Consider the following 57,671-nt stretch of genomic DNA (forward strand, 5'->3'; position numbering starts at 1 on the left):
GATATTTTTTCGGTAAGCTCATCAGGCGCATTTTGCTGATCCCCAGATCAGCGAGGATTTGTGAACCTACACCGACGGTTCTGGAAGTGCCCTGGAATTTGCGATAGTTCGGCTTCTCTCCGGCATCTTCTGCTGCAAAGGCCTTGACCAGCTGTTCCAGATCTTCGGTTTTCTCTTGTTTGCCCAGAATAACCAACACACCTTCATTGTCGGCGATGTATTTCATTGCCCCATGCAAGGTCCAGCTGCGATCGGCACTGCGATCGGAAAGCAATGTATCATTGAATGTACTCTGTAAATGAACCCGAACTAATGTTGCCTCATCCGCACTGACTTCGCCCTTGAGTAATGCATAGTGCAACTGGTTATCTATGGTGTCTTTGTAAGTAACCAGGTCAAACTCACCGAATTCAGTCGGTAATTTACACTGCGCGACTTTTTCAATCGTGGTCTCATTAAGGTTACGATATTCGATTAAATCGGCAATGGTGCCAATTTTAATGTCATGCTCTTTCGCAAAGACTTCCAGCTCAGGGCGTCTCGCCATGGTGCCATCCGGGTTGAGGATCTCAACAATCACAGAAGACGCTTCAAGACCGGCTAAGCGGGCTAAATCGCACCCCGCTTCAGTGTGACCGGCGCGAGTCAGAACGCCACCGGGCTGTGCCATAATTGGAAAGATATGACCTGGCTGCACAATGTCTTCAGGCACCGCACCTTTGGCTACTGCCGCCTGCACAGTACGGGCACGATCGGCCGCTGAAATACCGGTTGTCACCCCTTTTGCAGCTTCTATCGACATGGTGAAGTTGGTTGAAAACTGAGCGCCGTTATTTTTAACCATCAGCGGTAAATCAAGCTGCTGGCAACGTTCCTGCGTCATTGTCAGACAGATCAGGCCACGGCCATAAGTCGCCATAAAGTTAATTGCTTCTGGCGTAATATGCTCTGCCGCAATGATCAGATCGCCTTCATTTTCCCGGTCTTCGTCATCCATCAGAATGACCATCTTACCGGCTTTGATGTCGTCGATGATTTCTTGTGCGCTGTTTAAGCTCATAATCTTTCCGTTAGTAAGTCGTAATTGGCAAGTTATTTAATAAACCCAGCTTTGGCGAGCAAGCTAGATGTGAGAGTTGATTGCTGCGTGGCAACCGGTTCACCCTGGATCAACCTTTCCAGATAACGTGCTATCTGATCCACTTCCAGGTTGAGTAAGGTTCCCACCTTAAAGTCGACAATGGTGGTTTCCTGTGCGGTATGTGGCACTATCGTCAACTTGAATTTATCACCATCCAGGTCATTTACCGTCAGGCTTATGCCATCAATGGCCACGGAGCCTTTATAGGGGATGTATTTCATTAATTGTGCTGGCGCTTTGAGCCAGTAATCTGTGGCGCGTGCATTAGGCTGCACGGCGACCACCTCAGCAATGCCGTCGACGTGACCAGATACCAAATGACCACCAAGACGTGAGATCGGTTGCAGGGCTTTTTCCAGATTCACTTTTTGTCCAACCCGATATTCACCGAAACGGGTTAACTTCAGCGTTTCATTTGAAACGTCGGCACGAAAACCGTCAGCAAACTTCTCAACAACGGTCAGGCACACTCCGTTGGTGGCAATGCTGTCGCCAAGTTGCACATCATTCATATCCAGTGTTGTGCTGGTAACTCGCACGCTGAGATCACCCTGTTTAAGCGTTAGCTCTGTCAATGTGCCCGTTGCTTCAATGATGCCTGTAAACATAATGTCTTACTTACCTTGTTGTTTGTGTGCCGTGACGCGAATGTCCGTCCCTATCGACACGACCTCTGCAATATGTAGTTCGGTGATCTCACTCATCGACGCCAACGGCGCACTGTTGAACAAGTCTTTACCATGGGTGCCGATGATCTTAGGTGCCAGATAAATCAGATATTCATCAATCAAACTTTGTTGATGCATGGCACCCGCCAGTGTTGCACCGGCTTCCAGCCAGACTTGATTGATATTACGCTCAGCTAACATGCTCAGCGCTGCATGCAAGTCAATTTTACCAGCATGGCTATTAATTTTAATTTGCTCTACGAAATGTGGCCAGTTGTGTTGATTATCAAGGTCTGAACGTAAAATAACGACAGGAGACGGGGTTTTAAACAAAGCTAACTCAGGGTGCAGACGATTTTGCGAGTCAATAATCACCCGAACCGGTTGCCGCCATTGTTCAACAGGGCGCTCAATGTCTGCCAGCTCCTGTGCGCGCACATTAAGCCGGGCATCGTCGACCAGCACGGTGTCAGCGCCAGTTAAGATCGCACAACTTTGTGCCCGGCCAAGCTGAACATCTCGTCGTGCCGCTTCCCCGGTGATCCATTTGCTTTCACCATTACCCAGTGCCGTTTTACCGTCCAGGCTTGCTGCTAACTTACAGACAACAAAAGGCAAGCCGTATTCCATGCGCTTTAAAAACCCCTTATTCAGTGCTCGGGCCTGTTGCTCCAGCAGCCCAGAGGCTGTTTCTATCCCGGCCTCATTAAGCATCGCCAATCCCCGCCCAGCCACTTCAGGGTTAGGATCAACCATGGCTGCAATGACTTTGCTCACTCCGGCTTCGATCAGACCTTTTGCACACGGAGGAGTGCGGCCGTAATGGCTGCAGGGCTCAAGTGTCACATAGGCTGTTGCACCCCGAGCTCGCGCTTTCGCTTCACGCAGAGCGTGTACTTCTGCATGTGGCTCTCCGGCTCGCAAATGAAACCCTTCACCGACAATCTCACCATTATTAACGATCACGCAGCCTACATTCGGGTTGGGTGTGGTGGTAAAACGACCTTGTTGAGCCAATTCAATGGCGCGTGCCATATAGGTATGATCGGCCTGTGTAAAACTCATTCATCCCCCAGTCGGGCAATTTCTTCGCCAAACTCTTTCACATCTTCAAAGCAACGATACACCGAAGCAAACCGCACGTAAGCGACTTTGTCGAGTTTTTTCAATGCTTCCATAATACACTCACCAACCAGCTGACTGGGCACCTCCCGCTCGCCAGTCGCCCGTAACTGAGACTTGATCTGGTGAACCACTTCTTCAATCTGCTCGGTGCTCACCGGGCGCTTCTCCAGCGCGCGATGCAAACCATTTTGTAACTTGTCTTCGTTAAATGGCTCTCTGGAGCCATCTTGCTTGATGACCCTGGGCATAACCAGCTCTGCACCTTCAAAGGTGGTAAAGCGCTCATGACACAAAATACACTCGCGTCGCCTGCGGACCTGATGGCCCGAGCCAACTAATCGTGAATCAATCACTTTGGTTTCTTTTGCCGTACAAAATGGACAGTGCATAAAAGCTCACTATGAAAAACAGATAAAAACCCAAACTGCTTCATTGATTTCAGATCACACTTTGAGCCAATTGCTGCCAGTATATCAAGATAGTAGCATTCGATGCACATAAAAAAGGCCGCACTTAAGGCAGCCTTTTCTTATCTATTTAGGTGGTATCTCAGCTTTACGCGTAAACAGGTAGCTTAGCGCAGATTGCTTTAACCTTTTCTTTTACTTGTGCCTGTACCGCATCATCTTCGATGTTATCAAGCACATCACAGATCCAGCCTGCCAGCTCGCCCGCTTCAGCTTCTTTAAAGCCACGGCGTGTAATAGCTGGTGAACCAATACGCAGACCAGAAGTCACAAACGGAGAACGCGGATCGTTTGGTACAGAGTTCTTGTTCACGGTGATGTTGGCACGACCTAGCGCAGCGTCAGCATCTTTACCTGTGATGTCTTTGTCGATCAGATCAAGCAGGAACAGGTGGTTGTCTGTCTTACCAGAGACCACTTTATAACCACGCTCCTGAAGTACTGCGACCATCGCTTGCGCATTTTTAACCACTTGTGTCTGGTAAGCTTTGAACTCGCCTTGCAACGCTTCTTTGAATGCAACCGCTTTAGCAGCGATCACGTGACACAAAGGACCACCCTGACCACCGGGGAAAACCGCACTGTTCAGTTTTTTGTAGATATCCGCATCACCACATGCAGACAAGATCAAACCGCCGCGAGGACCAGCCAATGTTTTGTGTGTAGTTGTTGTCACAACGTGTGCGTGTGGGATTGGGCTTGGGTAGATACCCGCAGCAACCAGACCTGCAACGTGTGCCATATCAACCAACAGGTAAGCACCGACTTTGTCAGCAATCTCACGGAATTTAGCCCAGTCAACAATCCCTGAGTAAGCAGAGAAACCGCCGATGATCATTTTTGGCTTGTGCTCTAATGCCAGCGCTTCAACCTGTGCGTAGTCAATTTCACCCGTTTCTTCATTCATACCATACTGAATTGCATTGTAGGTTTTACCAGAAAAGTTCACGTGTGAACCATGCGTCAGGTGACCACCATGCGCCAGGCTCATACCCAACACAGTGTCATGCGGCTGAAGCAGCGCCTGGAATACCGCAGCGTTAGCCTGAGAACCCGCGTGAGGCTGAACGTTTGCGTAATCACAGCCAAACAATTCACAAGCACGGTCAATCGCCAGCTGCTCAACCACGTCGACGTGCTCGCAGCCACCGTAGTAACGCTTACCCGGATAACCTTCAGCATATTTGTTAGTTAACTGCGACCCCTGAGCCTCTAGTACGCGCGGGCTACAGTAGTTTTCAGAAGCGATAAGCTCAATGTGCTCTTCCTGGCGGGTGGTTTCCGACTGGATCGCTTGAAATAGTTCTGGGTCAAAATCTGCAATATTCATGTTACGTTCTAACATGGTGTCTCCTAGGTACACGTAAGATTGGTTTTTGAAGGCTTGATTGTACGCAAATTGCGGCCATTTGCCTATGAAATCGGTGTGAGCCTATTTAATCAAGGATTGAATTTATTTCACAGTGTTTGGGGGATGATATTTTTTTATTTAAACATTTATATTTTTTATGGGAAAGTGCATTTATATTTCAAATTGAAATCTACTAAATACGCTTTACTGGCGACTCACTACGCCACCAGCAAAGCAATAAACCGCCTTTTAACCCACTAAACGCGTTAACACAGCCTGTTTAAGTGCATCATAATCCGCTGACAAAGGCTCAGCCAGACATGGCTTTTCCAGCGCACTTGCTAGTGCCTCAGGCATCTCAATTGCCTGTTCCAGCACAGCTTCCACAGTTTCTCTGAACTTAGCAGGATGCGCCGTCGCCAGAAAAATACCGGTTTCCTCAGGCTGCCCATCCAATAGGAGCCCTTCATAGGCAATGGCGGTATGTGGTTCTGTCACATAACCTCCTTTTGCAACCTGACGCATGACTTCCTGCGTTCGCTCTTCCGATACTGAACGTGAATAAAACTCATACTTAGGAAAGTACCCACTATCCAACATAGATTCCACGCGAGGCCAGTTATTAGGTTTACTCACATCCATTGCGTTAGAAATAGACTCCAAAGTCGCATTAGGTTGCCACTGCCCAGAATCCAGATAACGGGGCACAGTGTCGTTCTGATTGGTGGTTGCACTGAGGCGTTTAACTGGCAGCCCCAGCGCCGCAGCTATCATAGCCGCACACACATTGCCGAAATTACCGCTCGGTACGGAGACATGAACCTGCTCACGCTCCGCGACGGTAAGCTGGGCAAAGGCCTCGAAGTAGTAACACACCTGGGCCAGAAGGCGACTGATGTTGATTGAGTTGGCTGAATTCAATCCCAGAGTTTGCTTAACCTCATCATCCAGGAAAGCCTGTTTTACCAGTGCCTGACAGTCATCAAAGCTGCCCTCGACGGCGTAACAGTGAATATTTTCTCCCAGTGTGGTAAACAGCTTTTGTTGCGCCAGCGAAATTTTACCCTGCGGATACAAGATCACCACATCAACGCCTGGCATTTGATAAAATGCATGTGCGACCGCAGCGCCGGTGTCGCCACTGGTTGCGGTCAATATGGTCACCCGCTCACCCTGACTAAACGCACCAATACATTGCGCCATAAATCGGCCACCGAAGTCTTTAAAGGCAAGCGTTGGCCCATGAAAGAGCTCCAGGCAATATTTATTTTCTTCAACTTGTACTAATTGGGCAGGAAAATCAAATGCCTGCTCGCACATGCTCTGCAAAGAATCGAGCGGTAGCTCATCTCCAATGAGATGTTTCAGAATCGCGGCACTGCGCTGTGCAAACGGTTGCGCCAGCAAAGCATCAACGTCAGTCAGTGGCACAAGCTCAGCTGGGAAAAACACCCCCTGATTACGGCCAAGACCTGTTTTAACCGCTTCAATAAAGGATACTGTCTGAGTATCATCTTTTAAGTTCACCAGTTTCATTCTACTCTCCTTCCTTTATTTCTCTTGTGCCCTGTAGGTCTAATCGGCATATGTGGCTGAAGCCATGTTCATTTAAATAGTGTTGTTGTAGCCATAGTTGGCATCGCTGTGCATCCTGATCGTTGTCGCACAATGCCAACAAGGTTGGCCCGGCGCCAGAAATACTGACCATCAGAGCACCTAATTCAGGCAAGCTTTGTTTGGCTTCTGCAAACCCTTTGATCAAAGGTGCTCTGGATGGCTCGGCAATCTCATCACGCATCAAGGTCACAGCTTTATCAAACTGATGCTGCGACATGAGCAATGTAAAGGCACTTAATCGCTGCGCAAATTCGACTGCATCGTGTGTCGCCAGCTGTTGCGGCAATACCGCTCTGGCCGCCGCCGTATTTAGTGCAAAGCCAGGGTAAGCTACAACCAGTCGCCAATTGTCATCACTCGGTAAACTCAGTGCCCTGTCCGGTATTAACTCGGCTGTCAGCTGCAACCCGCCTAAATAGCAAGGCGTGATATTGTCATAGTGGCGTGCGCCACTGACTTTTCCTTCAAAGTCAGCCATCAGCTCAATCATCTGCGTCTGAGACAACTGAGTCTGTGCAAAGGCATCCAGCGCTGCGAACGTCGCGACCACTGAACAGGCACTGGACCCAAGCCCCGAGCCAATTGGCAGACGTTTCTCCAGCGTTAGTTTCACCCCGGGCATGGTCGCAGCGACATGCTCCCTGAAATGGACCAGACATTGATAAGCCAGATTTTCCTCAGCTCCCGACGGTAATTTATCCGCATAAGGACCAATACATTCAAAACTGTCCTGTTCGGCTGCCTCAGCACTCACTACATCACCCAGCAAAGTGCCATCAAGCGGGGCTATCGCTGCGCCCAGTGAATCAAAACCGACACAAAAATTGCCGATGGATGCGGGTGCATAAAATCGTTTCATAACCACTCCTAGCGCGTCAGAGTTTTCAAGATATCAGCAAATACCCCGGCCGCGGTTACTTCCGCTCCGGCACCATAACCACGGATCACAAATGGTTTGGGCTGATAATACTGGCTTAATATGGCAAGCGCATTTTCACCATCTCGGATATCCGACAACGCATGTGAACGCTCTACCGCCTCAATACCCACCCGACAGCGGCCACCTTGAATACTCCCCACATAGCGCAGTACTTTGCCTTCGCTCGCCGCGCTTTGAATGCGATCTGCAAATGCCCCATCTTGCTGATGCAGCTGCGCCATAAATTCATCCACTGAGCTACCCGCAGCAAAGTCAGCTGGCACAACTGGCTCAACTTCGATATCAGCCAGCTCCAGTGCCAACCCGGACTCACGGGCAATAATAAGTAGCTTGCGCGCCACATCCGTGCCTGACAGATCATCACGCGGATCCGGCTCTGTAAATCCGCTTTGTTTTGCTTTCGCAGTGGCTTCGGACAGACTCAGGCCATCTTCCAGCTCGCCAAAGATATAAGACAACGAACCCGATAAAATGCCACTGAAGGACAACAGCTCATCACCTGCACCAAATAACAACTGGAGGTTATCGAGCACAGGCAGCCCAGCACCCACATTGGTTTCGTATAAAAAGCGTCGGCCCTTTTGTTGCGCAACCTGTTTTAGCGCCTGGTAATAGTCATAGTCACTGGTATTGGCTTTTTTATTGGCGGCAACAACATGGAAGCCGGCAGCGAGGAAGTCATGATACTTATCAGCCAGATGTTGAGACGAGCTGCAATCGACAATCACCGGATTGATTAGGTGATTCCGGCGCACAAACGACTCAAGTTCTGACAGCTCAAAGCCCTGCTGCGCATCGGCCAGCACCTGCTGCCAGTGCTCAAAAGGCACCCCTTGTTCATTCAGATAACAGCGTTTTGAATTCGCTACCCCATAGAGGTTGAGCTTGATATTACGCTCCGCCAGCCAGCTTTGCTGGCGCTGTAACTGCGCGATCAACTCAGCCCCCACTAAGCCACAGCCAAGCAAGAACACGTCAATTGAAGGAATATGGGTGAAAAAGTTTTCATGGCAAACCTTGACTGCATCCTGACACAGCTCGCCCTGGATCACGGCAGAAATGGCACTTTCGGTAGAATCCTGAGCAATCGCCACAATATTAACCTGTGCCTGCGCCAAAGAGGCAAAAAACTTAGCGGCTAAGCCTTTGTGAGATTTCATGTTATCACCCACCAGGGTGACAATCGCCAGCGAACGACGTACCTGGATTGGCTCGATCAGGTGGGCTTGCATCTCCAGTTCGAAAGCAGTTTGCAGTGCCTGCAATGCCAGTGACAAATCCTGTTCATGAACACAGAAGCTAATACTGAACTCACAAGATGACTGGGTGATCAGAACAATCGATACATTGTCCTTGGCCAGCGCCGAGAAGACTCTGGCCGCCATGCCAACCTTGCCTTTCATACCAGGTCCGGAAACCGTTAGCATCGCCAGCTTGTCAAGGCTGGATAGCGCTTTAACTGGCTCGTCTCCCCCACCTTGTGCCGCAATCACAGATCCAGGTAACTCAGGCGCATGGGTATTTTTGATTTCACATGGCACACCTGCTTTGGCACAAGGCAAAATGGTTTTAGGATGCAAGACTTTGGCACCAAAATACGACAGCTCCATCGCCTCCTTATAGGATAAGCGATTCACTTTGGTGGCCTTTTTAATCAGTCGGGGATCAGCACTGTATACACCATCAACATCGGTCCAGATCTGACAGACATTAGCCTGAATGCACGCCGCAGCAATGGCAGCAGAATAATCCGATCCATTACGACCGAGGGTCGTCAATTCACCAGCACTATTACTGCCTGTAAAGCCAGGCATGATGTAAAACTGTGCCGGTTGAGCCTGTAATTGCGCCGCAAAGCGCTCGCGGCTGTCGTCCAGCAAAGCTTCAGCATCCAGATAAGCGTCATTTGTCGCGATACAGGCAGTGGCATCAAGGTAATGGGCTTTGTGCTTAGTTAGCATCGCCACCATCAGCGCCACACTCACACGCTCACCAAAACTGATCACATAAGCTTGCACCGCATCCGGGCATTGCTTAAGGAGTTTTACGCCCGCCAGTTTGTCTGCCAGCACGGTAAAATCGGGCCAATGTGTCACGTCACCAAATTCAGCTTCAACCTGTACTTTAAGCCCATTCAAACGCGCTGTGAGCGCTTGCCATTGATCACTAAAACTTTGCCCCTGACGCGCCAGGTCGCATAACTCAACCAGTTTATCTGTGACGCCCCCTGGTGCAGACAACACCACTAAGGCTTCGTGGTTACCCTGTGTCAAGATAAGCTCACGAACTCGTTGCAGGCAGTCGTAATCGGCCAGCGATGATCCTCCAAACTTCAATACTTGCATGTTTATTTTCCTCATTCCAAAAACAAAAAAGGCCTGTGCTCGCAGTGAGCACAGGCCTTTTCGAATACGCACCGACCTATGCCACTATCCCGTTAGGATGGTGGTGGTAATAATGGTCGTGGTGTTAATAATCTTGTTCATAGACTTTAGACTGCCTGAACAATCAATAAACTGTCAAGCACAAAAATTTAATTCGCACTGCAAAAAGCTATGCAAAAAACTCAAGTTGTGTACAGCAGCGCGCAAAGTTTATGTCAAATTAATGAATTAACTGATGAACAAAGCAATATAAACTGAGGTGAGTGGAAGAAGTGGTCGTTTACCATTAACCCGATTATTATCGGATCCCGAACTTACTGAGCGTTGCCTGCAGGGATTCTGGCTTCACCGGTTTTTCCAGAAATTCAAGCGCCCCCAGTTTAGCAACTCGTGTCTTCATTTCGTCCTGAATGTCGGCCGAAATAACCACGACATAAGTTTCAATCACCTGGCGCTTGATCGCTTCGAGCACCCCGATACCATCCAAAACGGGCATAGTCAGATCGAGACACAATAAATCAATATGTCGTTCAGCCAGCACCTCCAGCGCTTCGTGTCCGTTACTGGCTTGGCATATATCAGCGTCAATGATCCCGTTAAGACAACGGATGACTTGTTTGCGGGCAACGACTGAATCGTCACAGACTAATACAGAGTAGCTCATAGAGTGAATTGTCAAATAATCTTTATTGTTCTGTTTTGGGATAAAGGTTATTGTTGTGGTTAAACTTATAACACAATAATATCCATCCAGTAAGTGCCCAAGGAACAAATTCCTTGCGATATCAGATTGAGATTAATATTTATTTTTAGCACTTTATTGGCTAACTTTAAGTGTATTAAGCGCGCAGAAACTCGTTGTTAGGAGCAAAGAACACTTCATGCTGCAAAAAAGTCTGTCTAAGAAGCTGCTCACAAACGTCTTGTCGGTTTACTTTTTGCTCACCTTTGTCGTGACTTGCGGACAAGTGGTGGCCGAATATGTCAACACTAAAGACTATATTCGCAATGAGTTAACTATGCTGCAAAAAACCTTCAGTCGCAGCCTGACTCGCGCTATCTGGGAGCTCAACACCAAACAAACCGTCACTACCGCTGAGGGCTTGTTAGCCATCCCTATGATTGAAGGGATCATAGTACGTGACGACAGCGGCGAGATCATTTCTCAGCTGGGTCGGTCGCTCAATATTCATGAGCTTTACAGCCAACAACTCGTACAAGAGGAGGCGCTCATTGAAGATACGCCGTCAGGTCTATTTGGCTATACCTTTCCTTTGATCTTCGAGTTTTCCGGCAGAGCCACGCAAGTGGGCGATGTAACGCTGTTTTCAAGCCGGGAAGTGGTATTCAGTCGTATCATGATCTCTATTTACTTTCTGATTGGTAATGCGATGGTCAAAACCACATTTTTGATTATCTTGTTCTTGCTCGCTTTCAGAAAATTACTCACCGAACCACTCACCGATCTAACCGAACAAATTGACGATTTTGAAATCGACAATGTCGATGGTCATAAAATAGACATTGATACCACAGAGCGCAACGAGCTCAAAGTGATGGAAGAGGCCTTCAACAAACTCATTGATCGCATCGCCGACTATCGAAAAAAACTCGACCAGGCGCAAAAAGAGCTGTTAATAAGTAATGAAAAACTCGACCAGCACAACATCCAGTTAGAACAAGAGGTCGCGCGTAAAACATCTAACCTGTCACAGGCTATGATGGACCTGCAACAACAAAAATATGAGCTGGAAAAGCAAAAACTGACGCTGACAGAAGAGATCGATCTCAGACGCCAAACCGAAGAAGAGCTGCTGACCAAGCAGAAGGAGCTGGAAAAGTATGTTGATGAACTCAACATGGCTCAAGAACGTCTGGTTGGCTCTGAAAAAATGGCTGCATTGGGTGGCCTGGTAGCGGGGATCACCCACGATATCAATACCCCTGTCGGCATCGGCGTTACGGCAACCTCATTCCTGGAAGAGCGCCTGCAAAGACTGGAAACCGCGTATCGAGATAAAACTCTTTCACCCAAGGCGCTGGAAGAATTTATCAACGAGGCGAAACAAAGTACCAGCTTACTGACCACCAACCTGGATCGGGCGTCAGAACTGGTCGCCAGCTTTAAACAAATTGCGGTTGATCAGGCCAGTGAAGCGGTACGCACCATTAACTTTAAACAATACCTGGGCGAAGTTATCCGCTCTTTACACCCCAAACTCAAAAAGACAGCGCACATTGTCAACGTAGATTGCCCGGAAGAATTAACCCTGCATCTGCCCGCAGGAGCCATCAGCCAGATTTTCACTAATCTGATTATGAATTCCCTGATCCATGGCTTTGAAGGTGTTGCGCAGGGCACCATAGACATAGAGATCCGAGAAGAAAACAACGACGTCTTTATCGTCTACAAAGATAACGGCAAAGGCGTTAGCAAAGCGCAGCTTGAAAAACTGTTTGACCCATTCTTTACTACCAAGCGTGAGCAAGGCGGCAGCGGCCTGGGCACACACATTACTTTTAACCTGGTTAAGCAGACCCTGAATGGCGACATTGAAGTCAATTCAGAAGAAGGCAGAGGACTAACTTATTACATCAGGTTCCCTAAAGAACTACAGAAGAACATTGCTATGTTCAGTTAATGAACGCCTGTATCAACAAGGCGAAATATCTGCGCTGAGCCTTTGCCCGAGGGTATGTCGATTTGCTATGATGCGGGTCGATTTTACTCTTCGGAACCTGTTCTATGTGGTTTAGCAATCTTATCTGTTACCGTTTTAAACAAGACGTCTCCTACGCCCAGGAAGACTTTGAAGCAGCACTGGAGCACGACGTATTTCGTCCGTGCGGTAGCCAGGACATGAGCACCTTTGGCTGGACCAAAGCCCTTGGCAAACATGGCCAGACCCTGAGCCACTTTTCTCAGCACTGTATTCTGGTTTGTGCCAAGCGGGAAGAAAAAGTCCTGCCTGCCTCTGTGATCAATGAAATGGTTGCAGAAAAGATCGAATCGATCGAGCAAGAAGAGAATCGTCCGGTTAAGAAAAAAGAAAAAGACGAAATTAAAGAAAATATCACTGCAACCTTGTTGCCTCAGGCATTCAAAAAGTCCAGCCTGCAATTTGCTTTTATCGACCAGAAAAATGGCTGGTTAATCGTCAACAGTGCCAGCTTCAATAAAGCGGAAGAACTGACCGCATTACTGAGAAAATCCCTCGGCACTTTGCCTATCGTCCCAGCCTTTGCAAATTATGATTTGGATCTGTTCCTGACTGACTGGCTCACCAAATTCGAAGTCCCTGAAGGGTTTGCAATCGGCTCTGATGCCGAATTACAAGAAGCCGATGACAATGGTGCGCAGGTTAAACTTAAACAGCATGACCTGGCCGGCGATGAGATCAAATTGCACCTGGAACACGGTAAGCGCGTAACTAAACTGGGTATGGACTGGCGTGAACGCGTGCAGTTTACCCTGCAAAATGACGGCTCAATCAAGCGCCTGAGTTTCAGCGACACACTAAAAGAGCAAAATGCCGACATTCCTAAAGAGGACATGGCGGTCAAGCTCGATGCAGACTTTATTCTGGTCTCTGAGGAAATCAAAGAGCTGCTGGAAGAGCTGTCACAAGGGCTCGGCGACCAGGACGACCTGTAGCGTCTGAGAGGCGGGGCTAAATGCCCCAGCCACTTCGTTTTAATAATTACGAAAATGCCGCTTTAATATCGTTCAGCATGTCCTGATAGGCATCATCATAAAACATATCCACTGAACCCAGCACCCCCTTCTCTTCGTAGACATGCAGTGCCGCCGCCTTATCAGACACTTGTAATATCCCTTCAACAATGGCACCGACACGGATAAAGTCCACATAACAAACATGCCCGGGTTTATAGTTTGGATTAGCCCAGCTTTCAGCGACTTCAACAAACTCTTCCGTGAACCCCCACTCGCGCATAATTGCCCCCCCTATGCGACCACCCAGCTTTTGGATTGCATGCGCTAAAAAGCTCGGATTGGCGAAGACTTCAGGGTGATTTTCAGCTTCAGTCAGGATAGGAAGTACCCCGATATTGAATACCAGTGACGCCAGCGTAATGGTGTCTTTATTGAGCGAGGTATGTTTGTTAATGCGCAGATAAAAGTCCATCGTGGTGATCGCCTGACAGGCCACTTTCAGCGTCTTCTGCCAAGCTTTATCCATATACGTTTTGATGAGCTTATTTTGCGAAACAAACAGCTGCTCCATCGCCATTGCTGTGGCGACATTTTTGACCTGACGCAAACCTATCCGGGTGACGGCCTGATTAAGAGTGTTAACTTTTACAGTACGGCCCAGAAATGCACTGTTGGCCACTTTAATCATACGTGCCGCCAATGCGGGATCATGAGAAATCACCTCGGACATTTGCATCAAATTAACTTCCGGGTCATCCGCAGCCTGCCGGACCCTTACAGCAATTTCAGGCAAGGTAGGTAGTACCAGGGTATCATTGTTTATTTTATCAATCAGAATCGTCAACAAGGCATTTTCAGTAGACATATTGGTTCAATCCTCGAATTTATTGGCCTCTGGAGCGCAGCAACTGCCTGTGGCGCTGGGCAATGTGCTGTTCATGTTATTAGTATTGTCTAACTTAAAGAGTAAGTTAAGAAAAGTATAAAAATTATTCGTGATAGACAAAAAATTCCAACGCGCTGAGTAAAATAAAATATTCAGCGACTTTGTGCCGCAACAGCAGCAAGTTGCAGTCAATTCATGTAAGGTATAGCACCGAAATAATAATACGGATCCCTGCAGGCTGCTATGTTCCGAGCGGCCTCTATGCAGTAAAGGTCCGACTAACACTCCAAATGAAGGAAAAATGATGAAACGCGCACTCTTATCCACGGCGGTCATGCTGGCTTGTGGCATGCTACTCAGCGGCTGTTCTGAGCCACAGCAACCCAAGACTGAAAGTCAGGCACAACAGAGCACGACACACAGCGGCTATCAGCTACAAGACCTGTCGCCAGAGCGACTGGATATCTATACCCAGGTCACCCTGAATAGCGACCTGTCACACCTCAATGACAACCAGAAAAAAATGCTGGGGTTATTGATTGATGCGTCTAAAATCATGGATGATCTTTTTTGGAAACAAGCATTTGGCATGAATAAAATGGAGTTTCTGACCAATATTCAGGACCCGAAGGTACGCCAGTTCGCTGATATTAACTATGGTCCCTGGGACCGCCTAAATGGTGACAAAGTATTCCTGAGTGGCTTTAACGCCAAAGCACCCGGCGCTGAGTTCTACCCAGGCTCCATCAGTAAATCCGAACTTAATCAGACGGACGTAAAAGACAAAGCAGGTTTGTACTCTTTAATAAAACGAGATGCGCAAGGCCAGCTATATAGTGTCCCCTACTCCGAAGCCTACCAGAACGAATTAAACACGGCAGCTCAGCTATTGCGCGATGCCAGCAAACTGGCAGTGGATAAACAATTTTCCAAATACTTAAATTTACGTGCAGACGCGCTGGTAAATAATAGTTACCAAACCTCTGACTTCGCCTGGATGGACATGAAAAATAACCCCATCGATGTTGTGATTGGTCCCATCGAAACCTACGAAGATCAGCTCTTTGGTTATCGTACTGCGTTCGAATCTTATGTCCTTGTCAAAGACATGGCCTGGAGTGAACGTCTGGCAAAATTTGCCGCTTTCCTGCCTGAACTGCAGCAGGGATTACCAGTCGATGAAAAGTACAAGCAAGAAGTGCCAGGTTCAGATGCCGACCTCAATGCGTATGACGTCATTTACTATGCCGGCCACTCTAATGCCGGAAGTAAAACCATTGCCATTAACTTGCCGAACGATGAAGAAGTTCAGCTCCAAAAGGGCACGCGTCGTCTGCAGCTGAAAAATGCGATGCAGGCCAAGTTCGACAAGATCCTGGTACCCATTGCTGAACAGTTGATTGTCCCGGCACAACGTAAACATATTACCTTTGATGCCTTTTTTGCCAACACCATGTTTCACGAAGTAGCGCATGGCCTGGGCATTAAAAATACCATTACAGGCAAAGGCACGGTGCGTCAGTCACTACAAGAGCATGCCAGCGCTCTGGAAGAAGGCAAAGCCGATATCCTGGGTCTGTATATGGTTGAACAACTGCTGAAAAAAGGCGAGATCACCGAAGGCACGCTGGAAGACTATTATGTCACCTTCATGGCCGGAATTTTCCGCTCTGTGCGTTTTGGCGCATCCAGCGCCCATGGTAAAGCCAACATGATCCGGTTTAATTTCTTCAAACAGGAAGGCGCATTTTCAAAAAATGCGGATGGCCTTTATGCTGTGGATATGGAGAAAATGGGCGCTGCCATGGAAAAGCTGTCTAACCTGATCCTGACACTGCAAGGTGATGGTGACTACCAACAAGTCGATCAGTTACTGGCCACCCATGGCGACATCAAAGCGGAACTTCAGGCCGATCTGGACAAACTGGCAGCAGCTAACATTCCGGTTGATGTGACGTTTAAGCAAGGTAAAGCGGTACTGGGACTATAATATCCCAATCCACATTTAGGCAGATAAACAGGCGCTAAATATCCAGCGCCTGTTTTATTTCGGCAATTTGCTGGTCACTGTAAGGGATGGGTGGTAACAACCCCCACACAGGCTTTGGCCAGGCTGCATCATGCTCAAAACGCGCAATATGATGAACGTGCAGCTGAGGCACCATGTTTCCAAGGGCGGCCACATTCAATTTGTGCGGGTTAAAAACGGCTTTAATTAAGTGACTTAACTGGGCAGACTCCTGCCAAAACAGTTGTTGCTGCTCAGCACTGAGATCAATGATCTCACGCATGCCTGATACACGTGGCACCAGTATAAACCAGGGATACTGACTGTCGTTCAGTAATAGCAATTTACACAATGGCCAGTCGGTCAGTTCAATACAATCACGCACCAGTTCCGGCGCCAGTTGAAATGTACTCATTGGTCTTTTTAAGTTCGTTATTGATGAGCTCACTGTAACTAACTTGCCACATAAAATCGACCCGATACGACGACGTTTTGTCTGCCACCACACCCATCGGATTTGTTTGCCATCAGGATTTACAGTCTTTAACATCGGGTTTTCAATCCAACATTACACAATTATAAAGGTGACTCTGTGCGCAATTTGCTATCTTATGCCGCGCTTGCCACCGGTTTGCTGGCCACCAGCCAGTTTACTGTGGCCCAGCCGCTGACGCTGGAACGTATTTTCGATGACCCCTCATTGGCAGGTAAGGCCCCTGTTAACCTTAAGTTTTCACCCGATGGTACCCGGGTAACCTACCTGCAGGGCAAAGTAGACGACTACAACCGCTACGATCTATGGGAATACAATATTAAGGCCGACACAAATCGTCTGCTGGTCGATTCCCAGGCCTTATTCTCTGGCCCTGAAACCTTGTCAGACGAAGAAAAGGCGCGCCGTGAAAGGCAACGTATCTTTGGTCGCGGGATCCTCGAATACAAATGGTCTAAAGATGGTAAAGCACTGCTCTTCCCACTTAATGGTGACCTTTACTATTATGAGCTCAGCTCAGGTAAAAGCCGCAAGCTGACCGATACCGAAGCCTTTGAAACCGATGCCCGTTTCTCCCCTAAAGGCAACTATGTGTCCTTTATACGAGAGCAAGACCTGTATGCTCTGGAGCTGGCAACCGGCAAAGAGATCCGCCTGAGCAAAGACGGTGGTGGCGTGATTAAAAATGGCATGGCAGAGTTCGTTGCACAGGAAGAAATGAGCCGTATGACTGGCTACTGGTGGGCCGGAGATGAAAGCAAAATTGCCTTCACCCGCATCGACGAAAGTCCGGTACAAGAAGCCATCCGCAACGAAATTTATGCCGATGAAGTCAAACTGTTTAACCAACGCTACCCGTTTACTGGCACGGATAATGTCCGCATCGATCTGGGTGTAGTCACCCTGAATGATCAGAAAGTGAACTGGATTGACCTGGGTAAAGAAAAAGACATCTACATTGCCCGAGCGAAATGGCTGGAAGATGACACCACTTTGTCATATCAGTGGCAAAACCGCGCTCAACAAAAGCTGGAATTGAGATTTTACAACGCCGACAGCAAGCAACAACGCGTCGCCCTGACAGAGACCAGCGACACCTGGATCAATCTGCATTTTGATCTGCACTTTTTAAAAGACAAAAAGCACTTTATCTGGGCCTCAGAGCGCGATGGCTATAAGCATCTGTATTTGTACCGCACTAGTGGCCAACTGGTTCGTCAGCTGACTCAGGGCGACTGGATTGTCGAAAAGCTTCAGGGCGTGGATGAGAAAAAGGGCCTGGTCTACTTCTCTGGTCGCAAAGATACCCCGCTGGAAAGCCATCTGTATGCAGTCCCATTGTTCAAAAAAGGCAACATTGAGCGGATCACAGAAGCCGGTGCCTATCACAAAGTGGTAATGGCGGAAGACAATCGCACTTTTATCGACAGTAAATCGTCCGTAAATCAACCTACATCGGTTTCATTGCGTAAAGCCAATGGCGAATTCATTACCTGGCTGGAACAAAATAAGCTCGATGATCAACATCCGCTGACGCCTTTCCTGAATGATCTGTCGACACCAGAGTATGGCACTTTGAAAGCGGAAGATGGGCAATTGATGCACTACCGTTTGTTTAAGCCTAAACAGCTTAAAAAAGGCAAAAAATACCCTGTGATCGTCAATGTTTATGGTGGTCCGCATGCCCAACGTGTTACTAATAGCTGGCGCAGTAAAAACCTTTATTTCCAGTATATGGTGCAGCAAGGTTACATCGTCTTCCAGCTGGACAACCGTGGTTCATACAATCGAGGCAAACGCTTTGAAGACCCCATTTACAAGCACTTAGGTGAAGTGGAAGTCGCCGATCAGATCCGTGGTGTGGAATTCTTACGCACACTGGATTATGTCGACCCGTCACGCATCGGGATTTATGGCCACAGTTATGGCGGTTATATGGCACTGATGACTATGTTTAAAGCAGGTGATTACTTTACGGCGGGCGTATCTGGCGCGCCAGTAACAGACTGGGCACTGTATGACACGCATTACACTGAACGTTACCTGGGACATCCACAAACCAATGCAAAAGGCTACGAGCAAAGCGCGGTATTCCCCTACACAGACGGTCTGAAAGGCCCGCTGATGATCTATCACGGGATGGCGGATGACAACGTGTTGTTTACCCATGCGACGAAGCTGTTCAAACAATTACAAGATGAAGCAAAGCCTTTTGAAATGATGACCTATCCGGGCTCTAAGCACAGCCTGCGTGGTAAAAAAGTGCAGACGCATCTGCATCAGACCATCACCAACTTCTTTAATCGTCACTTTGACATGAAGTAACACACAGACACGGGCCATCGCTGGCCCGTGTCACCTATACGCACAAACACTCCCTGACACTATTCGACAAATAGCTAATTGCCTTACGCTTTCCTCAGTAAATATATTATTCACTTGATTTAGAACAAGTTTTACCTCTGACCTTGTTGCAGAATACGCAATCATAGCTGATTCAGTGCACAATCTTGTGCTTTAAAAAGGAGTAGGTGCTATGGCATTTTTAAGACAGTTCACCATATTTGGCCGCCTTGCGATGTTGGTGTGCGTCGTCGTGCTTGGCCTGAGCGCACTGGGCATAATGAATTTGCAGCAGCAATATCAGGCATTGAGTGAACAGCAATACGAAAAAACCAAGAACCTGGTAGAAACAGCCCATAGCCTGATCGCCCACTTTCATCAGGCACAGCTCATCGGCACACTCAGCGAAAGTCAGGCCAAAAACGCCGCTCTGAGCGCACTGAAAGACCTCAGATACGATGAAAACAATTACTTTTGGGTCAATGATCATTACCCTCGCATGGTGATGCACCCATTTAAGCCCCAACTCAATGGCCAGTCACTACGTGATAGTAAAGACCCAGACGGAGTTGCGCTGTTTCAGGAAATGGTGGCCGTTGTTAACAGTCAGGGAGATGGCTTTGTGCCGTACAAATGGCCCAAACCCGGCAAGTCTGCACCCGTCGACAAGATTTCTTATGTAAAAGGCTTTGCTCCGTGGCAGTGGATCTTAGGCTCTGGTGTGTATCTTGATAATATCGACGAGCAATTTGCTCAACTGCGCAATCAGATGCTGTTTAATATCGTCGCACTGCTCATCGTGCTGATAATTCTGAGCTTTATCATCGGCAATAGCGTGTTACAACCGATGCGTGCAGCTGCCGACATGATGCGAGACATTTCTCAGGGTGAGGGCGACCTGACACAGCAACTTGATGAACATGGCCGTGATGAGATCTCACGCCTGTCTCGTTTTTTTAATGCCTATACAAGTAAAATGCGCCGCTCGATCACCTCGGTCGCGGGCAATGCCGCAGAAGTAGAAGCACTGGCCGATCGCGTAGATGACACGGGTGAGGTAAACCTAGAATACATTGAACGTCAGAATGACAGCAGTCGCCAGGTCGCAACAGCCGTTGAGCAAATGAGTGCCCAAATCAAAGAGATCAGCCAACATGCTGAGGCTGCAGAGCAGGCAGCCGGAGATGCAATGCGCACCAGTGAAACCGGTAAAACCACCATCAGTGCCACCATCAGTGCCATAGGTACGCTATCAGACACCATTGAAGAGGTCAGTGTGGTGACGCAGGCACTCGCAGAAGAGAGCCAGCATATTGGCTCAGTGCTGGACGTGATCCGGGGTATTTCGGAGCAGACCAACCTACTCGCACTGAATGCCGCCATCGAAGCTGCCCGAGCCGGAGAGCAAGGTCGGGGGTTTGCAGTCGTGGCAGACGAAGTACGTACACTGGCAAGTCGCACCGGACAAAGTACCGATGAGATCCAGACCATGATTGAAAAGTTACAAAAAGGCGCTCAGGCCGCTGTTGATGCCGTGCAAAACAGTCAACGTCTTTCTGCCAATACCGTGAGTCAGGTCCACGAGGCTGAGCAGGCATTGAGTGAAATTGAGCGTCTGATCACCGTCATTCTGGAAATGAACGGCCTGATCGCGCGTGCGACGGATGAACAAAGCAGTGCAGCTGCCGATGTGAATGTGCGTATTAGCGACCTGTCAGACGCAACCCATCATTCACTCGACACGACCCAAACCTTGTCTCAGGCTAGCAAAGAGCTGAAACAGGCAAGCCATCAGCTTGCCCAGATTGTGGAAAGTTTTAAAGTTTAAAGACAGTAGCGCACAAACAAACTGCTCACGGTGGCGGCTGTTGGCTTACCATGTTGCCAGTCACCTCCCTCAACACCACTGCCCGCGATGTCCATGTGGACATAAGGCAGTGGTAAGTCAGACTCACAGCCGTGCTTGTCCAGTCCACCAACAATAGCCAGAAAGGCCATTGGGAACTGGTGACCACGCGCAGTCACTGCCGACGGAGCGTTATTGCTCGATAAAACATCATCCGCCAGAGTACGTGGCTGCACGAAATCGTAATCTTCACGACGACTGCGCGATACCTCAGCACAGTCAGCCCACAGATCACCGATATCAGCAAGCTGACGAGATACCTTTTGTGCACGCGCCGGGCCGTTTTCAACATAAGCACTGTAAGGCCCCATCGCTCGGGCGGCGTGTCCGGTTAGTGTAGCCACCGTAAACAGCTCAGGATTCACTTCCTCAGTGGCCATATCTTTAAGCTCACTCAACAAATCTCCCATTGCCAGACGGCCTTCCGCATCCGTGTTACCAATGCGCACTTTCACGCCTTCACGCGTGGTGATGATCTCATCCGGGACGAAGCAATCAGAGCCAATCGAGTTACGCACCACAGCCAGGTACGCGATCACTTTTACGCCTTTAGGTTGAAAGTCTGCAACGGACTTCATAAAGCCGGCGACTGAGGCAGCGCCACCTTTGTCACGGCTCATGCCCGCCATAAACCCGCCAACTTTCAGATCGGCACCACCTGTGTCATAAACCAGGCCCTTACCAACAAACATCAAGGTGCGCTCAATGTCTCCTTGTGGTGTATAGACGAGCTTAACAACACGCGGGTGGTGACGCTCTACCGCATAAGATGCGCGCGCAACGGTGCCCAGCATCGGGTAGTCTTTGTCTATGGTAGCCGGGTCTGACACGACTTCAACGCTGACACATGTGTGCTTAAATAGCTCAACACAGTAATCTGCAAACTTAGGGGGTGCCATGCGCTCCGGCTCCGTACCACACAGATCCCGAGCTGCATACTGACCCGCTGCCATAGCGTTTAACTGACGACATTGCTCTTCAGAAGCCCCCAACAGAGCAATAGATTCAACAGGTTCGATCGCTGGTCCACGATATTCACGGGCTTCCAGAGGTTGCCACAACGCCTGACACGCTCCCAGGTAAGCCACTTCAAGAGCATTCTGATAACGCGCATCGCCAGGTACCCCAGCCACCATCAATACCGGCTTAACCGCACCGGCTGCTTTGGCTTCCAGCACAGCGGCTTTACCCGCTTCAAAAAAGCGTCGCACGTCATCATAGTCACGGTTAAGCGGGCCTGTTGGTGACACGATCAGGCGCTTGCCAGGTACACCTTCAGCCAGCAGTAAGCTGGCTTTGCTGTGTAATCGTGCGTCAACCGCAAGATAAGGGGCGACCGCACTGTTTAATGCCGCAACAGAAAGATCTGACACATCGGAGGTGACGACGATAACAGCATCGGCGTCCTGAACTTGCCAGTCACTGACCGGCAGAGCGAGAGGAAAAGACATATAATCAGCCCTTGGTTATTAAAATGCTGGGCTGATTATCGGCTATTTGTCCGCAAGAGCCAATACCATAGGGGTAATTGCCGGGACATAACAGAACGCGCGTCAGCGTATGACACACTGACACGCCCTGTTAAGCCGCAAAGTAATCGTTAATCCGACTGTGATATTGCGCCGCTGTCTTTTTGTAATTTGAGCTTACTGACCACAGACCAGGCTTCCAGCATCACCAATACACTGACAACCAGAACCACTATGTCCAGACCTACCAGCAACCAGTTACCCTGCTCATAGTACTCACCCAGCTTGATCAGCCCGGCAAAAAAAGCCATCAGAATCACAAACATCATCGGGATCAGCGTGAATTTTGCCGGACGCCCCAGCTTCATCAGATACACAGAGATCACCAGCAAGGTCAGGCTGGCAAGAATTTGGTTGGTCGAACCAAACAAAGGCCAGATGATCATACCGCCGCTGCCCGACGCACCACCTGCACCAAATGCCAGCAGTAAACAGCAGCCTACTGCCACCAGGGTTGCAAGCACACCGTTTTTCAGGGCATTGAGTTGATAAATTTCACCCCATTCCTGAATAATATAGCGCTGCAAACGCACACCAGAATCCATGGTAGTACCGGCAAACAGCACCACCATTACCGCAAGCAGAGTTGATGCGATCTCCACCGACAATCCCCAACCATTGCTGATCAGGTTAGCCCCGCCCTGGATAAATGCACCGACACTGCCCGCGCCGAGGTGACTGTAAATTTCGTGCCATTCCTCAGGTGACACAGCCAGCATGACGCCGCTCACGGCCACCAGCGTGATCAATGCCAATGAGCCCTCGCCCACGGCCCCCAGGTAACCGACAAAGCGGCCATCGGTTTCTTTATCCAGCTGTTTCGAGCTGGTACCAGAGGATACAATGCCATGGAAGCCGGAAACGGCACCACACGCGATGGTAACAAACAATAAAGGAATGATGCTTGGCGTATCAATCGCAGTTTGCGTATTAAAAGCGGGTGCCGTGATATCCGGCATCACCACAAATACCGCACCATACAGCAATACCAGCCCTACCAGTAGCTGCATGCCATTAATAAAATCGCGCGGTTGTAACAACATCCAGACAGGTAATAAAGACGCCACAGCCGCGTAAATAAACAGAATAATAATCCAATTGGCTTTATCGGCCAGCCCGAACAATTCGCTGGGCAGAGCCAGTGGCATACCCGACCCCACGTAAATGCTGGCGTAAAGAATGGCGACCCCAATCACACATAAGGGTACCAGTGGCACCTGACGTTTAAGTAACTGGCCAATCACCAGCGCCACCAAAATGGCGGCCCAGGCAGGGAACACAGCACTGGGGTTAGCCACAAAGGAATTGGCGATAACGACCCCAAATACGGCATTCACCATCAGCAGTACCAGGAAAACCACAATCATAAACAATGAACGCGTGCGTGTACCTATAACAGTTTCTGACAGCGCCCCCATCGACTTGCCTTTGTGACGCGCACTGGCCCAAAGTGCGCCCATATCATGCACACCTGCAAAAAAGATGGTACCAAACACCACCCATAAAACCGCGGGGACCCAACCCCAGTAAACGGCAATGGCTGGGCCAACAATAGGTGCGGCCCCTGCTACGGATGTAAAATGATGCCCCCAGAGCACCACTTTGTTAGTCGGTACATAGTCTACCCCGTCATTTAACTCATGCGCCGGTGTAACGAACTTATCGTCCATTTTAAATATTTTTTCGGCGATGAATTTTGAATAGACAAACCAGCCAAACAGCATACCAAGTATGCCAAACAGCACGATCATGATTGACTGCATTGTATTCCCCCTGTTGTCCTGTTGTTGTTCTTGATGTCCGCTAAATATCAGTGTGTTATTGCCCGTGCAATTCAGCCATATTGCAGTACGCGGCAAAGCCAGCGACTCAGACAATATCTGGCCGTCAGGTGATCCGTTCTATGCTCTCGAGGTTGTATTGTGCGAAATAACGTTTTAATTTAGCCGGATAGGTATACCCTAGCACACCGCCGTGTGATCACAGAGCCTTGTCATTGTTATCTTTTAGTCGAAGGTCTGAACATCAAACAGGCCCAACTGAGCCTGACCGGATGCCACTTCACCTAAACCCAGCTGTATCCCTATCAATCTGACCGGTTTACTGCCAAAGCGCTCAACGGCCTGCTCCAGCAAAGTGAACAGCACTCCTTCATCAATCTCATGATACTGACACTCTTTGGTGGTTTGCGTAAAATCATAAAACTTCACTTTAACCCCCAGTTTGTTAAAGGTCCGCGTGCCGCGATAGGGCTCAGCACGCCGCTGCAATTCAGGAAGCAGCCGCTCGCGAAGCACGTCCTTAAGTGCATCCAGATCTTGTATGTCTTTTTCAAACGTGGTTTCAACACCGACCGATTTACGAATACGTTCAGTTTCCACTTTACGCTCATCAATGCCCTGACAACGCCGCCAAAGTACATCTCCGAATTTACCAAACCGCTCTGTCATCTGAGTTCTGCTGCTGGCCTTAACGTCGCGGCCATATTGCAATCCCATTGCCAACAGTTTTTCATATGTCACTTTGCCCACGCCAGGGATTTTTTTCAGCGGCAAAGTGTCAATAAACACATCCACGTCGTCAGGGGTGATCACATACTGGCCGTTCGGTTTATTTTCGTCGCTGGCGATTTTGGCCAGGAATTTAATGGGCGCAATGCCCGCAGAAGCAGTCAGGCCCGTTTCTAGATAGATATCGTTGCGGATCTGCTGCGCAATTAACGTTGCGCTGCCCTGACACAAAGTGCACTCCGTAACGTCCAGATACGCTTCGTCCAAGGAGAGTGGTTCTATTAGGTCAGTGTAACGGGCAAAAATCGTGCGGATCTGCGCAGACACCGCTTTGTAAACCGCCATCCTGCCGGGCACAATCACCAGCTCAGGGCACAACTGCTTAGCCTTGTAGTTAGACATGGCAGAGCGCACACCATACTGGCGCGCGATGTAATTGGCCGTTGATAACACGCCACGGTGGCTATTCCCGCCAATCGCAATCGGCACATTGGCCAGCGCTGGGTTATCGCGCATCTCTACGGCAGCATAAAAGCAGTCCATATCAACATGGATAAACTTACGCATGAACTTAACAACTGGTTATTTATACAGTTATTATGGGCAAAGAAATTCAGTATGGCAATATGATTGTGTGTTTTTTGTCATCGCGTCTCACCTGTATTTTTAGGACAAATAGAATGGTCTGTCGATGGGTTGCATCGGCATAGGTACGCAGCTTTTGCCTGGGCGTTTCTTCAAGCACCCGGCTACCTTTCAGTTCGTACCAGATACGCTCATCGTTCGGCCTTACTCGCTGATGGGGAAAGCTGCCACCCCCTGTCAACTTTCAGCCTCTGCATCCTGTTCAGCCTCTGCACCCTGTTCAGACACCTGTACTTTGTTCTTTTCTAGTTGGCCAATGTATATGGCAAAAGCAACAGCAAGTAGCAATAGCCCAGTAAAAACCTCATACATCACGAGTAGTTTTGAAAACAGATGAGAAGGATGGACATCGCCATAACCTAAAGTTGTAATGGTTACCACACTAAAATACAGTGAGTCGAAGAACCCCTCCAGAGGTCTCGTAAACAATGGAACGTCATACCTCAACAAAAAAATCACTTGTGAGGAATAGAATAGTATAGAGAAGTTCAATGCAAGACCAAAGTAACTGCGCAGTGCCATCAATACCCTTTCATAAACACGAATATTTGAATGAGGCTCCTTATCTTTTAACTTGCTCAAGAGATCTCTCATAAATGCAAAGGCTATTTCATTAACCCTACAATAGGCATAAAACAATAAAGCATAATGCCAATATATATGTAAATTCGAAACTACCTCTTTAAAAAACAGAGCGCCAAAAAGGAAGGCAACAGCGAGAAAGGACTCTATGATAAAGAGCGCTTTGCTCCATGCTCTGAGCACTTTACCTCTATACTCTTTCCTTTCAACCTCACCTTCATCTGCGCGTCTATTTTTCCAATAATCAATTAGAAACCTTGAAAAAGAGAAAAGCACTTTAAGTATTGTATATCTATTCCACACAGGGTTTTTCTTACTTGATAGATCTGTCAAAAGTTATCCTTAGGAGGTTAAAAGTAGAAGTGAAAAACAGCCAGTTAACTGGCAAACCTATGAAGGCAATTTTACAGGGTCAAAGTTTATGTAGCTAGCACTCAACACCTTGAACCTGTTCTACTTCTTACGGGCATCGGCATAAGTGCGCAGCTTTGGCCTGGGTGTTTCTTCAACCACCCGACTACCTTTCAGTTCGTACCAGGTGCGATCACCAATCGGCCCAGATTCATTGCGAAAGGCATAGTCAGGGGTACGCTTCAGCTTTTGTGTGTATCCCCGCTCAAAATCGTTGTAATCCGGCGAGTATCTTTCATAAGGATTGTCTGAGTAAGAGCGAGCATTCTGCCCCTCTCGATACGCTTTACTAACCATGACTAACTTTCCTTTTAGTTGGTATATGGTCCTGAAGTTATTTTCGCTTAAACCACTTCCAGAACTCGTACCATTTTTTATGCACCACCACTTTTTCTGGCTTATTACTTTCGCCGTCAAATGTAACGTTGTCGGCCTGAACCTGCCCTAAATCAAATCGGTGTTTTCTAAAGTGTTCCATCTGACTCATGTCATGCAGATTCGCATGAACGATTTCTCTATGAGGGAGTACAATCGCAAACTTTTTGGCTATTACATCACTTGCAATATTGCTCGAATTTCTTGTCTTATCATCCTCACTAATTTTGTCAGTGATTGGCTGATAATCAACAAGATATACTAAGTCCAGGTCCTCTTTTTTTCTATAACCGCTCACAATTGGTAAAATTTCAAGATCGTTGGACGCAGCCGAGGTTCTAATGATGTACCCGATATAGACTTTCCTGTTCTTCATAGTAAAAGCTACTGGCAACCCTAAAGACGCAGAACTGAAAGCCAGCGATAAAAACTCTGGTGTTTTATCTCCTGTTGCATCCTTTTGCCATGCTTCAAGAATTAGGTTTCTATTTGCCAGTGCATACAGTTTTATAATTATGGCAGGTGCCAATCCTGCCAATACAAACGCGACACCACTCACACTTACCATATTCAAAATTTCTGCATTGCTTGCAATTGAAGGCATGAGCACTTCAACAAACTTTTTGAATTCAAACCCAATGCTATACGCCAAGCTCGGAAAACATAGAGTAAACACAGTGAGAATAATAAATGACACGATGTGCAGAAGCACCCCAGCAACAGCTGCCAGGATGAAAGTATGATAGCCTTCAGACTTTTCATACTTAACTACAGTAGTTGGGTAATTGCTCAAAAAGCGGTTACCTGATACTAAAAAAAACAGTATTAGTAAAACGGTTGGCTTTATCATAATGTCCTTATTGAAAAAGGCGCCAAAAGGCGCCTTTTTTCATAATGAAAAGTAACTACTTAGAAAGTTGCTCTTGCTGTTTTGCTACATGCTTACTAGCCAACTCAGCTTGTTGCTTTACAACTCTGCTTTTAAATAAAGAGTCAACATTAGTAACAAATCCTGTTGTGCCTTTCATTTCAATCAGAAATTCTGGCGTCGTTTGTTCCTTAGAACCAAGAATATTTTTTAACCAATCCATCATCTTTCCCTCTTCTTTTTGAAGAGCATATTGTGCTCGCATGTTCAATCTGTACTAGGTCAAAATTGCCCTCTACCTAAGCAACAGCTCAACTACATATCACTGTATCCACAGTATACGAACTTTCCCTTTTGGTAAGATCATACTAATATACGAGCACGTTATCTGCAACTATTTGCCTAAACTAGTTAAGTTAAATTAATTAGCTTAACTGGTTTAGAAAACTCAAAAACAACCAGATTGCATCTACTATGTTGAGTGTAAAGTAGTTACCAGAGTATCCTTTCTAAATATGCGTGCCATTGTTCCATTGCTTCGCGTTTCTCGCGCATGTAGTCGTAACGGTCATAGTGTACCGTCGAAACATCTGACTGCGTGTGTTGTTGCAGCTTATCCCGCGTTGTCTTGCTAATTTCAGCTTTGCCCATTAGCGTTTTGCACGTTCGGCGAATGTCACGCGGTGTAAACCTGGGAATTTGATGCCTGTCGCACCAACTTCTTATCGCTAATCTTAGGTTGGATATGCAGGCTGATTCGCCTGGTTTATCCCTGTGCGGAAACAACTTTCCTGAAGCGCCTCTGTGTTTAATCAGTAGTTCAATCACAGGAATGGCCAACGGCCCAATAGGCACCAGGTGATCGCCCCTGTTTTTTACTTTGACCCGACTTTCAGGAATCGTTAGTATCCGCTCCTTCATGTCATACTCTGTTGCATTTGAGTGGTATACCTCTTGTATCCTCTGACCAGCCATACAAATGGCCAGTTTTAAATACAGGTGCGTTCTGAACGGTAGGTCATCTGCATACCATACCTGTCGCACCTCTTGCTCGGTAAGCCACCGCTTCCCTGGTATATTTGGCACATCAAAACTAATGTCTCTGACAACATTGGTTTTAACCCCATAAATGTCAGGCTCTTTATACTGACTTGGTGAGTTATCGTAATCTACAGCAAACTTAAAAACATTCTTCAATACACTACGGGCAAAATTGGCTTTTTTCAGAGCACCTCGATTGTATATCCTGTAAAGTAATTCCCTTGCGTCATCTACGGTTAACTCTGGTGGCGTCATGTCTGACGGTATAAATGGCACAAAGTCTTTTTCGATCATATATTTGGTTGACCTTATTGTAGACGGCACCACTCTCGGCACTAAATACTCCTGATAATCCTCTAATAGCTGTAGCATAGTTCGCTGAGCGCTTTTAGCTGCATGCTCTTTCTGTTCTTCTTTTTTAACTGATTGGGGATCTACCCCATTAAGCAATTGTCTGGAAATGTCGGCGTGCTTTTGTCTTGCTGTTTTTAAATCTATGTTCGGATAATTACCTAATGATATGGTTTTTCGCTTGTCGTTAAAGTGGTACTGAACACGCCAGGCTTTGGTCCCGGTTGTTTGAACTCGGATCTGTAAGCGCCCTTCTCCATAACCGCCTATACTCTCTGTCAGCACATAGCGTTTGTCTCTGGGTTTGAGAGATTGGATTTGTTTGTCTGTGAATTTCATAGTCTTGCCTTTAACTGTGACCATCAATTAAGGTCGCAGTTTTGGTCACACTTTGGCTCACGATAATAACTACCGCAACCGACAATATCCACAGAAAAATAATTCAAAATCAGCCAGATAACGCGGAAAATAACGATATACGACAACTTCCGACAGCTTAGTGTATTTTATGGCCAAATACTCTAAACTGGTCAGACAATGGCCGCGTATCAGTGCATAACTAAACTGAGCCGCCAGACCTATTTAACACAAGGAGCATTTATGAAGTACAGCCACCTGGGTCATTCCAATTTAGAGGTATCACGTGTCTGTCTGGGCAGCATGACATGGGGCGTGCAAAATAATCAGCATGACGCCGATGAGCAAATCAATTATGCACTTGCACAGGGTGTTAACTTTATCGACACTGCCGAGATGTATGCCGTTCCTCCGTCACCTGAAACCTATGGTAAGACCGAGGAAATTATCGGGGACTGGTTACGTCGCCACCCTGAAAAGCGTCAGGATATGGTCATCGCCACTAAAATAGCCGGTTCAGGGCTAGCCTGGATCCGTGGCGGTGCCCCCATCACGGCCGAAGCCATTGTCGCCGCTGTCGATGCTTCCCTTAAGCGACTGCATACCGATTACATTGATGTATACCAGCTACACTGGCCAAATCGGACTTCCCCCCATTTCTCTAAACACTGGCCCGGCATGATCACTTTCAGTGATGTATCAACGGAGCAGCACAAAACAGAGATGTTAGAGATACTGGGTGTACTCAAACAGTGTATGGACGCAGGTAAAATTCGTCACTGGGGACTGTCCAATGACACACCCTGGGGCATAAACACCTACTTGCAACTGGCGCATCAACACCAATTGCCAAGACCGGTTTCAATTCAGAATGAGTTCAATCTGTTACATGCTAAAGACTGGCCTTACATCATAGAAAACTGTGTCCATGAAGACATCGCCTATCTGCCCTGGTCGCCACTTGCCGGAGGCGCTTTGTCAGGTAAGTACCTGGGAGGTGCACGACCAGAGGGATCGCGCTGGACCTTGATCCAACGCAACGGCTTATTCCGGGACACTCAGTTTGCACAAGAAGCCACGGCGGCCTACGTCGAGATTGCCAAAGAGCACAACATCACCGCATCTCAGCTCGCACTGGCCTGGTGCGACCAGGTCGATGGCGTGACGTCTACCATCATAGGCGCAACAACGATGACGCAGTTAAAGGAAAATATCAAAGCCTTTGATTTGACTCTGTCACCAGAGGCGTTGGCCGAAATTGATACGGTGCTAAAAGCGTATCCATTGCCCTATTAACAGATACGCGCCCGACGGGGTTCCGCTCGGGCGCTGCTGTCTGAATCGAAATGTGGTAGACTCAGCGCTTTTTCGGGACTCTGCCATGCGCGTTCTTAATCCAGCCCCAGCTGTGCCTTTACCTGGTACCAGTTTCACCCGGCCTGCAACACGAGCCATTATTACCCGTCAATCGCAAATCTTGTTGCTCTACACCCAGCGCTATGATGATTACACCTTACCCGGTGGTGGGGTTGACGAAGGAGAGTCTCTCACAGACGCGCTGGTACGCGAGGTCAAAGAAGAAACCGGTGCCCGCTCTGTAACCAACATCGCGCCCTTTGGTATATACGAAGAATATCAGCACTGGTACAAGCCCGATTATGACAATGTACACATAGTTTCGCACTGCTATCAGTGTGAAATTTGCGGGGAATTTGATGAGCCAGAAATGGAGCATTATGAAGTTAGCAATGGTATGCAACCACAATGGGTGGAGATCACCGAAGCCATTGCCCACAATGAAGCCGTACTGGCAAATAGCGATAAGCAAGGACAATCTCTGCTCAGAGAAACCCGCTTGCTCAAGCTCATTGCCAAAGAATTAATGCAACTGAACTTTTAACCCTTAGCCTGAGTCATACGTATGTTTTGGATAGAAAAACAAAATAAGAAAATCAAAACACTAAGGAAAAGTGATGCGTTCATGGCTCAGTGCAATTGTCATTTCCGTTGCCTGTCACTCAATATTACTATGGCTGCTGGCTCAACAAACAGTTGTGGCACCTGTCCGCGCGCCTCAACCAAGCATTAAAACCTACTTGATCGTCTCACCGCCTGAACGCACACAGGACCCCAGGGATACCGAGCAACCATCACAGCCACCCACTGAGCCCATACAGGCATCTGAGCAGCAGATAGCCTCGGTGCAGCCAGTGCCCGAAACAAAACAGGCCGAATCACATGTCATCTCTACCAAGACTACCCCCACGACTCACACTGACCCTCAGCCACAGGTTCAACAAACCAAAGCACATGTCAACAAACCCTATAAACGTATCGATCCAGCTCTGGGCCTGTCACGTCTGCGCCAGCAAATGCTAAATCAGCCTGTGATACGTCAGACACCACGCAGTAATACCCAGCCAAAACGCCTCGGCGTACCTAAGTCACATCAAACCTTGAACCAACCTCTGCGACAGATTGAATCGAAAAACCACATTTTCACGGAATATCGAGAAGGAGACCGGTGTTACAAAGAGGTTCAGGGTGACCCAAACAACCCACCACCTGAAGGGTTTGCTAAAAACTGGCTTACCGCAAGCAGCACCTGCGACAAAACAGCTATCTCGGATGCTTATGATGCTGCTATGGGCAAGTGGCTGAATAAAAAACGCTGACCACACAAGCTTAACAATGTATGTTTGCCCAACACTGTGCACCAGCAAACTGTACTGAGATCAAAACAACCCCGGCTTTGACTCGCAACCTGCCGCTAAAGCGATGAGACGATTAATAGCTAGCTGTTACCCCACCCGCAATCCAGCAAATCAAGTGTATTTACACCACACTGTGTGCCAACAAACTGTACTGAGATCAAAACAACTCCGGCTTTGACTCGCAACCTGCAGCTAAAGCGATGAGACGATTAATAGCTAGCTGTTAGCCCACCCGCAATCCAGCAAATCAAGTGTATTTACACCACACTGTGTGCCAACAAACTGTACTGAGATCAAAACAACTCCTGCTTTGACTCGCAACCTGCCGCTAAAGCGATTAGTATTTAGCTGTTACCCGCCCTTAGTTCGGCAAGTCAAGGAGTTAGTATGAGTATAAAGCGGATCAACCAGTTTTTTAACCCCCGCTCGGTGGCCGTTATTGGTGCCTCCAGCAACACGGGCCGAGCCGGGAACGTGGTGATGCGCAATCTGCTACACGGCGGGTTTAAGGGCCCCATTATGCCTGTTACACCAAAATACGCAGCCGTTCAGGGGGTATTGGCCTACCCAACCATTGCCGATCTCCCTCAGGTACCTGATCTGGCCGTTATCTGCACCAATAAGGCGACACTAATACAGATTTTAACCGAGCTATCGGAGCGCGGGTGTAAAAATGCCATTGTTGTGGCAGCGGGGCTCGACAACGAGCAAAAACAACGCTTACAGACTCTTGCCAGAGACAAGCAAATCACACTGCTAGGCTCCAACAGCCTGGGTATGCTACTCCCTCACCTGGGGCTAAACGCCAGTTTTTCTCATACCACCGCTGATGCAGGCAAACTGGCCTTTATCTCCCAATCTGCCGCGGTCTGCTCCACCATACTGGACTGGGCAAAAAGCAAACGCATCGGGTTTTCCTATTTTATCTCTCTGGGCGACAGCTTGGATATCGACTTCGACGAATTACTGGATCTATTCGGTCGGGATGCCAAAACGAAAGCAATTTTGCTGTATATCGATAACATCAAAGATGTACGTCGCTTTATCTCCGCAGCAAGAGCTGCCGCATTTAGTAAGCCCGTCATAGCTATCAAAACCGGCCGTACTCAGGCAGGTGCTGAGGCCGCTGTGATCCATACAGGCGGGTCAACCTCAGACGATGCAGTGTACGATGCCATGTTCCAGCGCGCAGGTATGCTCAGGGTTACCGATCTGCGAGAACTATTTGCAGCTACACAAACGCTGGCGCTGCACCCTAAGCTATTACAAGTTGAGCACCTCACTATACTCACCAATGGCGGTGGCCCAGGTATTATGGCCGTAGATACCTTGTTACAACGCAGCGGCAAACTCGCCGAGCTCAGTGACAAAACCATCGCTGCACTCAATGCCGTGATCCCACAGTCAAATCACACTGCAAACCCGGTTGATATTTTCGGCGACTCAGCGCCTCACCGCTATCAGCAGGCACTGGAGATTTTACTCAAAGCGGAAGAAGTGAAGAACTTACTCATCATTCATACGCCATCTGCCCTGGCCCCCAGTGAAGCGTATGCCCAGATCATAGCGCAAACCCTGAGTACGTTACCTAAAATGGCTCGCCCCTTTGTAATGACCAACTTTATGGGAGAGGAAGCTGCCTGGGAGGCCCGTGATGTCTGCGCCGAGCACAGCATTCCGACGTACCGCACACCAGAGGGCGCCGTCGGGGCTTTTATGCACCTGATCAGCTACCGGCGTAACCAGAAGCACCTAACGCAAACCCCGGAATCCATCAGTCAGGATGAACTGATCCACAGCCACAGTGCAAAAGCGCAGATTGACAGCTATCTTGATCAATCACTCACGCAATTATCGACCCACCAGGCCAGCCAGATCCTCTGCCATTACGGCATGGAATGCATAGATACCGACATAGCACTGACTCCCAGTGAAGCCAAAGAGCAGGCACAGATACTCGGTTTTCCTGTCGCACTCAAATTGATCAGCCCGTCTATCCCGTCAAAATCTGAGGTCGGCGGCGTGGTGCTCAACCTAAATGATGGCGATGAAGTAGAACAAAGTGCTTTTGCTATACTCCTGCGTATCAAACAAGCCTACCCAGACGCTATTATTGAAGGGTTCTCTTTGCAAAAAATGGCGCCCAGGGCAGGCAGTCAGGAATTACGTATTGCAGTCAAAACCGAGCCCGATGTAGGACCGGTTATATTACTTGGTGAAGCTGGCACCGGATTTAACTTCAATCAGGCGGCCGTTGCCCTACCCCCATTAAACATGAACCTGGCTAAATACCTGATAGCCGCAGCGTATGATAAAGGTGTCCTGAAAGAGCGCCTGTTACCGGAGAAAGTAGATAAGTATCGTCTCTGCGCGCTGCTCACCCGCGTCTCCCAGTTAGTGGTGGATCAGCCAGACATTCAGGCTGTAGAATTGAATCCCATTTTGGCGACCGATGGGCACTTTTTGATCCTCGATGCCAATATTGCTTTACAACGCTACGAGCCGCTCCCGGGACGCAAGCGATTAGCCATTAAACCCTATCCAAAAGAATGGGAGCGATCGGTTACCCTGAAGAATGGCACCCAGGCACAGCTAAGGCCAATCCGCCCCGAGGATGAACGCAACCATCAGGAATTTGACCAGTCTCTGAGTAAAGAAGACAGATACCGACGCTTTTTCGGAGAATTGCCACAGTTTACTCATGAGCAATTGGCTAAAATGACGCAAATCGATTATGACCGCGAAATGGCATTTATCATTACCGAGCCCTATAAAAGTGCACAACGGACACTGGGTGTTTCACGGGTGTTGATGGACCCAGACAATTTACTCGCCGAATTTGCTGTGGTCGTGCGTTCAGATTGCCAGGGCCTTGGCCTGGGCAAACTACTGATGGAAGCAGCTATCGACTACTGTAAACGTCAACGCGTCGGGTGTATTGAAGGGATCACCTTACCAGAAAACACCGGCATGATAGGGCTGGCGAAAAAGCTCGGATTCACGGTGACCCGAGACTTTGAAGAAGGCACTGTGGTGATGAAAATGCCACTCACAGCACAATAACGCGGCACAACCCTTAATAGCAAGGTTAACAAGATAACTATGGATCTGACACTCAGACAAAAAACCGCCGGGCTACTGGAAGCCAGCGGGCGATTCAGGAAAGCCGGACATGCCATTGATGTATTTCTGATCTCGCTCATCATTATCAACGTCATCGCCATAGTACTGGAGTCTGTGCCAGCGCTTGCTACGCGTTATCACAGGCTGTTCTTTTTCATCGAAGTCACGTCGGTGGCGATTTTCACCATTGAATATCTGCTCAGGCTGTGGTGCTGCGTTGATAAACTGGAATTTAAACATACGCCAGGTAACAACACGAAAAAACGTATGCGTTACGTGTTCTCGCCACTGGCCATTATCGATTTACTAGCTATTCTCCCCACGTTACTCATGGTGTTCTTCACCTTTGACCTGCGTTTTTTACGGGTATTCCGTTTGCTGCGTATCTTCAAACTGACCCGCTACTCGCGCGCAATGCAGCTATTGTTAGCAGCATTCAGAGAAGAGAGCAGTTCATTGCTGGCGGCTTTCTTTATTATGTCGCTGGTGTTGATTGTGGCGTCGTGTGGCATCTATCTCATTGAACATGACGTGCAGCCCGATAAATTTGGCTCGATACCGGCCGCCATGTGGTGGGCAATGGCCACACTAACCACGGTAGGATACGGTGATGTTGTGCCCATCACGCCTTTGGGGCGATTTTTTGGCGGGGTGATCACCTTACTGAGTATGGGGATGGTCGCTATCCCTACGGGTCTGTTGGCGTCCAGCTTTGCCGATCAACTGAGAAAACGTCGCGATGCCTTCAATGAAGCCGTGCTGCACTCACTGAGCGATGGGGTCGTCGATGAGCAGGAAAAAGAACACCTCGAAGCCCTCAGAATTGAACTGGGGCTCAGTGCAACGGAAGCTAATCAGGCCATAAAAATGATGACCAGCCAGCGCGTACACAACCACTATTGTCGTCATTGTGGCGGCAAGCTATAGCAAAAAAAAGGCCTGCATCACGCAGGCCTGTCACTAGCTGGCGCGCGCAAATACCTGATGCCAGTTACGCCTTAGTAGTGCACCAGCTTCGCTCGCAGGCAGCGCTTTACTGAACAAATAGCCCTGGAAGCGTTCGCACCCAAGCATTCTCAAAAAAGACAGCTGCTCCATTTGCTCTACGCCTTCAGCAACACAATACTTACCCAGACTGTGTGCAAGCGATAAGGTGGAGTGAATGATCACTTCGTGTTCCTTGTCACAGCCAATGTCGCTGACAAAACTGCGATCAATTTTAAGCGCATCGACTGGATATTGTTTAAGGTATGTCAGTGATGAATAGCCAGTCCCAAAGTCATCCATATAAAGTCGGCAGCCCAGCGCCCTGAGCTCATGCATACGCACAATTGCCTGCTCGGCATCTGCCATCATCACTGACTCGGTGATTTCGAATACCAGATGGCGACCATCCACACCATTACGTGCCAGAATATCGGTGATCCGGACCAGTAATTCTTCGTACTGAAAATCCAGTGCCGATAAGTTAACCGAGATATACAGATCGGGATGGGTTGTGTGCCACTCTTTCAGGTCGACCAGTGCCCTTTCCAGTGTTTGCAACATAACCCGGGTAATGATCCCCGTCTGCTCTGCGGTATGGGCGAGCTCCTCGATGCTATAACTGGGCGTTTGTGGCCAGCGCAGCAAGACTTCAAAACCTTCTACCGACATATGGCTCGCATTGATAATGGGCTGATAATGATTACGAAACGCTTCTTCCTGATAAGCTTTTAACAGCGCCTGTTCAATAGCCAGAGCACGCTGAACCTGCTCATTGATCTCACTGTGATAGAATTGATAATCTGTCACCAGGGACTGCCTGGCATGGTTGAGAGCTGTCTCAGCGGCCTGATTGAGGTCAAAAGCGTCACTGGCATCATCCGGGAACATTGCAATTCCCAGCTTCGCTTTCACATGCACCTGTTGCTGCTCAATCTCAAACCCTTTTTCAAATCGCTCAAGCAGGCAATGAATATACCGCATTACCTGTTCCACGCCCGTTAGCTGCTCCATCAGAATATAGAAATCCCGCTCGTTACCGATGGCCAGGCTATCAACTTCTCGAAAACAACATTGCAAGTTGGTTGCGAGCTTTTGCGTAACCAACGCAAGGAAGCCGTTGCCATAGGTATCCGCGAACCTTTGCAAGCGACTGAACTTAATCGCGATAATCGCCAGAGGTTGGCGTGATAAATGCGCCTGCTCTATCGCATGCTGTACGCGATCCATGAATAACACTTTATTTGGCAGCTTAGTCAACGCATCATAGTTAGCCAGTTGATAGAGTTCTTTCTCTGTGCGCTTTTGCTTGGTGATATCGGTGAGCACCAAAATATAATGCTTATCTTCCGTCGCACTGATTTTTAACAGTACCTGACGCTTTTCGCCGCTGGGCAGTCGCAAAGTTTCTTCGGCAACATATAAGTCATCGACTTTTAGTTTGCTGATCGCACGCAGATACTTCATCCTGACATCGCGCTCCAGACCCAAAGTGACGCTGGTACTGGATGAAGGCGCGGCACTAACAGAGAAGGCACTTTGCAGTGCTTTGTTGCAAGCAAGAATGCGCAAATGCTTGTCAAAGATCATGACCCAGTCACGAGTTTGCTCAAACGCCGCACCAAACAGAGTTGCCCGCTCTTCGAACACCCGCTCCCGGGTCAGGTTGGTATACGTCCCGGCAACCTGCACAGGCACCCCATCCTGCCACGCCATTACTTTGCCGTAGTCCTTGTACCAACGCCATTGACCATTGACATGACGTAAACGATAAGTACAGTCAATAAAACCTTTTTCGGTTGAAACAAACTCCAGCCACTCAATCCTGAACAGGGCACGATCCTGTGGGTGGATCAACTCTAAATATTCATCCAATACCAGGCTCTCATTGCTGTAACCCAGGTCGCTCACGAGCCGCGGCTGGTAAACAAACTGGCTTCCAGACTGCCAATCCCAGACACCCGAATTACTGCCCTCCAGAGCCATCTTCAGGCGCGTTTCACTGTTTTGTGTTTCACGGTGGGCAGCCAGGATCATACCCGCTACTTTATTTTTCCGGTGCACCCAAAAAGCAAATAAAGCGGCGGCCAGCAAGACATAGCAAAACAGTGCCCAGGGCGCACGCCAGATAGGGTAATGCACCACAATCTCTAATTGAGCAGGTGGGGTATAATCTCCCGTCAGGGGATCCTTCGCCCACACTTTGAGGCGATAATTGCCGGGGCTTAATTTAGGAAAAACCACCCGGTTACTATTACGGCTCAGAATGCGCTGCTCACCCGAGAGCTGATATTCATAAACGATACGCTCTTGCAGCGTAAACGCCATGGCCGAAAACGACACTTCCAGCCCAATATCATCATGATTCAGTTCGATGTAAGAAAAGGACTTGAGCCCGGATGGCAGAAGATCCCGAGACATCAGATCAACATCAGTGATATTGACACGATTTAGCAAGGATTTAGCCGGGCGATGCGCCTTGGGGTCGAATAGCGTAAAGCCCTGTAACGAGCCATAACCAATGCGACCATCCGACAGCTTGACTGACGCCCCGCCGTTAAACTCATTGCTCATCAGGCCATCAGCCGTAGTAAAGCCCTGCAGATGAAAGTTATCCGGGTCCAGCCGCCAGATCCCCTGGTGAGACGACATCCAGATCATGCCGACATCATCTTGTACCATTTCATACAAGATATTATTGGTGACAGTATGCTGCTCATTGGGCATAGGCAACAACTCGTAACCATCTGCGGTAAGCCTCACCAGACCATGCCTGGCAAACGACAACCACAGCACATTATGCTTATCTATGGTATAGCTCAGCAAATCGACCGCGCTTTGCTTATGTGCTTTAGGCACCTGGTATATCTCTACCAGCTGGTGTGCCTGCGTGTCATACCGGAACAACCGTCCTTCACTGTAAAAAACTGGGTCCTGAGGATGTGTACTCAATGGCTTGTAAAAACCATAGCTCAGAAAAGGATCAAACCGGTCGAATTCTTCGCCCAATTTCGAGAGCGTGCCAGCATTGATATCAAACACATAAAACCCGGTTTTTTCATCAACCAGATAAAGCTGACCATCCCCTACAATCACTGCCCCTTTGACAAATCCGGACAACACGCCTGTGGCAGTGTCATCCTGTGCCTGAGGCCGATAAATTTGCTCAGATTCAGGCTCGAAAATAAACAGCCCACGGTTACTGCTCAGCCATAGCTTGTCCTGATAGTTCAGTAAGCCAAAGATAGTAAACTCGGGATAAAAACCATCCCCCAAAAAACCTGCTAAATACTGTTCGGAAGTTCGGGTTTGTGGGTCGTAGCGGGTCAGTCCATCTCGTGTCCCAGCCCAGATAAAGCCATCGTATTCGACCAGGCCCCATACCGTGCCTTTCGAAAAGCGCCCTTGTACAGATCCCGGGTGTACATTATCAAACCCCTGCGACTCGGCTGGTAAGTAAAAAGCGCCGTCTTTTTTGGTCGCGATCCAAATGCCACCAAAATCATCCCGAATGAAGTAAATAACACTGCTGTCTGAAACCGCATAATGGCTGCTGGCCAGTCTTGTATCACGATGAACTGCACCAGTGGCGATGTCATAGTGCATCAGACCATGATCTGTCCCCAGTAACAACTGCGTACCATTACGCTCAATTTGCCAAATATTGAGCTCTTCAATCAAGGTTTGGTAAGGCACTTCGGCGTCAAAGTCACGGCGTAATGCACTGATATCCAACTGATACATGCCAATTACAGCCCCTAAAATCAAGGTGTCGTCATCGAGCAGATACATTGATTTGGTATTGGTCTGAAAAGGGTGAGTGATCTGATCGCGGTGGGTAATGGCACGCAACTGCTCGGTATCGGTGTTATACACAAACAGGCGTTCAGCGGACGCTATGAACAATAGGTTGCCATGTTTGAGTAAGCCGCGCACTGCCATTTGACGATCTTCAACAGGCAAAACTATCTCCTGAGTGATGCTCCCTGTACGCGTATCCATCACCGCGACATTTTGTGCTCTGCCCAGCCAAAGCTCATGCTTACTCTTGCTGAGCATTTGAAATACACTGTTTTTAAAGTAATCTTCTTCCGATTCCGGTGCTGATGTGTAACGACGATAGCTATCTTTCTCGGGGTCATAACTAAACAAGCCTGCGCGCCCCGACGCTATCCAGATGATGCCATTTTCGTCCTGATAAATGCGGTCGATCTGCATTTTGTTCAGGTCCTGATTTGGCCCCCCAACCTCTAGCACCTGATACCCATCATAACGATTAAGGCCGCCTTCGGTTGCCAACCAAAGGTACCCATTATCATCAACTAATAGCGTATTTACATAGCTTTGCGACAGGCCCTCTGCTGGAGACAAACGAGATACCTGCGCCAAAGATAGAGAAGAGAACACAACGAGGATAAAGCTGAGGATTATTCGCAACATAGTCGATTCTACTCAGGGTTAATACATTGCATTGCCAAGATCTGCCGACCTTGTGCAACATAGGTATGATACTTGTCTGCCAGTCCCTGAGGCAGCGCCAATGGGTCAATCGCCGCAAAGCCCAGACCTGCGTAAAACCCACTCAAATGACGATAAGCAAAGGTGTACAGAGGAGCCTGTTGTTGCCCCAACACGGCATGCAAAAGAACTTTTGCAAACCCCTTGCCTCGTTGCTCAGGTGCAACCAATACGGTAGACAAAAAACAATGCCCTGTAACGTGCTGCACTCTGCACGCTGCAACAATATCAGGGTCTTTAAGCACCCAGTTCTGATCCTGGCGCGTCGCCTTTCCCCGGGCTTTGTGGGCTTGATAAAACTTATTCACCAGGGGTGTTTGAATGGCCGGTAATACCTGAGCAACTACTTTCATGGCTATGCCAGCATCAGCCCCAGATAAAACTCGAATTTTTCTTTCAACATCGCCTGCTCTGACAGGGGGCGCTGATTGATTGCATCATAAATGGCCTCACGGCTATTCTTACCGCGTTTGATTTGATAAGCCCAAAAAGACGCTTCGTACTCTAATTGAATTTGATATTTATCTTGTCTCGATAAATTACACAGGTTATAGCTCATAGTAAATTTGGTTACAGCAATCTCTGTAAAAAGTGTATCATAATTACGCTAAGGTGTATCCGTTCATGTACACGCTCAACGCATGTTACCGACGTGCTACTTTGTGCCGCAGCCCCACAGCTAAAATAAGTGGGTCGATTTTTATAGGGAGAACCATTGCGAATTTTTAGTTTGTTATTGTTATGCTGCCTGAGCGCACACAGCGTCGCAACCGATAACCGCACACTGTACTTTAATCGCCCAGCGGACACCCCTCAGGCGAGATACGTGATTGAGTTATTGCAAACCGCTTATCAGCAGCTGGGTTATAAGTTAGAGGTCGTTGATTTTAATCGCCAAAGTGCCCTTATCGCTGCCAATAATGGTGCCCTGGACGGGCAACTTGGGCGGATCCATGGCGTGACTCAGGCCTACCCAAATTTACTCCAGGTACGCTTTCCCTTGTATACTTTTAACTTGCAGTTACTCAGTCGCTGTTTAAGTTGTACCTTTGAGCAGCTCGACTCGCTGGTCATTCAAAGCGGTTACCTGGTATCAAACCAGTATCTGGATAGCGCGCCTTTTAATGGCCAGCTAATAGAGGTAAAAAACAATATCACTCAACTCAATCTGGTTACCCAGGGAAAAGTACAGGCAGCGTTGGTGGTTGACTTTCACTTGCGAGAGCATCTGGCAGATATGGATCTGGAGACATTTAAAATTGATACGCTGCTAACCATTGAGACTTATCACTATTTACACATAAAGCACAAAGCCCTAATCCCGCGCCTTGAAGAGGCATTACATGACTTGGCAAAAAAGGGCACTGTGGCTATGCTCAAAGCCAAATACCAGATTTAAAACAGGTCTTCCTGATTCCCTTGCTGTTGAGCGTCCGTCGGCTCGGCTTCTGCGCTACGCTTCTTCGCGGCCATCACACGCTTTTGGCGTTGCGCGCATAGCTCAATCACCTTACGCTTTTGCTGATCACTCAGCGCATGCCAATGAAAGCGCTCTTCGCGACTTCGAAAACACCCTTTGCAATACCCCCGATTATTCACCTCACAAATACCCCGGCAAGGGCTGGGGATCTCGAAAATCTCAATCTGTTCCATATGCTTCACTGGTTACTCTTTATCCGGTACTATGGCCAAATTGATGCTCAGATCGCGGCTTACCAACATTTAATTGAGTATAATATAGACTAAAATTAATTATCTATAACTGTGTGGCCCTAAGGAGACACCATACATGAAAAAATGGTTTTACTTATTCCTACTTTTGCCATGTTTTGCTTACGCTGACTGGCACAGTGGCAAGATTGAAATGATAGCAATAGGCTATGATGGCAAAACAATATCGATTGGTATGGAAGGCTCAACAAAGACCGAATGTACATGCTATCCAACCTGGCCTAATCGGTTTTGCCTGAATAGAAATAGAACCTCGTTTAACGAGGAATTTTCATTACTATTGTCCGCCAAAGCGAAAGGTAAAAGTGTTTCATTGCAGATAGATGAGACCACTTGTATGGTGAATGCCATGTATGAGAATTGATGCCTGTTAATTTGATTTTAAATAGCCTGACTGTAGGTAATTGAACTCAAAAAAAAGCCTGCGGATGTGAGGCTTTTACATAACGGTCCAATGAGTTTTGCCTACAGGTAGGCAGCGTACCTTTTGTGCATCTTTATAGGATAATGGCGGGGTGACCCCGCCTTCGCCAAGCGTTCGGAAAATCACCAGCCGGTGTATCTTGTTCAATTGAGTGGGTGCCACATGCGGTTTATTTATTGTTGCTCGTACACGCCGCAACTCGCTAGTTTTTCCATTCGTATTTATCGATAAAATAACCAAAGTGATAAGCAATTATAAAAGTCACCAAGAGAACTAATAGGGAGACTCCCAACCTCTTCCAAGCAACGACTTTTAATTCAACAGGGTTCATCAGAGTAGCCAATAAATTCCCCAGTACACTAAAGAAAGAACCTAAAAGCATAAACAAAAGAGCAAAGCCCAATATTTTATCAATCATTTAATTACCATATAGTGCTTTCGCGCTCTTTTTTTAAGTGACACCTATCCATATATTCGCTGAACTATTGTAGGTGGAAATGCAAGCCGATTGAATCACAAGATACACTATCTGCTGTTCCTTTCTTCCTCTCTACTAAATATATCATCACCACTCTTGCATTCATCTACTCCATTCGGCCCAACAGAATAAAAAGACTGTAGCTTCTCAATATGTTTGCAATTGTCACTTGGGAAAAACACCCAAGCATTATCCCAAGGGTCTGTACTCGGTACTTTTTGGCCAAGGTAGGGACCCTTCCACTCTCCCGGTATTTCATCAGTTTTATGAAGCTTGTTGAGTATTGTATTGCTTGATGGAAACTTCCCATAATGCTTTTTGTATATAGCAGAAGCTATCTCGACAGAGTCAATTACCCTTCTTGCTTCTTGCTCTTCCTCACTCATGGCTATAGGAGGATGTATTCTAGGAAATAAAAGTATCATAGAAATAGATACTAAACTTAAAACCAATATTAGCTTTAGCATAACGTAATCCTTTTAGTACTTTTTGATTTTAAGTGACATATATAGACGTCCCAACCAACTTTGGGTGATTGAGCTGGTGCACTTCCAAGTTGAACCTGCCAAGGACGTATTTCATCATCGAACCACCCGTAGGCGTGTTCGATTACGCCACCGCAATTCACACTGAGCGCGGAAACAAAAAAGCCCCGCTAATGCGAGGCTTTTGAATAATGGTGCCCAGAGGCGGAATCGAACCACCGACACGAGGATTTTCAATCCTCTGCTCTACCGACTGAGCTATCTGGGCTAAAAATAAAAATGGTGCCGACTATCCGAGTCGAACGGATGACCTACTGATTACAAGTCAGTTGCTCTACCAACTGAGCTAAGTCGGCACACTTAATAATGGTGCCCAGAGGCGGAATCGAACCACCGACACGAGGATTTTCAATCCTCTGCTCTACCGACTGAGCTATCTGGGCTAAAACTGGTTATATTGTGCTACTCTTTCGTCCATGAAGCGGTGGCCTGTCGTCGTCCTGACTCCACCTCAACAAGCTGCGAAGCGATGCTTCGGTCTTGTTTCGCCCAACTGAGCTATCTGGGCTAAAACTGGTTATATTGTGCGTTCTGTAGTTAAACGCATATCAAGACAATGTCTTGATAGTGACCGAAACTTTATCATTTCAGTCGAACTCAAATATGAGTTAATAAATGGTGCCGACTATCCGAGTCGAACGGATGACCTACTGATTACAAGTCAGTTGCTCTACCAACTGAGCTAAGTCGGCACACTTAATAATGGTGCCCAGAGGCGGAATCGAACCACCGACACGAGGATTTTCAATCCTCTGCTCTACCGACTGAGCTATCTGGGCTAAAACTGGTTATACTGTGCTGTATAATTCATCCTGAAGCAGCGTTCCGGCTCGACGTCCTGTCTCGCGTTCGATTAGCTTCGAAGCGTTGCTTCGGTCTAATCTCACCCAACTGATTAAGTCAGGCGCACCTTAATAATGGTGCCCAGAGGCGGAATCGAACCACCGACACGAGGATTTTCAATCCTCTGCTCTACCGACTGAGCTATCTGGGCGTGCGGCGTATTAAACGGGTTTTGCCTTGTTAAGTCAACTTTTTTTTTAATCTCTGTGTTCGACTGACCACTATTCCGACAAAACCCGTCTAATCGCTTAAATTTCCCTCTGTATTTGGTATTTCGAAGCACTTTATGACGTCGTTTTATCTGCTGTAGTGAGCAAAAACGGGGAGAATTCATCCAGCATAGGTGGTAGGATTGCAACCAACAAAGAAACATAGCACAAAAGTTGGGTTCGGAATCATATAATGGAAAACTCGTCTAATACGAACATAAAGGGCTTTGTACCCCTATTTATTGTCGTTACCATCATTATTGCAGTCATTTCTGCTGCCGCGGCCTTTACCTGGCCTGATGTAGATCAGAAACAAGCGGACTCCACCCAACGACCTGACCTGGTACTGCTGGCAAAAGATATTTCAACACCTTTATCCAATACCATGATGAAGCTGGGCTATAACTATGCCAAACAAATTCTTTCTGCATTTGAAGCCAGCAACCCCAACATAGAATTGTATCTATATAGTGACAGTGGCATTGGACAAGCCAGCCTGGTATATCAAACCAATGACCAGAGCATTGCGCCAATAAAAAGACAAGCTAAGGTCGATCAGGGTGGTGAGTTTGTCGTTCACCAGCCACTCGTGTTAGATGATTTGCCTGTCGGTGAACTCATTTTAAGATACGCCCCCCAACAACCGGTATCGAACGCTTCGCCAATCGTCAGCATTAGCTTAGCTGTGTGTGCTTTATTATTGACAATCGCTTTTGGCATTTTCCTCAAGCGCCAAATTATTGGTCGTCTCAGTAAAGACCTGACAGAACTCAATGAAGAACTGCAACACCTGCTGGATCAAAAGTCCTATGATATCCATGTGACTGAAAAACTCAGTTTTGGGCTATCGAAAACCGCTGTAGGCATTAATCAGTTAATTAATCAGATCCGTGACATCATTCAGGGAAACCAGGCAGCACAAAGAGAGCTCAAGCAATTACAAACCAGTTTGGAATCTGAAGTACAAGCCAGAACCCTGGCATTGGAAAAGGCCACGCTGAATGCAGAGCGTGCCAGTGAAGCCAAAACCACGTTCCTGGCCACCATGAGCCATGAGATTAGAACGCCAATGAATGGTGTCATTGGTACGATTGATTTATTACGCCAGACTGAACTGGACGGTGCGCAACACCGCCTGACCACCATTATTCGTGATTCCGCTTTTTCATTGCTGGGCATACTGGATGATATTCTCGACTTTTCTAAAATTGAAGCCGGTAAGCTGCAGATGGACAACAGTGTCTTTTCAGTGGCTGAAACCATTGAGGAAGTGGCGCGAGTGCTGTCTTCTGTGGCCAGAAAACGTAAATTAGACCTGCAATTGGCTGTTGCACCGGATATTCCAAACAACCTGGTTGGTGATGCCGTGCGTGTTCGTCAGGTTTTATACAATCTATGTAGTAATGCCATTAAATTCACAACCACCGATGATGCCAGACGCGGCTTTGTTAAAATCTCCGTTGAAGTCGCACAAAACACTTCTGAGCACTACACCCTGCGCTTTACCGTCACAGATAACGGTAAGGGCATGACACAAGCACAACTGCGGGAAATTTTTAACCCCTTCATTCAGGCAGAAGGCTCCATTACTCGGGAATACGGCGGTACGGGTCTGGGCTTATCTATTTGTAAAAGCCTGGTTGAACTCATGCTGGGCTCAATTCATGTCAGCTCTGATATCGGTATGGGCAGTGAATTCGTTGTGGAACTCCCGTTTAGTGTAAAAGGTCAGATAGCCTACGCAAACAAAGCCGTTCTAAATAGCCAAAGAGTGGTGGTGCTGACCCATGCTCAGGCACGTCGTAATATTGTTGCCCGCTACTTGTCCTTCATGGGGGCCGACACAGTCGTACTAAGAGAGGCTGACGAACTCAGCGAATATCAGTACGACAGCGATGTGATCTGGGTTCTGGACGGCCTGGATGGCATGGACAAAGTCAATGGTCAGTTACGCGACCTGCTCTACTCCATCGAACACAATAACCAGCAAGTCATTGTACTCAGTACAATGGATGAACCGGCCTTAAACCACGACCGTATTTTCTATCTCAATGCTGCGCCTTTGTGTAAATCTAGCTTTATGACCGCCATTTTAGTCGCTGCGGGTCTGCATAAGCCGAAAAAGCTCAAGCCATCACGTTCATTAAACAAATACCTGAATGTCGAGGACGCAAGAGCTGCCAACAAACTGGTGCTGCTGGTGGAAGATAATGTCCTCAACCAACAGGTGTTGACGGATCAGTTACATTTGCTTGGCTATGGTGTTGAAGTTGCAGAAAATGGCGAGGAAGGCCTGGCCCGCTGGCAACAGGCCCATTACCCCATTATTCTCACCGATTTACATATGCCTAAAATGTCCGGCTATGACATGGTTGCCAAAATCCGTGAAGAAGCTGAACAAGCAGAAGACATCAATGCTCAGCCGTACATTATTGCTATTACCGCAAATGCACTCAAAGGCGAACGTGACCGTTGTCTCGCAGCCGGTATGAATGACTATATAACCAAACCTGTTGAACTCAATGTACTCGAAGCCACTTTGGATACCTGGCAACAGTCTATTGGCAACTCAGGCCAACAACAAACTGGCAACGCAAAGCCAAGCACACCTGAGACACAGGCACAAACACCGGTTGAGCCAACGTTGTCCCATAGCGAACCGACTGCACCACAACAAACGGTGGAGTCCGAGGAGATTGAGCCTGAGGCACAATCAGATGCAACAGCACAGGCTCCTGAGCCTCAGCAAACAGAGCCTGATGAGCCAATTGATCTGGCGCAGCTGGACAAATATGTCAATCATGACGCCAATAAACGCCTGCGCTTTTTCCGCATGTATCTGGAACAAAGCAGTGAACTGGCCAGAGACATCAATGGCGCTGTGATCTCAATGAGCCAGGAAGAGATTATTGAAGCGTGTCACCAACTCAAGTCCATATCTAAAACCATTGGTGCACACGGCGTGGCAGACATGGCCGCTGAATTTGAACAGCGCTGTAAAGGAGAGGAATTGACCAGTGACGACCTGATCCATTTACGAGATGCCCTGGAAACACACTATCAGCGGGCCACTGAGTTCATTCAACGCTACTTGCAGACACAAGCGGGTTAATTCAGCATCGCGCTCAGTAAGCAAGCAGCTGCTGAGCGCACTCTTCTACCCTTGGACCATACCGTAGATTAGACGGATCACTATGGAGACCATGACCAGGGGCAATATATACTTGGCGTACTTCTGCATCTTATCCAGTCCCATTCGGCTTTGATACTTTTCCAGAAGTGGGATCAAGATTAACAAAGCAATAATCAGGCTCCCTAAAATAATCAGAACATTCATTACTACGCGCTCCTTATGTTGATAGCGATACCATGCCACAGCCGTGCTGAGTTTGCCAAGTGTCAGCTATTGTCAAATAAGAAACAAGTATAAAAAGAAAAAAGCGCGAAGCAGTACTTCGCGCAACAGGTTGGAGAGTGCTAACCGACAAGTGCAAGCAAGATACCCGCAGCAACGGCACTTCCCAGTACCCCTGCGACATTTGGTCCCATAGCATGCATTAATAAAAAGTTGTGTGGATTGCTTTCTAAACCGACTTTATTGACGACCCTGGCAGCCATGGGCACCGCAGATACCCCAGCTGCACCAACCAGTGGATTGATTGGACTGTCACCTGCAAAACGATTCATCACTTTGGCCATATAAACCCCGGATGCCGTGCCAATACTAAACGCTGCGGCCCCCAACACCAGGATCCCTATAGTCTCGACCGTCAAAAACTCATCTGCCGCCAGCTTAGAGCCCACCGCTAACCCCAGGAAAATCGTCGTGATATTGATAATTTCGTTCTGGGCTGAGTTACTCAGGCGATCAACCACCCCAGATTCGCGCATTAAATTACCCAGACAAAACATCCCAACCAGTGGCGTTGCAGCCGGCAGGAATAATAAGGTCAGAGTCAACACGCCGAGCGGAAACAAAATTTTCTCCTGCTTTGAAACTGCTCTTAGCTGAGGCATGGCAATATTACGCTCTTCTTCGGTGGTCAGTAAGCGCATAATCGGTGGCTGAATGATCGGTACCAGCGCCATGTAAGAGTAGGCAGCTACGGCAATGGCGCCCAGCAACTCAGGTGAAAGCCTGGATGCCAGGAAGATGGCAGTTGGGCCATCCGCGCCCCCGATGATGGCTATCGCTGAAGCATCTTGCAACGTAAATTCAAACCCGGGGACGTAGTTAAGTAATATCGCGCCAAACAGGGTCGCAAAAATACCAAACTGCGCAGCAGCACCCAGCAGCAACATTCTGGGGTTCGCGATCAGTGCACTAAAGTCCGTGAGCGCCCCGACCCCCATAAAGATCAAGAGCGGAAAAATACCACTGTCGATCCCAATATAGTAAACGTAATACAGCAGGCCGCCCGGATCTGCCAGGCCCGCAACCGGGATGTTGGTCAGGATTGCGCCAAAGCCAATCGGGACCAATAACAACGGCTCAAATCGCTTTGCTATTGCCAGATAAAGCAAACCACAGCCGACGGCAATCATGGCCAGTGCAGGTAAGGTCATGTTGGCCAGCCCGGTGGCCGACCATAGATTTAATAGTCCATCCATACCCAATCTCCTATGCCAGTGCGACGATGGCATCACCAGCCGACACTGAGTCACCTTCGTTAACCAGGATATCGGCGATTTTACCGCTATGCGTGGCACGCACTTCGGTCTCCATTTTCATCGCTTCCATGATCAATACCAGATCGCCCTGCTCGACCACATCACCCTGTCGGGCATGCAATTTAAAAATATTGCCTGCCAGTGGTGCGTTCAGCGTTTCACCGCTGCTGATCGAGGCAGACTGAGGCATCAGCTCGCTGTCCTTAACCTCAACTTCTTTGAGCTCTCCGCCAGGGGCAACCACTACGTTATATACCTTGCCTTCCACTTGCACACTGTAACGCTCTTGTTGAGGTTTACTCACTTGTGCGGGCGCAGGGGTCGGTTGAGTTGGTTGAACCAACTCAGGTTTAGGTTCAAATGCAGCCGGGTTGTCACGATTTTGTAGGAATTTAAGACCAACTTGTGGGAACAAGGCGTAAGTCAGCACATCATCAATCACCGCATCACTCAGCGCAAGATCCAGACCTTTGGCTTTTTCGACTAAGTCGCGCTCAAGCTCAGCCAGCTCTGGCTCTATCAAATCAGCAGGACGACATGTGATGGCTTGTGCACCGTCCAATACGCGTTGTTGAAGCGCAGCGTCAACCGGCGCAGGTGTTTTCCCGTACTCACCTTTAAGTACACCCGCCGTTTCTTTGGTGATGGATTTGTAACGCTCTCCGGTTAACACATTCAGAACGGCCTGAGTACCAACAATCTGAGAGGTTGGTGTCACCAAAGGTAAGTAACCCAGATCCTGGCGCACAGATGGGATCTCCTTAAGTACCTCATCTAAACGGTCATCAGCCCCTTGCTCTTTGAGCTGATTTTCCATATTGGTCAACATACCACCTGGTACTTGTGCCGATAAAATACGGCCATCTACACCTTTAAGACTGCCTTCAAAGGCTGCATACTTTTTACGGACATCACGGAAATAAGCTGCTATCTCCTCAAGCTGCAATAAATCCAGCCCGGTATCTCGCTCAGTCCCCTCGACAATAGACACTAAAGTTTCGGTGGCACTGTGACCGTAGGTCATACTCATTGAAGAAATCGCGGTATCCAGCATATCAATGCCTGCATCGACCGCTTTTTGGTAGGTCGCTGTGCTCAGGCCTGTCGTAGCGTGGCATTGCATAGCAATCGGCACAGATACCGTGTTCTTCAATTCGCGGATCAGGACTTCTGCATCATAAGGTTTCAGTAACCCAGCCATGTCTTTAATACAAATTGAATGACATCCCATTTGTTCAAGTTGTTTCGCCTGCGCTAACCACATGTCCAGAGTATGTACCGGACTGACCGTATACGAGATAGTGCCCTGTGCATGTGCACCAACTTTGATCGCAGCACGGATAGCTGTTTCCAGATTACGCACATCGTTCATGGCGTCGAAAATACGAAACACGTCAACACCGTTGTGATGGGCACGCTCAACAAATTTTTCGACCACATCATCAGCGTAATGGCGATAACCCAGCAGGTTTTGTCCCCTCAACAGCATCTGTTGCTTGGTGTTTGGCATCGCTTCTTTCAGGGCGCGGATCCGATACCAGGGATCTTCACCCAGGTAACGAATACAGGCATCAAAAGTCGCCCCGCCCCAGGATTCAACTGACCAATACCCGACCTGATCCAATTGCTCAGCAATGGGCAACATATCTTCCAGGCGCATACGTGTGGCCAGTAACGACTGATGTGCGTCGCGTAGTACCAATTCTGTAAGTTTGAGCTGTGACATAAGTGACCCCTTGAATTATTTTTCTGATTGGAAGTGCTGGTTACGGTATTGCGAAATCGCTGCGCTAATGGCGGCCAGGTGCTCGCCTGGTATTTTTCCTGCGTCTGAAACCTGCGATTTAGTTGCCCTTGAGCTGGGCTGTGTTTGCGCTTCTTTTGGCGCGGCAAATTTAGATAACCCTTTCACCGCAACAATCAAAATAGACAAGAATACAAACACCCCGACCATGCCGGTCAGCATTAAGCTGGCTGCCTGAGCCAGTAAGGCGGTTATGTCCATCTCTGCTCTCCCCTTGTTGTTAACATTTTTTTGCGTGACATCATGCAGATACAATAGATAGCCACAATTTATAGATAATTATGCAACCATCATAACAAAACCGACTGCTTTGTAAACCAACGTGTAAATTGGTATTACCAATAGGAATTCATACTAAATTTCAAACTGTTACGATATTCCAAATGAAAATTTAATGAAAACAGCCAAATAAATATGAAAAATAGTCAAGATACCTGGTGAGAATAGGCAAGTGGCATAAAAAATATTCACCCTCAGACTTCCCTTCAACAGAAACATACAATTGGTATGACCAAAAGTAAGTTTTTGAGACATGTTAACAAATGCTGTAAGCAGCGATCTGCAGTTTACGTAAAGCCTGCGCAAGTCGATAATTTCGGGGTATAATGGAGAGATGAAATAACTGGAGTTATGTGTGTGTTTCACTGCGAGTTTACGCTGGATAAAGATTACTTTCGTGAGTGTTTTGATCAATCTTTGCCTTACAGCAATGTCAGCAAACCCAAATATGCCCTGGTGGCATTTTTATTTATATTAGGCTGTGTCGCTATCTACGGTCTGGACAACGCCTATCTAGGCAACTTTTTGATTTTACTTGCCGTTTTAGAGTGTATTGCACATTACTATCGACGCCCTTGGTGGGTAGCAAGACAAATGGTGACGCGGGCCAGTGGCAGTAAAATAACGCTACAAATTGATACACAGGGGATCACGGCGACCAATCCGTATAAGTCCTATCAGATCCTCTGGTCAGAAGTGAATAAGGTAGCAGAAACCCAACTGGGCGTGGTGCTGGTGCGTGCGGGTACAAACCAGTACATCTCTAAAAAAGCCCTCTCCGCGGAAGCCTTAGAGTTTATTTTGAGCAAAAAAAATAGCCACGACTGAGTGGCTACCTTTTCGAATTCTACCGGGCTGTTGTCCGGGAATCAGGTATTACATATTACCCGTAGTCGGGTTAGACTTTTCAGCCTGAATACGCATGTAGATCTCTTCACGGTGTACAGAAACATCTTTAGGGGCGTTAACGCCAATACGAACTTGATTTCCTTTAACACCTAATACGGTTACAGTTACTTCATCACCTATCATTAGAGTTTCGCCTACACGGCGAGTTAGAATTAGCATTCTCTTGCTCCTGTTATTCCAAAATTTAAAAGATTCCGCGTCTTGGTCATTTTAATGAAAAGTTTCCGTAAAAGTAAGCAAAATTATTGCCTAATCGTCACTTTCCAGTTTAAAAGCGTCATGCAGAGCACGTACAGCCAACTCAAGGTATCGCTCATCGATTAATACTGAAATCTTTATTTCCGAGGTTGCAACTAACAAAGGTGAAATATTCTCTGCCGCCAGCGCCGAAAAGAATGTGCCGACATTAGCAGAGTGCGACTTTAAACCCACCCCTACCGCTGAGATTTTTACAACCGCAGTGTTACTGACGATTTCAACTGCGCCAAACGTGTGCTGATGCGTCCTGAGCAAATCCAGCGCCTGCAGATGATCATTGCTGTGCACAGTTAAAGCATAGTCTATTTTGCCAGTATGTTGATTCATTTGACTGATCATGTCGACTTCTATCGCATATTCACCTAGAAGTGACAAGATTTTAGCCAGGGTTGTGGGGCTGTCGGATGCCTGTTTAACCATCAGCAGACATTCATCTTTTTGATGTGCAATCCCCGATACCACTTTCTTATTCATGGGGCTTTCCTCGTAAGTTATCAAGGTCCCGGCATCTGGTTTAAAGGTAGATAAAACACGTAATGGTAGGGTATAACGCCCGGCCGCTTCGACAGAGCGGATCTGCAACACCTTAGCCCCCAGGCTTGCAAGCTCCAGCATTTCCTCGAATGTAACCCGAGTCATACGACGCGCTTTTGGTTCAATCCGGGGATCACAGGTATAAACACCGTCTACATCGGTGTAAATCTGACACTCATCAGCCCCCAACGCAGCGGCAATTTCAACAGCGCTGGTATCCGTCCCGCCACGTCCTAAAGTCGTGATATTGCCTTCAAGGTCACGGCCCTGAAAACCAGCAATGATACTAATGTGGTGCTGTTGCAGCTCTTGACGTAAACGTGAAGTATCTATATCAGCAATACGGGCACGACCAAACATATTGTCTGTGACAATACCGACTTGATCGGCCAGTAAACTGATGGCGGAATGGCCCCGTTTAATAATGGCCATTGCCAGTAAAGCGATAGATACCTGCTCACCGGTGGTCAGCAGGACATCGAGTTCTCTGGGGCTGGGTTGCGTGTCTATCTGTCTGGCCAGATTAATCAGACGATTGGTTTCACCTGACATGGCTGACAACACAACCACTACTTGATGACCAGCTTGTCGGGTCTTGACCACCAGGTCAGCGACAGCTTCAATACGCTCAACCGAGCCTACCGAAGTGCCACCAAATTTTTGAACGATCAGTGCCACGTGTTACTGAGTTTTCTCGGCCAGCCACGCTGAAACACTGGCCAATGCAGCATCCAGATTTTGTGGCTCTGAACCGCCAGCCTGGGCCATATCAGGACGGCCACCGCCCTTACCACCTACCTGTGCAGCCATATGATTCACCAGGTCACCGGCTTTCACACGTCCAACCAAATCTTTAGTGACACCAGCGATCAGGCTAACTTTGTCACCATTTGCCACACCCAGAGCGATAACCCCTGAGCCCATCTTGTTTTTCAGGTCATCAACCATGCCACGTAACGCTTTAGACTCAGTACCTGCTACGTTAGCAACCAACACTTTAATGCCATTGATGTCCGTTGCAGATTCAAGTAAGGACGCTCCAGCGGCACTTGCCAGCTTATCATTCAGCTGAGACACCTGCTTTTCTAAACCTTTGGCTTTTTCAATCAGGGCTGCTACTTTGTCCAGCGCACTGCTGTTGTCGCCTTTCACCAAAGCTGCAATTTCTGCTAGCGTTTGTTCCTGATTAGCAACATAAGCAATAGCTTCAGCACCCGTTACGGCTTCGATACGACGCACACCCGCAGCAATACCGCCTTCTGAGACAATCTTGAACAAACCAATATCACCAGCACGAGACACGTGTGTACCACCGCACAGCTCAATAGAGTAGTCACCAATCGACACGACACGTACTTCATCGTCGTACTTCTCACCAAACAGCGCCATGGCGCCCTTCTCTTTCGCCGCGTCTATGTCCATTAACTCGGTATTCAGCGCGAAGTTAGTGCGGATCTGTGCGTTGACGGCATCCTCAATCTCACGCAATTGCGCTTTGTTGACCCCTTCGAAGTGTGAAAAGTCAAAGCGCAGCTTATCAGCCATGACCAATGAGCCTTTCTGTGCAACATGTTCGCCTAATGCCTGACGCAGTGCTTCGTGCAAAATGTGCGTTGCCGTGTGGTTTTTCTTGATGTCTTCACGACGTGCAGCATCAACCTGAGCATCGGCCTTATCATTAACACCAATACGACCTGTAACACGACCATGATGGGCAATGGCATTGCCAAGCTTTTGCGTATCTGTTACTACGAACTCGCCGGCCGCGACTTTCAGGCTACCGGTATCACCAACCTGACCACCTGACTCAGCGTAAAACGGTGTGCGGTCCAACACCACAATGCCGCTGTCACCTTCTTCAAGCACAGAAACAGACTGGCCTTCTTTGAACAGCTCCACCACAGTACCGGTATAATGTGTCGCATCGTAGCCTTTAAAGTCGGATGACTTCTCAGATTTCAGCTGTTCGTTGTAATCGGCACCAAACTTACCCGCCTGCTGAGCCATCTTACGCTGAGTTTCCATGCACTCTTTAAAGCCACGTTCATCGATGGTCATAAAGCGTTCACGCGCCACATCTGCTGTCAAATCTGCCGGGAAACCATAGGTATCGTACAATTTGAACACCACATCACCTGGGATCACATCGCCTTCTAATGAAGCCAGGTGCTCTTCCAGGATAGCCAGACCGCGGTCTAGTGTCTTACCAAACTGCTCTTCTTCAATACGCAGTACCTTCTCGATGATGGCACCTTGTTTAACCAGCTCAGGATAAGCTTCACCCATTTGCTCACTCAATGCGCTCACCAGCTGATGGAAGAATGCGCCCTTCGCGCCTAATTTATTACCGTGGCGAACTGCGCGACGAATGATACGACGCAGCACATAACCACGCCCTTCGTTGGATGGCATCACACCATCAGCAATCAAAAATGCACAAGACCGGATATGGTCCGCGATAACGCGTAATGATTTATCTTCAAGATCCTGTGCACCCGTTACTTTTGCAGCTGCCGCAATCAACGCCTGGAACAAATCAATTTCATAGTTTGAATGCACACCTTGCATGATCGCTGAAATACGCTCAAGACCCATGCCGGTGTCGACAGATTGCTTAGGTAGCGGCTCCATGGTGCCATCGGCATGACGGTTGTATTGCATAAAGACCAGGTTCCAGATTTCGATGAAACGATCACCGTCTTCTTCTGGCGACCCCGGCGGTCCACCCCAGATCTCTTCACCATGGTCAAAGAATATTTCTGAACAAGGGCCACATGGACCGGTATCACCCATCGACCAGAAGTTATCCGAGGTAGCAATGCGTATGATTTTATCTTCCGGAACCCCCATCTCTTTTGACCAAATGTCATAGGCTTCTTCGTCATTGTGATAAACAGTGACCAGTAGTTTATCTTTGGGTAGTTTGATTTCTTCAGTCAAAAATTCCCAGGCAAAGCGAATCGCATCTTTCTTGAAGTAATCTCCAAAGCTAAAGTTGCCCAGCATTTCGAAAAAGGTGTGGTGACGCGCGGTATAGCCAACATTTTCCAGGTCATTATGTTTACCCCCGGCACGCACACAGCGCTGTGAACTAGTCGCCCGATTGTAAGGACGCTTTTCACCGCCCAGAAAAACATCTTTAAACTGCACCATACCGGCATTGGTAAATAACAACGTAGCGTCATTTCCCGGGATCAGTGAACTTGAAGGCACCACCTGGTGTTGTTGTTTGGCAAAGTAGTCAAGAAAGCTCTGCCTTATCTGTGCGGTCGTCATCTGCTGCATGTGCTCATTACCCTTTATTGCTGCTGTAGTAACAGGCATTACTCACCGTGTGAGTGTGCCTCGATAGCATAATCTATTTCGTCATAACGAAATCCGCGCGACATCATGTAGCGAATTCGTTTTGACTTCTCTTTATAATCCAATTGAATTGTCGACCGGCTGTACTTTTTCTCGTAGGCACGCAACGCCACGCTAAACCAGTCGACTTCTTGTTCTTCTATTAAGTGTTGTAAATATGATTTGTCGACACCTTTGCGCTGCGCATCCATCATAACACGTTTTTCACCTAGTCCCTTGGCCACTTGCTGCGACAAGAAACTGGCGCAATAGCGCTTGTCATCCAGGTAACCAAGCGACTCAAGCCAGTCAAGTAAACGTGTGATATACGCCTCTTCAGCCTCTTTTGCCCGTAACTTCTGAGCAATTAACTGACGCGAATACTCCTGCCTGGACAAAAGCCAAAGCGCATAATTCTTCAGCTTTTTCTCATGCTCATGTTGATCCATCAGGCGTCAAACCGGCCACTTTGCTGTTGCTGCTGCGGTGGCGTATCGTCACTTGATGCAGGCGGCTCAGAGACAGACATGATGGCCTGAAACGAGACAAAAAACCCAATGTATGCAATGGGCATCACCACCAATAGCGGGACCAACGACATAGGGATAGAAAGCAGCATTAACAGCGCTAC

Annotated in this window: 48 protein-coding genes and 6 tRNA genes (2 of these 54 running past the window's edge); 14 read left to right on the forward strand and 40 right to left on the reverse strand. The window is 48.0% G+C overall.

Features of this window, described 5'->3' with window-relative positions; genetic code table 11:
- From ribBA to CWC22_RS14795, 9 genes are all read right to left on the reverse strand, one after another.
- Positions 1 to 1,060 carry the 5' portion of a bifunctional 3,4-dihydroxy-2-butanone-4-phosphate synthase/GTP cyclohydrolase II gene (gene ribBA, locus CWC22_RS14755; protein ID WP_125563545.1) on the reverse strand. Its footprint begins 53 nt before the window's first position, so the window shows 1,060 of its 1,113 coding nt (coding positions 1-1,060); the start codon lies at positions 1,058 to 1,060; the stop codon falls past the left edge of the window.
- A gap of 32 nt (positions 1,061 to 1,092) precedes the next feature.
- Positions 1,093 to 1,749, reverse strand: a complete 657-nt coding sequence (locus CWC22_RS14760; protein WP_010382796.1) for a riboflavin synthase — start codon at positions 1,747 to 1,749, stop codon at positions 1,093 to 1,095.
- Between the two features lie 6 nt (positions 1,750 to 1,755).
- Positions 1,756 to 2,874, reverse strand: coding sequence for a bifunctional diaminohydroxyphosphoribosylaminopyrimidine deaminase/5-amino-6-(5-phosphoribosylamino)uracil reductase RibD (gene ribD, locus CWC22_RS14765; RefSeq protein WP_125563549.1), 1,119 nt, complete (start codon positions 2,872 to 2,874; stop codon positions 1,756 to 1,758).
- The gene (gene nrdR, locus CWC22_RS14770) at positions 2,871 to 3,323 is read right to left on the reverse strand and encodes a transcriptional regulator NrdR (RefSeq protein ID WP_010382799.1); all 453 of its coding nucleotides are present in this window, start codon (positions 3,321 to 3,323) and stop codon (positions 2,871 to 2,873) included. Before nrdR ends, ribD begins: the two co-directional genes overlap by 4 nt.
- A gap of 166 nt (positions 3,324 to 3,489) precedes the next feature.
- Positions 3,490 to 4,746 (reverse strand): serine hydroxymethyltransferase, encoded by a 1,257-nt coding sequence (glyA, locus tag CWC22_RS14775; RefSeq protein ID WP_138538648.1) that lies wholly within the window; start codon positions 4,744 to 4,746, stop codon positions 3,490 to 3,492.
- Between the two features lie 255 nt (positions 4,747 to 5,001).
- A complete protein-coding gene (gene thrC, locus CWC22_RS14780) occupies positions 5,002 to 6,288 on the reverse strand; it encodes a threonine synthase (protein ID WP_138538649.1) in 1,287 nt (428 codons plus the stop codon).
- Position 6,289: 1 nt separating this feature from the next.
- A complete protein-coding gene (gene thrB / locus CWC22_RS14785; protein ID WP_010382802.1) occupies positions 6,290 to 7,228 on the reverse strand; it encodes a homoserine kinase in 939 nt (312 codons plus the stop codon).
- Positions 7,229 to 7,236: 8 nt separating this feature from the next.
- A complete protein-coding gene (gene thrA / locus CWC22_RS14790; protein WP_138538650.1) occupies positions 7,237 to 9,654 on the reverse strand; it encodes a bifunctional aspartate kinase/homoserine dehydrogenase I in 2,418 nt (805 codons plus the stop codon).
- A 337-nt stretch (positions 9,655 to 9,991) separates the two neighbouring features.
- On the reverse strand, positions 9,992 to 10,357 hold the full coding sequence (locus CWC22_RS14795) for a response regulator (protein WP_125563557.1): 366 nt from the start codon (positions 10,355 to 10,357) through the stop codon (positions 9,992 to 9,994).
- A gap of 217 nt (positions 10,358 to 10,574) precedes the next feature.
- On the opposite strand from CWC22_RS14795, the gene CWC22_RS14800 reads away from it, so the two are divergent.
- Both CWC22_RS14800 and rdgC read left to right on the forward strand, forming a co-directional pair.
- The gene (locus tag CWC22_RS14800; RefSeq protein WP_125563559.1) at positions 10,575 to 12,335 is read left to right on the forward strand and encodes a sensor histidine kinase; all 1,761 of its coding nucleotides are present in this window, start codon (positions 10,575 to 10,577) and stop codon (positions 12,333 to 12,335) included.
- A gap of 104 nt (positions 12,336 to 12,439) precedes the next feature.
- The gene (gene rdgC / locus CWC22_RS14805; RefSeq protein WP_010382806.1) at positions 12,440 to 13,348 is read left to right on the forward strand and encodes a recombination-associated protein RdgC; all 909 of its coding nucleotides are present in this window, start codon (positions 12,440 to 12,442) and stop codon (positions 13,346 to 13,348) included.
- A gap of 46 nt (positions 13,349 to 13,394) precedes the next feature.
- Here the strand turns inward: rdgC and CWC22_RS14810 are convergent, their stop codons facing one another.
- Complete coding sequence (locus CWC22_RS14810; protein ID WP_010382808.1) at positions 13,395 to 14,234, reverse strand: HDOD domain-containing protein; 840 nt, start codon at positions 14,232 to 14,234, stop codon at positions 13,395 to 13,397.
- 325 nt (positions 14,235 to 14,559) lie between these two features.
- On the opposite strand from CWC22_RS14810, the gene CWC22_RS14815 reads away from it, so the two are divergent.
- Positions 14,560 to 16,245 (forward strand): dipeptidyl-peptidase 3 family protein, encoded by a 1,686-nt coding sequence (locus CWC22_RS14815; RefSeq protein WP_138538651.1) that lies wholly within the window; start codon positions 14,560 to 14,562, stop codon positions 16,243 to 16,245.
- Positions 16,246 to 16,279: 34 nt separating this feature from the next.
- Here CWC22_RS14815 and CWC22_RS14820 read toward each other — a convergent pair whose 3' ends face one another.
- Positions 16,280 to 16,678, reverse strand: a complete 399-nt coding sequence (locus CWC22_RS14820; RefSeq protein ID WP_138538652.1) for an HIT domain-containing protein — start codon at positions 16,676 to 16,678, stop codon at positions 16,280 to 16,282.
- A 186-nt stretch (positions 16,679 to 16,864) separates the two neighbouring features.
- On the opposite strand from CWC22_RS14820, the gene CWC22_RS14825 reads away from it, so the two are divergent.
- Together CWC22_RS14825 and CWC22_RS14830 are read left to right on the forward strand one after the other, a co-directional pair.
- The gene (locus CWC22_RS14825; protein ID WP_230090657.1) at positions 16,865 to 19,081 is read left to right on the forward strand and encodes a S9 family peptidase; all 2,217 of its coding nucleotides are present in this window, start codon (positions 16,865 to 16,867) and stop codon (positions 19,079 to 19,081) included.
- 211 nt (positions 19,082 to 19,292) lie between these two features.
- Positions 19,293 to 20,927 (forward strand): methyl-accepting chemotaxis protein, encoded by a 1,635-nt coding sequence (locus tag CWC22_RS14830; RefSeq protein ID WP_138538654.1) that lies wholly within the window; start codon positions 19,293 to 19,295, stop codon positions 20,925 to 20,927.
- Here CWC22_RS14830 and CWC22_RS14835 read toward each other — a convergent pair.
- From CWC22_RS14835 to CWC22_RS14870, 8 genes are all read right to left on the reverse strand, one after another.
- On the reverse strand, positions 20,924 to 22,456 hold the full coding sequence (locus CWC22_RS14835; RefSeq protein ID WP_138538655.1) for a M17 family metallopeptidase: 1,533 nt from the start codon (positions 22,454 to 22,456) through the stop codon (positions 20,924 to 20,926). The genes CWC22_RS14830 and CWC22_RS14835 overlap by 4 nt on opposite strands.
- Positions 22,457 to 22,605: 149 nt before the next feature.
- A complete protein-coding gene (locus CWC22_RS14840) occupies positions 22,606 to 24,297 on the reverse strand; it encodes a carbon starvation protein A (protein WP_138538656.1) in 1,692 nt (563 codons plus the stop codon).
- 243 nt (positions 24,298 to 24,540) lie between these two features.
- A complete protein-coding gene (gene dinB, locus CWC22_RS14845; RefSeq protein WP_138538657.1) occupies positions 24,541 to 25,611 on the reverse strand; it encodes a DNA polymerase IV in 1,071 nt (356 codons plus the stop codon).
- 255 nt (positions 25,612 to 25,866) lie between these two features.
- A complete protein-coding gene (locus CWC22_RS14850) occupies positions 25,867 to 26,604 on the reverse strand; it encodes a potassium channel family protein (protein WP_138538658.1) in 738 nt (245 codons plus the stop codon).
- A 120-nt stretch (positions 26,605 to 26,724) separates the two neighbouring features.
- Positions 26,725 to 26,979, reverse strand: coding sequence for a hypothetical protein (locus CWC22_RS14855; protein WP_138538659.1), 255 nt, complete (start codon positions 26,977 to 26,979; stop codon positions 26,725 to 26,727).
- A 37-nt stretch (positions 26,980 to 27,016) separates the two neighbouring features.
- Positions 27,017 to 27,907 (reverse strand): hypothetical protein, encoded by an 891-nt coding sequence (locus CWC22_RS14860; RefSeq protein ID WP_138538660.1) that lies wholly within the window; start codon positions 27,905 to 27,907, stop codon positions 27,017 to 27,019.
- A gap of 55 nt (positions 27,908 to 27,962) precedes the next feature.
- On the reverse strand, positions 27,963 to 28,190 hold the full coding sequence (locus CWC22_RS14865) for a hypothetical protein (RefSeq protein ID WP_138538661.1): 228 nt from the start codon (positions 28,188 to 28,190) through the stop codon (positions 27,963 to 27,965).
- Between the two features lie 227 nt (positions 28,191 to 28,417).
- Positions 28,418 to 29,656, reverse strand: coding sequence for a tyrosine-type recombinase/integrase (locus CWC22_RS14870; protein ID WP_138538662.1), 1,239 nt, complete (start codon positions 29,654 to 29,656; stop codon positions 28,418 to 28,420).
- Between the two features lie 261 nt (positions 29,657 to 29,917).
- Between CWC22_RS14870 and CWC22_RS14875 the strand changes: the two genes are divergently transcribed.
- The 5 genes from CWC22_RS14875 (at position 29,918) to CWC22_RS14895 (ending at position 36,438) form a co-directional block, all read left to right on the forward strand.
- Positions 29,918 to 30,970 carry an aldo/keto reductase gene (locus CWC22_RS14875; protein WP_138538663.1) on the forward strand — a complete coding sequence of 351 codons (1,053 nt, stop codon included), beginning with the start codon at positions 29,918 to 29,920 and terminating at the stop codon, positions 30,968 to 30,970.
- Between the two features lie 85 nt (positions 30,971 to 31,055).
- Complete coding sequence (locus tag CWC22_RS14880; RefSeq protein ID WP_125563577.1) at positions 31,056 to 31,574, forward strand: NUDIX hydrolase; 519 nt, start codon at positions 31,056 to 31,058, stop codon at positions 31,572 to 31,574.
- Positions 31,575 to 31,647: 73 nt separating this feature from the next.
- Positions 31,648 to 32,349 carry a hypothetical protein gene (locus CWC22_RS14885; RefSeq protein ID WP_125563579.1) on the forward strand — a complete coding sequence of 234 codons (702 nt, stop codon included), beginning with the start codon at positions 31,648 to 31,650 and terminating at the stop codon, positions 32,347 to 32,349.
- Positions 32,350 to 32,775: 426 nt separating this feature from the next.
- Positions 32,776 to 35,451, forward strand: a complete 2,676-nt coding sequence (locus CWC22_RS14890) for a bifunctional acetate--CoA ligase family protein/GNAT family N-acetyltransferase (RefSeq protein ID WP_138538664.1) — start codon at positions 32,776 to 32,778, stop codon at positions 35,449 to 35,451.
- A 39-nt stretch (positions 35,452 to 35,490) separates the two neighbouring features.
- A complete protein-coding gene (locus CWC22_RS14895) occupies positions 35,491 to 36,438 on the forward strand; it encodes an ion transporter (protein WP_125563583.1) in 948 nt (315 codons plus the stop codon).
- Positions 36,439 to 36,471: 33 nt separating this feature from the next.
- Here the strand turns inward: CWC22_RS14895 and CWC22_RS14900 are convergent, their stop codons facing one another.
- The 3 genes from CWC22_RS14900 to CWC22_RS14910 are packed head-to-tail and all read right to left on the reverse strand — an operon-like array spanning position 36,472 to position 41,572.
- On the reverse strand, positions 36,472 to 40,935 hold the full coding sequence (locus CWC22_RS14900; protein ID WP_138538665.1) for an EAL domain-containing protein: 4,464 nt from the start codon (positions 40,933 to 40,935) through the stop codon (positions 36,472 to 36,474).
- 8 nt (positions 40,936 to 40,943) lie between these two features.
- Complete coding sequence (locus tag CWC22_RS14905) at positions 40,944 to 41,366, reverse strand: GNAT family N-acetyltransferase (protein ID WP_138538666.1); 423 nt, start codon at positions 41,364 to 41,366, stop codon at positions 40,944 to 40,946.
- Positions 41,367 to 41,368: 2 nt separating this feature from the next.
- Positions 41,369 to 41,572: a DUF3283 family protein gene (locus CWC22_RS14910; protein ID WP_010387258.1), complete on the reverse strand. Its 204-nt coding sequence runs from the start codon at positions 41,570 to 41,572 to the stop codon at positions 41,369 to 41,371.
- 156 nt (positions 41,573 to 41,728) lie between these two features.
- Here CWC22_RS14910 and CWC22_RS14915 point away from each other — a divergent pair, with 156 nt between their 5' ends.
- The gene (locus tag CWC22_RS14915) at positions 41,729 to 42,412 is read left to right on the forward strand and encodes a substrate-binding periplasmic protein (protein WP_138538667.1); all 684 of its coding nucleotides are present in this window, start codon (positions 41,729 to 41,731) and stop codon (positions 42,410 to 42,412) included.
- On the opposite strand, the gene CWC22_RS14920 is transcribed toward CWC22_RS14915, so the two are convergent.
- Positions 42,409 to 42,666, reverse strand: coding sequence for a DUF1289 domain-containing protein (locus CWC22_RS14920; RefSeq protein WP_138538680.1), 258 nt, complete (start codon positions 42,664 to 42,666; stop codon positions 42,409 to 42,411). The genes CWC22_RS14915 and CWC22_RS14920 overlap by 4 nt on opposite strands.
- Before the next feature lie 136 nt (positions 42,667 to 42,802).
- Here CWC22_RS14920 and CWC22_RS14925 point away from each other — a divergent pair, with 136 nt between their 5' ends.
- Entirely contained in the window at positions 42,803 to 43,108 is a 306-nt protein-coding gene (locus CWC22_RS14925; protein WP_138538668.1) for a hypothetical protein, read from the forward strand.
- Positions 43,109 to 43,370: 262 nt separating this feature from the next.
- Here CWC22_RS14925 and CWC22_RS14930 read toward each other — a convergent pair whose 3' ends face one another.
- The 8 genes from CWC22_RS14930 to CWC22_RS14965 form a co-directional block, all read right to left on the reverse strand.
- Complete coding sequence (locus CWC22_RS14930) at positions 43,371 to 43,586, reverse strand: hypothetical protein (protein ID WP_138538669.1); 216 nt, start codon at positions 43,584 to 43,586, stop codon at positions 43,371 to 43,373.
- A gap of 107 nt (positions 43,587 to 43,693) precedes the next feature.
- Complete coding sequence (locus CWC22_RS14935) at positions 43,694 to 44,113, reverse strand: type II secretion system protein GspG (protein ID WP_138538670.1); 420 nt, start codon at positions 44,111 to 44,113, stop codon at positions 43,694 to 43,696.
- A 210-nt stretch (positions 44,114 to 44,323) separates the two neighbouring features.
- Positions 44,324 to 44,399, reverse strand: a tRNA-Phe gene (locus CWC22_RS14940).
- Between the two features lie 12 nt (positions 44,400 to 44,411).
- Positions 44,412 to 44,487: transfer RNA gene (locus CWC22_RS14945), tRNA-Thr, on the reverse strand.
- 11 nt (positions 44,488 to 44,498) lie between these two features.
- Positions 44,499 to 44,574 (reverse strand) — tRNA-Phe (locus CWC22_RS14950).
- Positions 44,575 to 44,807: 233 nt separating this feature from the next.
- Positions 44,808 to 44,883 (reverse strand) — tRNA-Thr (locus tag CWC22_RS14955).
- Positions 44,884 to 44,894: 11 nt separating this feature from the next.
- Positions 44,895 to 44,970 (reverse strand) — tRNA-Phe (locus CWC22_RS14960).
- A 139-nt stretch (positions 44,971 to 45,109) separates the two neighbouring features.
- Positions 45,110 to 45,185 (reverse strand) — tRNA-Phe (locus CWC22_RS14965).
- A 251-nt stretch (positions 45,186 to 45,436) separates the two neighbouring features.
- Here CWC22_RS14965 and CWC22_RS14970 point away from each other — a divergent pair.
- Complete coding sequence (locus CWC22_RS14970) at positions 45,437 to 48,355, forward strand: ATP-binding protein (protein ID WP_138538671.1); 2,919 nt, start codon at positions 45,437 to 45,439, stop codon at positions 48,353 to 48,355.
- A 45-nt stretch (positions 48,356 to 48,400) separates the two neighbouring features.
- Here the strand turns inward: CWC22_RS14970 and CWC22_RS14975 are convergent, their stop codons facing one another.
- The 4 genes from CWC22_RS14975 to CWC22_RS14990 form a co-directional block, all read right to left on the reverse strand.
- The gene (locus CWC22_RS14975; protein WP_138538672.1) at positions 48,401 to 48,580 is read right to left on the reverse strand and encodes a hypothetical protein; all 180 of its coding nucleotides are present in this window, start codon (positions 48,578 to 48,580) and stop codon (positions 48,401 to 48,403) included.
- A 140-nt stretch (positions 48,581 to 48,720) separates the two neighbouring features.
- Positions 48,721 to 49,854 carry a sodium ion-translocating decarboxylase subunit beta gene (locus tag CWC22_RS14980; protein WP_010386833.1) on the reverse strand — a complete coding sequence of 378 codons (1,134 nt, stop codon included), beginning with the start codon at positions 49,852 to 49,854 and terminating at the stop codon, positions 48,721 to 48,723.
- Between the two features lie 10 nt (positions 49,855 to 49,864).
- Positions 49,865 to 51,640: a sodium-extruding oxaloacetate decarboxylase subunit alpha gene (gene oadA, locus CWC22_RS14985; protein WP_125563599.1), complete on the reverse strand. Its 1,776-nt coding sequence runs from the start codon at positions 51,638 to 51,640 to the stop codon at positions 49,865 to 49,867.
- 15 nt (positions 51,641 to 51,655) lie between these two features.
- Positions 51,656 to 51,919, reverse strand: a complete 264-nt coding sequence (locus CWC22_RS14990; protein WP_138538673.1) for an OadG family protein — start codon at positions 51,917 to 51,919, stop codon at positions 51,656 to 51,658.
- A gap of 429 nt (positions 51,920 to 52,348) precedes the next feature.
- Between CWC22_RS14990 and CWC22_RS14995 the strand changes: the two genes are divergently transcribed.
- Positions 52,349 to 52,825 carry a YcxB family protein gene (locus CWC22_RS14995; protein ID WP_125563603.1) on the forward strand — a complete coding sequence of 159 codons (477 nt, stop codon included), beginning with the start codon at positions 52,349 to 52,351 and terminating at the stop codon, positions 52,823 to 52,825.
- Positions 52,826 to 52,873: 48 nt separating this feature from the next.
- Here CWC22_RS14995 and csrA read toward each other — a convergent pair whose 3' ends face one another.
- From csrA to CWC22_RS15020, 5 genes are all read right to left on the reverse strand, one after another.
- Complete coding sequence (gene csrA / locus CWC22_RS15000) at positions 52,874 to 53,065, reverse strand: carbon storage regulator CsrA (RefSeq protein ID WP_010386837.1); 192 nt, start codon at positions 53,063 to 53,065, stop codon at positions 52,874 to 52,876.
- A 90-nt stretch (positions 53,066 to 53,155) separates the two neighbouring features.
- Positions 53,156 to 54,376 carry an aspartate kinase gene (locus CWC22_RS15005; RefSeq protein ID WP_138538674.1) on the reverse strand — a complete coding sequence of 407 codons (1,221 nt, stop codon included), beginning with the start codon at positions 54,374 to 54,376 and terminating at the stop codon, positions 53,156 to 53,158.
- A gap of 3 nt (positions 54,377 to 54,379) precedes the next feature.
- Entirely contained in the window at positions 54,380 to 56,983 is a 2,604-nt protein-coding gene (gene alaS / locus CWC22_RS15010; protein WP_125563607.1) for an alanine--tRNA ligase, read from the reverse strand.
- A gap of 38 nt (positions 56,984 to 57,021) precedes the next feature.
- Complete coding sequence (locus CWC22_RS15015; RefSeq protein WP_125563609.1) at positions 57,022 to 57,489, reverse strand: regulatory protein RecX; 468 nt, start codon at positions 57,487 to 57,489, stop codon at positions 57,022 to 57,024.
- Positions 57,489 to 57,671, reverse strand: partial view of a BPSS1780 family membrane protein gene (locus CWC22_RS15020; protein ID WP_138538675.1) — the final stretch only. It continues 612 nt past the right edge of the window; only the last 183 of its 795 coding nucleotides appear in the window; its start codon lies beyond the right edge, outside the window; the stop codon is at positions 57,489 to 57,491. The genes CWC22_RS15015 and CWC22_RS15020 overlap by 1 nt, the downstream gene beginning before the upstream one ends.

The sequence above is a fragment of the Pseudoalteromonas rubra genome (assembly GCF_005886805.2).
GTDB classification, from domain to species: Bacteria; Pseudomonadota; Gammaproteobacteria; order Enterobacterales; family Alteromonadaceae; genus Pseudoalteromonas; species Pseudoalteromonas rubra_D.

Excerpts from the sequence above, each read along its gene's own strand:
- CWC22_RS14760 (WP_010382796.1), bottom strand. The coding sequence starts at position 1,749 with ATGTTTACAGGCATCATTGAAGCAACGGGCACATTGACAGAGCTAACG.
- ribD (WP_125563549.1), bottom strand. The coding sequence starts at position 2,874 with ATGAGTTTTACACAGGCCGATCATACCTATATGGCACGCGCCATTGAA.
- nrdR (WP_010382799.1), bottom strand. The coding sequence starts at position 3,323 with ATGCACTGTCCATTTTGTACGGCAAAAGAAACCAAAGTGATTGATTCA.
- glyA (WP_138538648.1), bottom strand. The coding sequence starts at position 4,746 with ATGTTAGAACGTAACATGAATATTGCAGATTTTGACCCAGAACTATTT.
- thrC (WP_138538649.1), bottom strand. The coding sequence starts at position 6,288 with ATGAAACTGGTGAACTTAAAAGATGATACTCAGACAGTATCCTTTATT.
- thrB (WP_010382802.1), bottom strand. The coding sequence starts at position 7,228 with ATGAAACGATTTTATGCACCCGCATCCATCGGCAATTTTTGTGTCGGT.
- thrA (WP_138538650.1), bottom strand. The coding sequence starts at position 9,654 with ATGCAAGTATTGAAGTTTGGAGGATCATCGCTGGCCGATTACGACTGC.
- CWC22_RS14795 (WP_125563557.1), bottom strand. The coding sequence starts at position 10,357 with ATGAGCTACTCTGTATTAGTCTGTGACGATTCAGTCGTTGCCCGCAAA.
- CWC22_RS14800 (WP_125563559.1), top strand. The coding sequence starts at position 10,575 with ATGCTGCAAAAAAGTCTGTCTAAGAAGCTGCTCACAAACGTCTTGTCG.
- rdgC (WP_010382806.1), top strand. The coding sequence starts at position 12,440 with ATGTGGTTTAGCAATCTTATCTGTTACCGTTTTAAACAAGACGTCTCC.
- CWC22_RS14810 (WP_010382808.1), bottom strand. The coding sequence starts at position 14,234 with ATGTCTACTGAAAATGCCTTGTTGACGATTCTGATTGATAAAATAAAC.
- CWC22_RS14815 (WP_138538651.1), top strand. The coding sequence starts at position 14,560 with ATGAAACGCGCACTCTTATCCACGGCGGTCATGCTGGCTTGTGGCATG.
- CWC22_RS14820 (WP_138538652.1), bottom strand. The coding sequence starts at position 16,678 with ATGAGTACATTTCAACTGGCGCCGGAACTGGTGCGTGATTGTATTGAA.
- CWC22_RS14830 (WP_138538654.1), top strand. The coding sequence starts at position 19,293 with ATGGCATTTTTAAGACAGTTCACCATATTTGGCCGCCTTGCGATGTTG.
- CWC22_RS14835 (WP_138538655.1), bottom strand. The coding sequence starts at position 22,456 with ATGTCTTTTCCTCTCGCTCTGCCGGTCAGTGACTGGCAAGTTCAGGAC.
- CWC22_RS14840 (WP_138538656.1), bottom strand. The coding sequence starts at position 24,297 with ATGCAGTCAATCATGATCGTGCTGTTTGGCATACTTGGTATGCTGTTT.
- dinB (WP_138538657.1), bottom strand. The coding sequence starts at position 25,611 with ATGCGTAAGTTTATCCATGTTGATATGGACTGCTTTTATGCTGCCGTA.
- CWC22_RS14855 (WP_138538659.1), bottom strand. The coding sequence starts at position 26,979 with ATGGTTAGTAAAGCGTATCGAGAGGGGCAGAATGCTCGCTCTTACTCA.
- CWC22_RS14860 (WP_138538660.1), bottom strand. The coding sequence starts at position 27,907 with ATGATAAAGCCAACCGTTTTACTAATACTGTTTTTTTTAGTATCAGGT.
- CWC22_RS14865 (WP_138538661.1), bottom strand. The coding sequence starts at position 28,190 with ATGCGAGCACAATATGCTCTTCAAAAAGAAGAGGGAAAGATGATGGAT.
- CWC22_RS14870 (WP_138538662.1), bottom strand. The coding sequence starts at position 29,656 with ATGAAATTCACAGACAAACAAATCCAATCTCTCAAACCCAGAGACAAA.
- CWC22_RS14875 (WP_138538663.1), top strand. The coding sequence starts at position 29,918 with ATGAAGTACAGCCACCTGGGTCATTCCAATTTAGAGGTATCACGTGTC.
- CWC22_RS14880 (WP_125563577.1), top strand. The coding sequence starts at position 31,056 with ATGCGCGTTCTTAATCCAGCCCCAGCTGTGCCTTTACCTGGTACCAGT.
- CWC22_RS14885 (WP_125563579.1), top strand. The coding sequence starts at position 31,648 with ATGCGTTCATGGCTCAGTGCAATTGTCATTTCCGTTGCCTGTCACTCA.
- CWC22_RS14890 (WP_138538664.1), top strand. The coding sequence starts at position 32,776 with ATGAGTATAAAGCGGATCAACCAGTTTTTTAACCCCCGCTCGGTGGCC.
- CWC22_RS14895 (WP_125563583.1), top strand. The coding sequence starts at position 35,491 with ATGGATCTGACACTCAGACAAAAAACCGCCGGGCTACTGGAAGCCAGC.
- CWC22_RS14900 (WP_138538665.1), bottom strand. The coding sequence starts at position 40,935 with ATGTTGCGAATAATCCTCAGCTTTATCCTCGTTGTGTTCTCTTCTCTA.
- CWC22_RS14905 (WP_138538666.1), bottom strand. The coding sequence starts at position 41,366 with ATGAAAGTAGTTGCTCAGGTATTACCGGCCATTCAAACACCCCTGGTG.
- CWC22_RS14910 (WP_010387258.1), bottom strand. The coding sequence starts at position 41,572 with ATGAGCTATAACCTGTGTAATTTATCGAGACAAGATAAATATCAAATT.
- CWC22_RS14920 (WP_138538680.1), bottom strand. The coding sequence starts at position 42,666 with ATGGAACAGATTGAGATTTTCGAGATCCCCAGCCCTTGCCGGGGTATT.
- CWC22_RS14925 (WP_138538668.1), top strand. The coding sequence starts at position 42,803 with ATGAAAAAATGGTTTTACTTATTCCTACTTTTGCCATGTTTTGCTTAC.
- CWC22_RS14930 (WP_138538669.1), bottom strand. The coding sequence starts at position 43,586 with ATGATTGATAAAATATTGGGCTTTGCTCTTTTGTTTATGCTTTTAGGT.
- CWC22_RS14935 (WP_138538670.1), bottom strand. The coding sequence starts at position 44,113 with ATGCTAAAGCTAATATTGGTTTTAAGTTTAGTATCTATTTCTATGATA.
- CWC22_RS14970 (WP_138538671.1), top strand. The coding sequence starts at position 45,437 with ATGGAAAACTCGTCTAATACGAACATAAAGGGCTTTGTACCCCTATTT.
- CWC22_RS14975 (WP_138538672.1), bottom strand. The coding sequence starts at position 48,580 with ATGAATGTTCTGATTATTTTAGGGAGCCTGATTATTGCTTTGTTAATC.
- CWC22_RS14980 (WP_010386833.1), bottom strand. The coding sequence starts at position 49,854 with ATGGATGGACTATTAAATCTATGGTCGGCCACCGGGCTGGCCAACATG.
- oadA (WP_125563599.1), bottom strand. The coding sequence starts at position 51,640 with ATGTCACAGCTCAAACTTACAGAATTGGTACTACGCGACGCACATCAG.
- CWC22_RS14990 (WP_138538673.1), bottom strand. The coding sequence starts at position 51,919 with ATGGACATAACCGCCTTACTGGCTCAGGCAGCCAGCTTAATGCTGACC.
- CWC22_RS14995 (WP_125563603.1), top strand. The coding sequence starts at position 52,349 with ATGTGTGTGTTTCACTGCGAGTTTACGCTGGATAAAGATTACTTTCGT.
- csrA (WP_010386837.1), bottom strand. The coding sequence starts at position 53,065 with ATGCTAATTCTAACTCGCCGTGTAGGCGAAACTCTAATGATAGGTGAT.
- alaS (WP_125563607.1), bottom strand. The coding sequence starts at position 56,983 with ATGCAGCAGATGACGACCGCACAGATAAGGCAGAGCTTTCTTGACTAC.
- CWC22_RS15015 (WP_125563609.1), bottom strand. The coding sequence starts at position 57,489 with ATGGATCAACATGAGCATGAGAAAAAGCTGAAGAATTATGCGCTTTGG.